54 protein-coding genes, 4 tRNA genes and 1 rRNA gene (1 of these 59 cut by a window edge) are annotated in these 56767 nt (G+C 57.0%); 43 read left to right on the top strand and 16 right to left on the bottom strand.

The window, feature by feature from the left end; all coding sequences use genetic code 11:
• The 10 genes from rffA to IEX01_RS20825 all read left to right on the top strand — a co-directional run.
• Positions 1-90, top strand: partial view of a dTDP-4-amino-4,6-dideoxygalactose transaminase gene (gene rffA, locus IEX01_RS20870; protein ID WP_048888703.1) — the final stretch only. The gene continues 1041 nt to the left of window position 1, outside the view; only the last 90 of its 1131 coding nucleotides appear in the window; the start codon falls outside the window, past its left edge; the stop codon is at positions 88-90.
• 1 nt (position 91) lies between these two features.
• Positions 92-1342, top strand: a complete 1251-nt coding sequence (gene wzxE / locus IEX01_RS20865; protein WP_188724473.1) for a lipid III flippase WzxE — start codon at positions 92-94, stop codon at positions 1340-1342.
• On the top strand, positions 1339-2415 hold the full coding sequence (locus IEX01_RS20860; protein WP_188724472.1) for a TDP-N-acetylfucosamine:lipid II N-acetylfucosaminyltransferase: 1077 nt from the start codon (positions 1339-1341) through the stop codon (positions 2413-2415). The genes wzxE and IEX01_RS20860 overlap by 4 nt, the downstream gene beginning before the upstream one ends.
• The gene (wzyE, locus tag IEX01_RS20855; RefSeq protein WP_188724471.1) at positions 2412-3764 is read left to right on the top strand and encodes an ECA oligosaccharide polymerase; all 1353 of its coding nucleotides are present in this window, start codon (positions 2412-2414) and stop codon (positions 3762-3764) included. Before IEX01_RS20860 ends, wzyE begins: the two co-directional genes overlap by 4 nt.
• Positions 3765-3783: 19 nt before the next feature.
• Positions 3784-4524, top strand: a complete 741-nt coding sequence (gene wecG / locus IEX01_RS20850) for a lipopolysaccharide N-acetylmannosaminouronosyltransferase (RefSeq protein ID WP_188724470.1) — start codon at positions 3784-3786, stop codon at positions 4522-4524.
• 241 nt (positions 4525-4765) lie between these two features.
• Positions 4766-6151, top strand: a complete 1386-nt coding sequence (gene thrP / locus IEX01_RS20845; RefSeq protein ID WP_024558964.1) for a bifunctional threonine/serine APC transporter ThrP — start codon at positions 4766-4768, stop codon at positions 6149-6151.
• 102 nt (positions 6152-6253) lie between these two features.
• Positions 6254-6330, top strand: a tRNA-Arg gene (locus tag IEX01_RS20840).
• Positions 6331-6385: 55 nt separating this feature from the next.
• A tRNA-His gene (locus tag IEX01_RS20835) sits at positions 6386-6461 on the top strand.
• Between the two features lie 14 nt (positions 6462-6475).
• Positions 6476-6562, top strand: a tRNA-Leu gene (locus tag IEX01_RS20830).
• A gap of 37 nt (positions 6563-6599) precedes the next feature.
• Positions 6600-6676 (top strand) — tRNA-Pro (locus IEX01_RS20825).
• A 586-nt stretch (positions 6677-7262) separates the two neighbouring features.
• Here IEX01_RS20825 and hemY read toward each other — a convergent pair.
• Genes hemY through hemC form a run of 4 tightly spaced genes read right to left on the bottom strand, consistent with a single transcriptional unit; the run spans position 7263 to position 11337 of the window.
• Complete coding sequence (gene hemY, locus IEX01_RS20820; protein WP_024558963.1) at positions 7263-8459, bottom strand: protoheme IX biogenesis protein HemY; 1197 nt, start codon at positions 8457-8459, stop codon at positions 7263-7265.
• The gene (hemX, locus tag IEX01_RS20815; protein WP_024559842.1) at positions 8459-9637 is read right to left on the bottom strand and encodes a uroporphyrinogen-III C-methyltransferase; all 1179 of its coding nucleotides are present in this window, start codon (positions 9635-9637) and stop codon (positions 8459-8461) included. The genes hemY and hemX overlap by 1 nt, the downstream gene beginning before the upstream one ends.
• 21 nt (positions 9638-9658) lie before the next feature.
• Positions 9659-10399: a uroporphyrinogen-III synthase gene (gene hemD, locus IEX01_RS20810; protein WP_188724469.1), complete on the bottom strand. Its 741-nt coding sequence runs from the start codon at positions 10397-10399 to the stop codon at positions 9659-9661.
• Entirely contained in the window at positions 10396-11337 is a 942-nt protein-coding gene (gene hemC, locus IEX01_RS20805; protein ID WP_024559840.1) for a hydroxymethylbilane synthase, read from the bottom strand. Before hemC ends, hemD begins: the two co-directional genes overlap by 4 nt.
• A 286-nt stretch (positions 11338-11623) precedes the next feature.
• Here hemC and cyaA point away from each other — a divergent pair, with 286 nt between their 5' ends.
• Positions 11624-14173, top strand: a complete 2550-nt coding sequence (cyaA, locus tag IEX01_RS20800) for a class I adenylate cyclase (protein WP_024559839.1) — start codon at positions 11624-11626, stop codon at positions 14171-14173.
• On the opposite strand, the gene cyaY is transcribed toward cyaA, so the two are convergent.
• Positions 14174-14494 (bottom strand): iron donor protein CyaY, encoded by a 321-nt coding sequence (cyaY, locus tag IEX01_RS20795; RefSeq protein ID WP_188724468.1) that lies wholly within the window; start codon positions 14492-14494, stop codon positions 14174-14176.
• Between the two features lie 185 nt (positions 14495-14679).
• On the opposite strand from cyaY, the gene lptM reads away from it, so the two are divergent.
• From lptM to corA, 8 genes are all read left to right on the top strand, one after another.
• Positions 14680-14880, top strand: a complete 201-nt coding sequence (gene lptM, locus IEX01_RS20790) for an LPS translocon maturation chaperone LptM (RefSeq protein ID WP_024558957.1) — start codon at positions 14680-14682, stop codon at positions 14878-14880.
• 37 nt (positions 14881-14917) lie between these two features.
• Positions 14918-15742 carry a diaminopimelate epimerase gene (gene dapF, locus IEX01_RS20785; protein WP_024558956.1) on the top strand — a complete coding sequence of 275 codons (825 nt, stop codon included), beginning with the start codon at positions 14918-14920 and terminating at the stop codon, positions 15740-15742.
• Positions 15739-16443 (top strand): DUF484 domain-containing protein, encoded by a 705-nt coding sequence (locus IEX01_RS20780; RefSeq protein WP_024559836.1) that lies wholly within the window; start codon positions 15739-15741, stop codon positions 16441-16443. Before dapF ends, IEX01_RS20780 begins: the two co-directional genes overlap by 4 nt.
• Positions 16440-17345, top strand: coding sequence for a tyrosine recombinase XerC (gene xerC / locus IEX01_RS20775; protein ID WP_024558954.1), 906 nt, complete (start codon positions 16440-16442; stop codon positions 17343-17345). The genes IEX01_RS20780 and xerC overlap by 4 nt, the downstream gene beginning before the upstream one ends.
• Positions 17345-18061, top strand: a complete 717-nt coding sequence (yigB, locus tag IEX01_RS20770) for a 5-amino-6-(5-phospho-D-ribitylamino)uracil phosphatase YigB (protein ID WP_024558953.1) — start codon at positions 17345-17347, stop codon at positions 18059-18061. The genes xerC and yigB overlap by 1 nt, the downstream gene beginning before the upstream one ends.
• Positions 18062-18179: 118 nt before the next feature.
• Entirely contained in the window at positions 18180-20342 is a 2163-nt protein-coding gene (gene uvrD, locus IEX01_RS20765; RefSeq protein WP_024558952.1) for a DNA helicase II, read from the top strand.
• Positions 20343-20682: 340 nt separating this feature from the next.
• Entirely contained in the window at positions 20683-20739 is a 57-nt protein-coding gene (gene ysgD / locus IEX01_RS21885) for a YsgD/CorL family protein (protein ID WP_349951758.1), read from the top strand.
• 151 nt (positions 20740-20890) lie between these two features.
• A complete protein-coding gene (gene corA / locus IEX01_RS20760; protein ID WP_024551643.1) occupies positions 20891-21841 on the top strand; it encodes a magnesium/cobalt transporter CorA in 951 nt (316 codons plus the stop codon).
• Positions 21842-21879: 38 nt separating this feature from the next.
• On the opposite strand, the gene IEX01_RS20755 is transcribed toward corA, so the two are convergent.
• From IEX01_RS20755 to yigI, 4 genes are all read right to left on the bottom strand, one after another.
• On the bottom strand, positions 21880-22674 hold the full coding sequence (locus IEX01_RS20755) for a phosphate/phosphite/phosphonate ABC transporter substrate-binding protein (RefSeq protein WP_188724467.1): 795 nt from the start codon (positions 22672-22674) through the stop codon (positions 21880-21882).
• A complete protein-coding gene (locus IEX01_RS20750) occupies positions 22667-23650 on the bottom strand; it encodes a fatty acid desaturase (protein WP_024558950.1) in 984 nt (327 codons plus the stop codon). Before IEX01_RS20750 ends, IEX01_RS20755 begins: the two co-directional genes overlap by 8 nt.
• A gap of 138 nt (positions 23651-23788) precedes the next feature.
• On the bottom strand, positions 23789-24682 hold the full coding sequence (rarD, locus tag IEX01_RS20745) for an EamA family transporter RarD (protein WP_024558949.1): 894 nt from the start codon (positions 24680-24682) through the stop codon (positions 23789-23791).
• A gap of 48 nt (positions 24683-24730) precedes the next feature.
• A complete protein-coding gene (gene yigI / locus IEX01_RS20740) occupies positions 24731-25189 on the bottom strand; it encodes an acyl-CoA thioesterase YigI (RefSeq protein ID WP_373289708.1) in 459 nt (152 codons plus the stop codon).
• 178 nt (positions 25190-25367) lie between these two features.
• On the opposite strand from yigI, the gene pldA reads away from it, so the two are divergent.
• From pldA to rhtC, 3 genes are all read left to right on the top strand, one after another.
• The gene (pldA, locus tag IEX01_RS20735) at positions 25368-26237 is read left to right on the top strand and encodes a phospholipase A (protein ID WP_188724466.1); all 870 of its coding nucleotides are present in this window, start codon (positions 25368-25370) and stop codon (positions 26235-26237) included.
• Positions 26238-26304: 67 nt separating this feature from the next.
• Entirely contained in the window at positions 26305-28131 is a 1827-nt protein-coding gene (gene recQ, locus IEX01_RS20730) for an ATP-dependent DNA helicase RecQ (RefSeq protein ID WP_024558946.1), read from the top strand.
• A 71-nt stretch (positions 28132-28202) separates the two neighbouring features.
• Positions 28203-28823, top strand: a complete 621-nt coding sequence (gene rhtC / locus IEX01_RS20725) for a threonine export protein RhtC (RefSeq protein WP_024558945.1) — start codon at positions 28203-28205, stop codon at positions 28821-28823.
• Here rhtC and rhtB read toward each other — a convergent pair whose 3' ends face one another.
• On the bottom strand, positions 28824-29444 hold the full coding sequence (gene rhtB, locus IEX01_RS20720) for a homoserine/homoserine lactone efflux protein (RefSeq protein ID WP_024558944.1): 621 nt from the start codon (positions 29442-29444) through the stop codon (positions 28824-28826).
• Positions 29445-29553: 109 nt separating this feature from the next.
• Here rhtB and pldB point away from each other — a divergent pair, with 109 nt between their 5' ends.
• From pldB to IEX01_RS20705, 3 genes are all read left to right on the top strand, one after another.
• A complete protein-coding gene (gene pldB, locus IEX01_RS20715; protein ID WP_188724465.1) occupies positions 29554-30546 on the top strand; it encodes a lysophospholipase L2 in 993 nt (330 codons plus the stop codon).
• A 49-nt stretch (positions 30547-30595) separates the two neighbouring features.
• On the top strand, positions 30596-31396 hold the full coding sequence (yigL, locus tag IEX01_RS20710) for a sugar/pyridoxal phosphate phosphatase YigL (RefSeq protein ID WP_048888691.1): 801 nt from the start codon (positions 30596-30598) through the stop codon (positions 31394-31396).
• Positions 31397-31506: 110 nt separating this feature from the next.
• A complete protein-coding gene (locus tag IEX01_RS20705) occupies positions 31507-32406 on the top strand; it encodes a carboxylate/amino acid/amine transporter (protein ID WP_024558942.1) in 900 nt (299 codons plus the stop codon).
• Here IEX01_RS20705 and metR read toward each other — a convergent pair.
• On the bottom strand, positions 32294-33247 hold the full coding sequence (metR, locus tag IEX01_RS20700; RefSeq protein ID WP_024559827.1) for an HTH-type transcriptional regulator MetR: 954 nt from the start codon (positions 33245-33247) through the stop codon (positions 32294-32296). The genes IEX01_RS20705 and metR overlap by 113 nt on opposite strands.
• Before the next feature lie 312 nt (positions 33248-33559).
• Between metR and metE the strand changes: the two genes are divergently transcribed.
• The gene (metE, locus tag IEX01_RS20695) at positions 33560-35821 is read left to right on the top strand and encodes a 5-methyltetrahydropteroyltriglutamate--homocysteine S-methyltransferase (protein ID WP_024558940.1); all 2262 of its coding nucleotides are present in this window, start codon (positions 33560-33562) and stop codon (positions 35819-35821) included.
• Positions 35822-35953: 132 nt separating this feature from the next.
• Here metE and IEX01_RS20690 read toward each other — a convergent pair whose 3' ends face one another.
• Positions 35954-36778 carry a dienelactone hydrolase family protein gene (locus IEX01_RS20690; RefSeq protein WP_024558939.1) on the bottom strand — a complete coding sequence of 275 codons (825 nt, stop codon included), beginning with the start codon at positions 36776-36778 and terminating at the stop codon, positions 35954-35956.
• Positions 36779-37033: 255 nt separating this feature from the next.
• Here IEX01_RS20690 and udp point away from each other — a divergent pair, with 255 nt between their 5' ends.
• From udp to IEX01_RS20640, 10 genes are all read left to right on the top strand, one after another.
• A complete protein-coding gene (udp, locus tag IEX01_RS20685) occupies positions 37034-37795 on the top strand; it encodes a uridine phosphorylase (RefSeq protein ID WP_024558938.1) in 762 nt (253 codons plus the stop codon).
• A gap of 141 nt (positions 37796-37936) precedes the next feature.
• A complete protein-coding gene (gene rmuC / locus IEX01_RS20680; RefSeq protein ID WP_028019802.1) occupies positions 37937-39370 on the top strand; it encodes a DNA recombination protein RmuC in 1434 nt (477 codons plus the stop codon).
• 90 nt (positions 39371-39460) lie between these two features.
• Positions 39461-40216, top strand: a complete 756-nt coding sequence (ubiE, locus tag IEX01_RS20675) for a bifunctional demethylmenaquinone methyltransferase/2-methoxy-6-polyprenyl-1,4-benzoquinol methylase UbiE (RefSeq protein WP_024553905.1) — start codon at positions 39461-39463, stop codon at positions 40214-40216.
• Positions 40217-40229: 13 nt separating this feature from the next.
• Positions 40230-40835, top strand: a complete 606-nt coding sequence (ubiJ, locus tag IEX01_RS20670; protein WP_024558482.1) for a ubiquinone biosynthesis protein UbiJ — start codon at positions 40230-40232, stop codon at positions 40833-40835.
• Positions 40832-42472: a ubiquinone biosynthesis regulatory protein kinase UbiB gene (gene ubiB / locus IEX01_RS20665; RefSeq protein ID WP_024558483.1), complete on the top strand. Its 1641-nt coding sequence runs from the start codon at positions 40832-40834 to the stop codon at positions 42470-42472. Before ubiJ ends, ubiB begins: the two co-directional genes overlap by 4 nt.
• A 72-nt stretch (positions 42473-42544) precedes the next feature.
• Entirely contained in the window at positions 42545-42799 is a 255-nt protein-coding gene (gene tatA / locus IEX01_RS20660; protein ID WP_024558484.1) for a Sec-independent protein translocase subunit TatA, read from the top strand.
• 3 nt (positions 42800-42802) lie between these two features.
• The gene (gene tatB, locus IEX01_RS20655) at positions 42803-43375 is read left to right on the top strand and encodes a Sec-independent protein translocase protein TatB (RefSeq protein ID WP_024558485.1); all 573 of its coding nucleotides are present in this window, start codon (positions 42803-42805) and stop codon (positions 43373-43375) included.
• 2 nt (positions 43376-43377) lie between these two features.
• On the top strand, positions 43378-44133 hold the full coding sequence (gene tatC / locus IEX01_RS20650) for a Sec-independent protein translocase subunit TatC (protein WP_024558486.1): 756 nt from the start codon (positions 43378-43380) through the stop codon (positions 44131-44133).
• A 42-nt stretch (positions 44134-44175) separates the two neighbouring features.
• Positions 44176-44967 carry a 3'-5' ssDNA/RNA exonuclease TatD gene (gene tatD, locus IEX01_RS20645; RefSeq protein ID WP_188724464.1) on the top strand — a complete coding sequence of 264 codons (792 nt, stop codon included), beginning with the start codon at positions 44176-44178 and terminating at the stop codon, positions 44965-44967.
• A gap of 92 nt (positions 44968-45059) precedes the next feature.
• On the top strand, positions 45060-45392 hold the full coding sequence (locus IEX01_RS20640) for a YMGG-like glycine zipper-containing protein (RefSeq protein WP_024558488.1): 333 nt from the start codon (positions 45060-45062) through the stop codon (positions 45390-45392).
• Positions 45393-45430: 38 nt separating this feature from the next.
• Here IEX01_RS20640 and rfaH read toward each other — a convergent pair whose 3' ends face one another.
• A complete protein-coding gene (gene rfaH, locus IEX01_RS20635; protein WP_024558489.1) occupies positions 45431-45919 on the bottom strand; it encodes a transcription/translation regulatory transformer protein RfaH in 489 nt (162 codons plus the stop codon).
• A 179-nt stretch (positions 45920-46098) separates the two neighbouring features.
• On the opposite strand from rfaH, the gene ubiD reads away from it, so the two are divergent.
• On the top strand, positions 46099-47595 hold the full coding sequence (ubiD, locus tag IEX01_RS20630; protein ID WP_188724463.1) for a 4-hydroxy-3-polyprenylbenzoate decarboxylase: 1497 nt from the start codon (positions 46099-46101) through the stop codon (positions 47593-47595).
• 46 nt (positions 47596-47641) lie between these two features.
• On the top strand, positions 47642-48343 hold the full coding sequence (fre, locus tag IEX01_RS20625) for an NAD(P)H-flavin reductase (protein ID WP_024558491.1): 702 nt from the start codon (positions 47642-47644) through the stop codon (positions 48341-48343).
• A 51-nt stretch (positions 48344-48394) separates the two neighbouring features.
• Here the strand turns inward: fre and IEX01_RS21660 are convergent, their stop codons facing one another.
• The 3 genes from IEX01_RS21660 to fadB form a co-directional block, all read right to left on the bottom strand.
• Positions 48395-48712 carry a hypothetical protein gene (locus IEX01_RS21660; RefSeq protein WP_229701888.1) on the bottom strand — a complete coding sequence of 106 codons (318 nt, stop codon included), beginning with the start codon at positions 48710-48712 and terminating at the stop codon, positions 48395-48397.
• A 123-nt stretch (positions 48713-48835) separates the two neighbouring features.
• Complete coding sequence (gene fadA, locus IEX01_RS20615) at positions 48836-49999, bottom strand: acetyl-CoA C-acyltransferase FadA (protein ID WP_024561634.1); 1164 nt, start codon at positions 49997-49999, stop codon at positions 48836-48838.
• A 10-nt stretch (positions 50000-50009) separates the two neighbouring features.
• Entirely contained in the window at positions 50010-52199 is a 2190-nt protein-coding gene (gene fadB / locus IEX01_RS20610) for a fatty acid oxidation complex subunit alpha FadB (protein WP_188724462.1), read from the bottom strand.
• A 188-nt stretch (positions 52200-52387) separates the two neighbouring features.
• Here fadB and pepQ point away from each other — a divergent pair, with 188 nt between their 5' ends.
• The 5 genes from pepQ to IEX01_RS20585 form a co-directional block, all read left to right on the top strand.
• Entirely contained in the window at positions 52388-53719 is a 1332-nt protein-coding gene (gene pepQ, locus IEX01_RS20605) for a Xaa-Pro dipeptidase (protein WP_024558494.1), read from the top strand.
• Entirely contained in the window at positions 53719-54330 is a 612-nt protein-coding gene (locus IEX01_RS20600) for an IMPACT family protein (RefSeq protein WP_024558495.1), read from the top strand. Before pepQ ends, IEX01_RS20600 begins: the two co-directional genes overlap by 1 nt.
• Positions 54331-54370: 40 nt before the next feature.
• Positions 54371-55822 carry a Trk system potassium transporter TrkH gene (trkH, locus tag IEX01_RS20595; protein WP_024561637.1) on the top strand — a complete coding sequence of 484 codons (1452 nt, stop codon included), beginning with the start codon at positions 54371-54373 and terminating at the stop codon, positions 55820-55822.
• 12 nt (positions 55823-55834) lie between these two features.
• Positions 55835-56380 carry a menaquinone-dependent protoporphyrinogen IX dehydrogenase gene (gene hemG / locus IEX01_RS20590; RefSeq protein WP_024558497.1) on the top strand — a complete coding sequence of 182 codons (546 nt, stop codon included), beginning with the start codon at positions 55835-55837 and terminating at the stop codon, positions 56378-56380.
• Between the two features lie 310 nt (positions 56381-56690).
• A 16S ribosomal RNA gene (locus IEX01_RS20585) occupies positions 56691-56767 on the top strand; the annotation flags it as partial.

Here is a 56767-nt window from a genome sequence, read left to right as displayed (position 1 = left end):
GAACGCCTGGTTCGCCTGCCGCTTTTCTACAACCTGTCGCCTGTGAACCAGCGCACGGTTATCTCCTCTCTCCTGAGCTACTTCGGCTGAAATGTCTTTGGCTAAAGCTTCGGTGTGGACCGCCGCGTCCACACTGGTAAAAATCGGCGCAGGTTTACTGGTGGTGAAATTGCTGGCGGTGGCTTTTGGCCCGGCGGGCGTTGGCCAGGCGGGTAACTTCCGCCAGCTGGTAACGGTGCTGGGCGTGTTGGCTGGCGCCGGGATTTTTAATGGCGTCACTAAACTGGTCGCCCAGCATCGCGATGAACCTGCGGAACTACAAAAAGTCACTCGCACCGCCGCGGCGATGGTGCTTGGTTTTTCCACCTTGCTTGCGGTGCTCTTTTTAGCAGGCGCCCGGCCCATCAGCGTCGGCCTGTTCGGCCATGATAACTACCAGAACGTAGTGCGGCTGGTGGCGCTCGTCCAGATGGGGATCGCCTGGGCGAACCTGAGTCTGGCGATTATTAAGGGCTTCCGTGACGCTGCTGGCAATGCGCTGTCGCTGATCGCCGGTAGCCTTATCGGCGTTATCGCCTATTACGCCAGCTTCCGTTTCGGCGGCTATGAAGGCGCGCTGCTTGGCCTGGCGCTGGTGCCTGCACTGGTGGTCATCCCCGCCGCATTCATGCTCAAGCAGCGCAGCCACCTGCCAGCGGGCTATCTGAAACCCGGCTGGGATAGCGGGCTGGCGGCGCATCTGGGGAAATTCACCCTGATGGCGCTTATCACCTCTGTGACGCTGCCGGTCGCTTACGTAATGATGCGAAACCTGCTGGCGTCCCATTACGGCTGGGAAGCAGTAGGGATCTGGCAAGGGGTAAGCAGTATTTCCGATGCCTATCTGCAGTTCATCACCGCTTCCTTTAGCGTGTACCTGCTGCCGACGCTGTCGCGCCTGACGGCAAAAGAAGAGATTACCCGCGAAATCGTACGATCGCTGAAATTCGTGTTGCCTGCGGTGGCGGCCGCGAGTTTTGCCGTCTGGCTGCTGCGCGATGTGGCGATCTGGCTGCTCTTTTCGCCGAAATTTACCGCCATGCGCGACCTGTTCGCCTGGCAAATGGTAGGTGACGTGTTGAAAGTGGGCGCTTACGTATTTGGCTATCTGGTCATCGCGAAAGCGTCGCTGCGTTTTTATATTTTGACGGAGATTAGCCAGTTTGCTTTATTAACCGGCTTTTCACACTGGCTTATCCCGGTGCACGGCGCAGCGGGTGCGGCTCAGGCCTATATGGCTACCTATATTGTCTATTTCGCCCTCTGTTGTGGCGTATTTTTACTGTGGCGCAGGCAGGCATGACAGCATTGATGCACATTCTGGGGTCCGATATTCCCCATCATAACCAGACGGTACTGCGATTTTTCAATGATGAGCTGGCGCCAGCGCATCCGCAGGCGCGTGACTTTATGGTCGTCTCCTCCGATGCGCAACTGGCGCAGGCTTTTCCTTCACTCAGGGTCCGTCTGTTTCCTACTAAAAAAGCGCTGGCGAAAGCGGTCATCGCCATGGCCCGCGCCGACCGGCAGCAACGATTCTTTTTTCACGGGCAATTTAATGCCGCGCTTTGGATGGCGTTGCTGACCGGCGGGCTGAAGCCTTCACAGTTCAGCTGGCATATCTGGGGCGCCGATCTCTATGAAGTCTCCCGCAGCCTGAAGTTTCGCCTTTTTTACCGGTTGCGCCGGCTGGCGCAGGGGCGCGTCGGACGGGTATTCGCCACGCGCGGCGATTTAAGCTGGTTTCAGCAGCGTCACCCGAATGTAGCGGGCGAGCTGCTTTATTTCCCGACGCGCATGGACCCGGCTCTTAACGGTATCGCTCCGCCGGTTCGTGCTGGCAAACTCACTGTGCTGGTCGGTAACTCAGGCGATCGCAGTAATGAACATGCCGCAGCGTTAAAAGCGGTGCACCAGCAGTTTGGCGATACCGTGCGCGTTATTGTCCCGATGGGATACCCGGCAAACAACGAGGCTTATATTGATGAAATAAGCCAGGCGGGCAGGGCGCTGTTTAGTGCTGAAAACCTGCAGGTGCTGCGCGATAAGATGGCGTTCGACGATTACCTCACGCTGCTGCGTGAGTGCGACCTGGGTTATTTTATTTTTGCCCGCCAGCAGGGTATCGGTACGCTCTGCCTGCTGATCCAGGCAGGCGTTCCCTTCGTGCTCAGCCGGGACAACCCCTTCTGGCAGGATATGGTGGAACAAGATCTGCCAGTGCTCTTCACGGGTGATATGCTTAATGAAGCGGTGGTGCGCGAAGCGCAGCGTCAGTTACAGGCGGTAGATAAATCCCGTATCGCCTTTTTTAAACCTAACTATCTCGCGGGCTGGCATCAGGCGCTGCGTATCGCTTCAGGAGAAGTGGCATGAGCGTGTTGCAATTCAGCGGTCTGTTTATCGTCTGGCTCCTCGCCACGCTGTTTATTGGGACGTTGACCTGGTTTGAATTCCGCCGCGTGCGGTTTAACTTCAACGTTTTCTTTTCACTGCTTTTTCTGCTGACCTTTTTCTTCGGCTTCCCGTTGACCAGTTTACTGGTGTTTCGCTTTAACGTGGCGGTAGTGCCGCCGGAAATCTTGCTGCAGGCGCTGCTGGCAGCGGGATGCTTTTACGGGGTTTACTACGTTACCTATAAAACCCGGCTGCGCCCACGAGGCCAGACGCCCACTGGACCCGGCCTCTTTACCATGAACCGGGTAGAAACCCATTTGATGTGGGTGATCCTGATGGCGGTGGCGTTGGTCAGCGTGGGTATTTTCTTCCTGCATAACGGTTTTCTGCTGTTTCGTTTACAGTCCTACAGCCAGATTTTTTCCAGCGAAGTGTCGGGCGTGGCGCTTAAGCGCTTCTTCTATTTTTTCATTCCGGCCATGCTGGTGGTCTATTTCCTGCGCCAGGATAGCCGCGCGTGGCTCTTTTTTCTCGTCAGTACCGTCGCCTTTGGCCTGCTGACTTATATGATCGTGGGCGGAACGCGCGCCAATATCATTATCGCTTTCGCCATTTTTCTCTTCATCGGTATTATCCGGGGCTGGATTTCGCTCTGGATGCTGGCGGCGGCGGGCGTGTTTGGCATAGTCGGCATGTTCTGGCTGGCGCTAAAGCGCTATGGCCTGAACGTCAGCGGCGATGAAGCGTTTTACACCTTCCTCTACCTGACTCGCGACACGTTCTCGCCCTGGGAAAACTTCGCGCTATTGCTGCAAAACTACAACCATATCGACTTTCAGGGGCTTGCCCCGATTGTGCGGGACTTCTATGTTTTTATTCCTTCCTGGCTTTGGCCGGATCGTCCGCATATTGTCCTGAATACGGCGAATTACTTTACCTGGGAAGTCCTCAACAACCATTCGGGGCTGGCCATTTCGCCCACGTTAATCGGCTCGCTGGTCATTATGGGCGGCGTTTGGTTTATTCCGCTTGGCGCGGTGGCCGTCGGGCTTATCATCAAATGGTTTGACTGGCTTTACGAGCGCGGCAATCGCGAGGCGAACCGCTATAAGGCGGCCGTCATCCATAGCTTTTGCTTCGGCGCCATCTTCAACATGATAGTGCTGGCGCGCGAAGGATTAGACGCGTTCGCTTCTCGTGTGGTGTTCTTCCTGGTGGTCTTCTCCGCCTGTTTGTTAATGGCAAAGCTGCTTTACTGGCTGCTTGAGAGCGCCGGGCTGGTTCATGGCCGACTGCGTCGTTCCGCAGGGCCGCTTTCGCCAACCTGAGCGTTAACTAAGGAATGTTATGACGGAAAAGAGTTCTGCTCCCATTTATACCCTGCGCGGTTTGCCCCTGCTGGGGTGGCGCGATATGCCGCACGCCCTCGACTATCTCTATGCTGACGGCGCGCTGAAAAAGGGGACGCTGGTGGCGATTAACGCGGAGAAAATGCTGGCGCTGGAGGCGGATGCGGAAGTACGCAGTCTTATTGAGTCGGCGGAGTTTAAATATGCCGATGGCATTAGCGTGGTGCGCTCGGTGCGTAAGAAGTATCCCGACGCGCAGGTTTCTCGGGTGGCCGGGGCTGACCTCTGGGAAGCGTTAATGGCGCGCGCGGGCGAGGCGGGAACGCCGGTTTTTTTAGTCGGCGGCAAGCCTGAGGTGCTGGCGCAGACTGAAACAAAGCTGCGTCAGCTCTGGAAGGTGAACATTGTCGGCAGCCAGGATGGCTATTTTACGCCAGAGGCCCGTCAGGCGCTGTTTGATCGCATCCGCGACAGTGGCGCGCAGATTGTTACTGTCGCCATGGGTTCGCCGCGCCAGGAGATTTTTATGCGAGACTGCCGGGTTGTGCATCCGGACGCCCTTTATATGGGGGTAGGCGGCACCTATGATGTTTTTACAGGCCACGTAAAGCGCGCCCCGAAAGGCTGGCAGAACCTTGGCCTGGAGTGGCTTTATCGTCTGCTTTCCCAGCCAAGCCGTCTTAAACGCCAGCTTCGGCTGCTGCGCTACCTTAGCTGGCACTACACCGGACGTCTTTAATATTTGCGCAGCGCGCCGACCGCGCTGCGTTTCCCTCACAATCCGCTGCTTTATTATCCAGAATCCGCATTTTTCTGAAGCATCGTTTGCCATTTCCTGAAAATTGTTAAAACATGCGCCCGCACGTGGCGTTCATGATTCATTATCGGTTTGATGAATCTGTCGCCAGCAGCGGCAACGGAGATGGCTACATCACAATAACCGGTCAACCCGGAACGGATGCAAACACAACTGAGGATTTATGGCAGAGAAAAAAGCGGAGCTACAGCGTGGGCTGGAAGCTCGACATATTGAACTTATCGCGCTTGGTGGCACGATTGGGGTCGGCCTGTTTATGGGCGCGGCGAGCACCCTGAAATGGGCGGGCCCGTCAGTGCTGCTGGCCTATATCATCGCCGGGCTGTTTGTCTTTTTCATTATGCGCTCGATGGGTGAGATGTTATTCCTTGAGCCGGTGGCGGGGTCGTTCGCGGTTTACGCGCACCGCTACATGAGCCCTTTCTTTGGCTATCTCACCGCCTGGTCTTACTGGTTTATGTGGATGGCGGTGGGAATATCGGAAATCACCGCCATCGGCGTGTATGTTCAGTACTGGTTCCCTGAACTGCCGCAGTGGCTGCCCGCCTTGCTGGCCGTAGGGCTGGTCGCGCTGGCGAACCTTGCCGCCGTTCGGCTGTATGGTGAAATCGAATTCTGGTTTGCGATGATTAAAGTCACCACCATTATCGTGATGATTGTCGTCGGCCTGGGTGTGATTTTCTTCGGCTTTGGCAATGGCGGCCACGCGACTGGCTTCTCTAACCTCACGGCGCATGGCGGCTTCTTTGCCGGCGGCTGGAAAGGTTTCCTGACCGCGCTGTGTATCGTCGTGGCTTCTTACCAGGGCGTTGAGCTTATCGGTATTACCGCAGGCGAGGCGAAAAATCCGCAGGTTACGCTGCGCAGCGCGGTAGGTAAAGTGCTCTGGCGCATTCTGATTTTCTACGTAGGCGCGATTTTCGTTATCGTGACGATTTTCCCGTGGGATGAAATCGGCAGCAACGGTAGTCCTTTCGTGCTGACTTTCGCGAAGATAGGCATTACCGCGGCGGCGGGCATTATCAATTTTGTGGTGCTGACGGCGGCGCTTTCCGGCTGCAACAGCGGTATGTACAGCTGCGGACGCATGCTTTACGCGCTGGCGAAAAACCGTCAACTGCCGCAGGGGATGGCGAAAGTATCGAAAAGCGGCGTGCCGGTGGCTGGCGTGACGCTGTCTATCGTTATTCTGCTGATCGGCTCCTGCCTGAACTACATCATTCCTAACCCGCAGCGGGTTTTTGTGTACGTCTACAGCGCCAGCGTGCTGCCGGGTATGGTGCCATGGTTCGTTATTCTTATTAGCCAGTTGCGTTTTCGCCACGTGCATCGCCAGGCTATCGCTTCGCATCCGTTCCGCTCTGTGCTTTTCCCATGGGCGAACTACTTAACGATGGCGTTCCTGGCGTGCGTTCTTATCGGCATGGGCTTTAACGAAGATACGCGTATGTCGTTGTTTGTCGGAATGGTCTTTTTGGCGTTAGTTTCGCTGGTATATAAGGTATTCGGACTCAACAGACATGTGTCAGGACCGAAAGCGGACAGATAAGCAGCATGATGCGCAAAGCATAACCAAACGCGCATTTTCTTAAAAAAAGCACTAGACAGCAGGGCGCGAAGACCGTAGTATCCCCACCCGCAACGGCGCTACGCGCCCGTAGCTCAGCTGGATAGAGCGCTGCCCTCCGGAGGCAGAGGTCTCAGGTTCGAATCCTGTCGGGCGCGCCATTTAATAAGGCGCTTGAGCGACGCGAGTAGAACAGGCAGTAAAAGATTTACAGTGGTGGCTATAGCTCAGTTGGTAGAGCCCTGGATTGTGATTCCAGTTGTCGTGGGTTCGAGTCCCATTAGCCACCCCATTATTTTGTGGCATGCGAAGGTGGCGGAATTGGTAGACGCGCTAGCTTCAGGTGTTAGTGTCCTTACGGACGTGGGGGTTCAAGTCCCCCCCCTCGCACCACTCCTTAATTGAACTAAAAATTCAAAAAGCAGTACCTCGGCGAGTAGCGCAGCTTGGTAGCGCAACTGGTTTGGGACCAGTGGGTCGGAGGTTCGAATCCTCTCTCGCCGACCAATTTTGAACCCCGCTTCGGCGGGGTTTTTTGTTTTCTCTTTTCCCTGTACTACGCCTTACTCTCTCCACCACTGTCATTCTACTGTCACAGGCAGACGACACTGCGTCGAGCCTTGTCGCCACAAAGCGACACTCAACTCCATGTTTTGCTTATTATTTGTTTTGTATTGATTTTACCTGTCGTTAAAAAGCGACGGTATAAGCCCCTGAAGGCGCCGGGCGCGCAACAATTCAGGTAAATGAAGTTTTATTTAACTTATTGATATAAAAATAATAATAGATATATCTCAACGTTTATAAATAACTGGCACGGCTTGTGCTATATTAACTGCGTAGATGCTCATTCCATCCCTTATGTTTGCCGCTGGCTTCATAAACCCAGGAATGACGCAGAGCCATTACGGTGCTTATCGTCCACAGACAGATGTCGCTCAGGCCTCATCAAACATCCTGGACACAACGTTGAGTGAAGCACCACAATTTGTTGTCAAACAGACCTGTTTTAACACCTGCCCCAGGGCAGGTGTTTTTTTATGGGCGGAAGAAAGAGTGGCGGGCGAATGGCTGTTCGCCCGCAAGGGGAAGGTTATGACGGCGGGTTGTTCTGCAACGTCAGCAGCAGTCCGTCGCGGCGCATGGCGGCGGCCTCTTCCGGTTTATGCAACCTGTCCAGCACATCAGCAAGCCAGGCGTAGTCAAACGCGTCCGGGCGCTGTTTCAGCGCAGCGCGAAAAGCGAGACTCGCCTCCTGCCACTCGCCGTGCTGCATTAGCAACTGGCCGAGCGTGCTCCACAGCAGCGGGCGGTCGCCATGCGTTTTGATCTGCTGGCGCAGCACTTTTTCCAGCTGTTCCGGATTGCCCGCCTTCAGGCGCGGCATCAGCATGACGAGGCGTTCATCATACTGGCGTTTCAGCCCGTCCAGGATTATCTCTTGCGCGGTCTGATGGTCGTCGCACTCAATTAAATGTTCCGCCATCGCTACCTGTAATCCGGGCTGTTGACGCGTTTTGCGGCTCTGGTTGCGCCACCACTGTTTCAGCCCCTCGCTGCCCTGCTCGGCGCGCGCCTTGTCCATGAGCCCCATCCAGGCCTGTTGAGACAGCGCTTCGCGATGCGCTTCATCACCCACCTGCGCTTTTTGCATGGAGGGAATGATATCCAGCAGGGAAGCCCATGCTCCGGTGCGAATGTAGGCCTGTTCGGCCAGGCGCAGCACCTCCGGATGTCGCGGCGTGATCTCCAGCAGTTGATCGATGCCATGACGGGCGGCGTGGTTTTCGTTGCGCGCCAGCTGAATACGCGCGCGGGTGATCTCCACTGGCACCTGATCGTTATCGGCAAGCTCGGCGGCGCGCTCAAGATGCTGGTTGGCTCGCGCTTCATCCCCGCGCTGCTGCGCGGCCTCGGCGGCCAGCAGGTAGTTCACCACCGGCTGTTCGGCGTGATCGGCATTTTTTGCCATCAGCTTTTCAACCTGCTGATAGTCGCCTTCCGCCAGCTTCAGCAACGCCTGTTTAGTCTGTTTACGGGCACGGCTGCGCTTGCGGCCCAGAAACCAGCCGCGTGTCCGGGCGCCGGTGCGAAAAAGACGGCGCAGCAGCCATTCAATGGCAAACAGTACCAGCAGAGACAGAACAAGGATAATCACAAGCCCCGTGACGCTGGTTTCAATATTCCAGTTGTCCGTCTGGATCAGCACATAGCCCTGATGACCCGCGATAATGGGGCCAAGCACAATGCCTGCCATTAACAGCAGAAAGAGCAACAACACTTTAAGCATTATTGTTCTCCCTGAGTGGCGGCAGGCGCGGCGGCTTGCGGCGCTGGCTGCGCGGCGCTGGCGTCAGCGGCAGGCTGCGCCAGTAAATTACGTACGCGAGTCTGCATCAGCTTTTCCAGAATAGGCTGGCTTTGCAGCGATTCCGGCGCCTCCATGGTGATGTTCTGCTGGCTCAGGTTATCCAGCGTATCGAGGAACGCTTTAGTACCCGCATCTTCGGTATCGTAGTAAGCGCGCACCCAAGTGGAAACGTTATCCAGCGACTGCTTGTACGTCTCTTCCTGATGGCGAGGGACCGCCTGGGAGGCGATCAGCAGGCGCGAACGAATGTTTTCGCGCAGGTAGATGTCCTGATTAGGCGCCAGCAGCGGCACGGCGGTATCATCGCGACGGCGAACAGTAATAAAGCTGTCCATGAAGTTCTGCCAGCTTTTTACCAGGTTTTGCCGCCACTCGCTGAGCGAGCTGGAAAGCTCGGTGCCGTCGCTGTCCATCGGTGCGTCGTTGTCGTCATTATCCGCCAGGCGCAGGTTATCCACCTGATTCGAGAGCTGGTTCAGTTTGAGGATAATGCCGTCGTAATCGACCTGAGTAATCGCGGAAAGGCTGGCAATATCGGTGGTGATAGCGCGACGAGCGGTAATAAGGCTGGGGTCATTCATGTCCGCAAGGCTTGCATCCGCGCTTTTCAGCAGCGCAGCCGCCGTAGTGACGTCCTGATCGCTCCAGAGCTTACGCCCCGCCAGTTTCACCAGAAAATCCGCTTGCGCCAGCAGCCAGGTTTGCGCTTCGGTGCCGGAAATGGTCGCCACCTTTTGCTGCACTTCATCCAGCTGGCGCGCCATCGCCGCCTGTTGGTTCTTCGCCTCTTCCAGCGCGCCTGCCTGCTGCTTGATGATATTTTGCAGCTCGGCGTTCTGCGTCTGCTGCTGGTTTTGCAGCGAAGTGAGTTGTGCAGCAAGGGTATCGGTGCTGGCGCTTTGCGCCGAGGCCTGATGTTTGCCCCATGCCCACATGCCCGCGCCTGCCGCCAGCGCAATAGCGATAGCAATAGCGCTCAGGGCGAGAGCGGCTTTGCCGGTACGATCCTTCTTCTCTGCGTTTTCCGGTCGTGGCGTGGTTTCCACGGCCTCCCTGGTCTCTTCAACCACGTCGGAGGAATGTTGTTGTTCCGTCATTATGGCTTCCCGTTATGAGAGTTATTGCAACATGCGCAGCAGCGCATCGTTGTCGGCATTGTCGGCGACCAGAATATCTTGCCAGCCACGTTCCCGGGCGAGGGTCGCCAGACGCTCGCTGACGACGAGAAGTCGACAGCGCAGCAACCAGTTCGTGCGATACCATTCCGGGATAAGAGCATAGAGCTGATCGAGCATGTCGCCGCTGGTCACCACCAGGGTGTCTATACCGCGCGATTGCCAGCGCCAGGCTTCCTCTGTCCCGTCATAGATTTTCATACAACGTTGATAGCATTCACAAAACGTAACGTTCGCGCCCCGGGCTGTTAGCGTTTCGGCCAGCAGCTCGCGCCCGCCATTGCCGCGCAGGATCAGCGCCTGCTTGCCAGCAACATTTTGTAATTCAGGTAATTGTAGCAAGACTTCACTGACTTCCCGATCGTGCGGATAGCTTACGTGCAAGCCGCTGGTTTGATGCAGCGCTAATGCCGTGGTTCTGCCGATGGCGAAAGCGTTGAGGATCTGCGGCCAGGCTTTGCCGATGCGTTTCAGTTCCGCGCCGGCGTAATGGGCCGCATGCTGCGAAACAGCGAAGAGCAGGTCGTCAGGGGTGAGGGCGTCGAGCAGAGCCGGGAGGCGCGCCAGCTCGCGGCCCGGGGTAAATTCAATCAGCGGGAAACTCCAGGCCTCTCGCCCGAGCGCGCGCAGGCGGCTCACTAATGCTTCCCCGGCAGGGGACGGGCGGGTGACCAGGATCTTCATGCAGGCCCTTCTCCTTTATATACCTCGGCAAGAATGGCCCTCGCGCCGTTATTCAGCAGCTCTTCAGCCAGCGATACGCCTAAATCCGCCGCCTCTTCCGGCTTGCCGCGCCGTTCGCCGCGGACCATCTGCGAGCCGTCCGGCGCGCCAACCAGCGCCCGCAACCACAGTTCGCCATTCACCAGTTCCGCATAGCTGCCGATAGGCACCTGACAACCGCCTTCCAGCCGGGTATTCATGGCGCGCTCCGCGCGAACGCGAATGGCGGTTTCGTCATGATTGAGCGGGGCGAGCAGTTCGCGAGTGCGGGTGTCGTCCAGGCGGCATTCAATACCGACGGCCCCCTGGCCGACGGCCGGCAGCGAAATTTCCGGCGGCAGCGAGCTGGTGATGCGCTCGTCAAGCTGGAGACGTTTAAGCCCCGCAACGGCCAGAATAATCGCGTCATAGTCGCCATTATCTAATTTGCTTAACCGCGTGCCGACATTGCCGCGAAGGGAGCGGATGACCAGGTCCGGGCGGCGCTCGGCAATCTGACATTGGCGGCGTAAGCTGGAGGTGCCTACCACGCTGCCCGCAGGCATCTCATCCAGACTTTTATAGCGGTTGGAAACAAACGCGTCGCGCGGATCTTCGCGCTCGCAAATGGTGGTGAGGCCCAGCCCCTCAGGAAATTCGACCGGCACATCTTTCATTGAGTGAACGGCGATATCGGCGCGTTTTTCCAACAGCGCCATTTCAAGTTCTTTAACGAACAGCCCTTTGCCGCCCACCTTAGCCAGCGGCGTATCGAGGATAACGTCGCCGCGCGTCACCATCGGCACCAGCTCCACTTCAAGGCCGGGGTGGCACGCCTCAAGGCGCTGTTTCACGTACTGTGCCTGCCAGAGCGCAAGCGGGCTCTGACGAGTGGCAATTCTTAATACTTTGTCTACCATGCTTCATACCGTAAATATCGTCCGCTGAGCATCCTAACACTCTTAACAGAAGGCTGTCAGTCATAACGGGTCGGCGCCGCAGGCGGGAAGTGACTCGTATTATGGAACAGCAAGCGGGAGATCGGTGCTACAATTGTTAAGTAGCGCATCTTTCTTTACGGTCAATCTGCAAGGTGTTAGATTGATCACGTTTTGAACCGATTGTCAGTCCGCATCATCATAATCACAAGGGCGACAGCGGTAGCGGTGTTTTTTTCGAAATACTGAAACCATCAGGCGATACGTCTTGTACCTCTATATTGAGACTCTGAAACAGAGACTGGATGCCATCAATCAACTGCGTGTGGATCGCGCACTTGCTGCCATGGGGCCTGCGTTCCAACAGGTCTACAGTCTGCTGCCTACATTATTGCATTACCACCATCCGCTGATGCCGGGTTACCTTGACGGTAACGTTCCCCATGGCATTTGCTTCTTCACGCCTGATGAAACCCAGCGCCACTATTTAGACGAGCTTGAACTGCGCCACGGCATGCCGCCGCAAGAGACGGCCAAGGGCGAGCTTCCCATTACCGGCGTCTATACGATGGGCAGCACCTCTTCGGTTGGCCAGAGCTGTTCATCGGATCTGGATATCTGGGTGTGCCATCAGGCCTGGCTGGATAACGAAGAGCGCCAGCTGTTGCAGCGCAAATGCAGCCTGCTTGAGAGCTGGGCGGCGTCGCTGGGCGTTGAGGTGAGCTTTTTCCTTATTGATGAAAATCGCTTTCGCCATAACGAAAGCGGCAGCCTCGGCGGCGAAGATTGCGGCTCCACGCAGCATATCCTGCTGCTGGATGAGTTCTATCGCACCGCCGTACGCCTCGCTGGCAAGCGTATTCTGTGGAACATGGTGCCTGGCGACGAAGAAGAACATTACGACGATTACGTCATGCGTTTATACGCGCAAGGGGTGCTGACGCCCAACGAATGGCTGGATCTCGGCGGCCTCAGCTCGTTGTCGGCGGAAGAGTATTTCGGCGCCAGCCTCTGGCAGCTCTACAAAAGCATTGATTCCCCCTATAAAGCAGTGTTGAAAACCCTGCTGCTGGAAGCCTATTCCTGGGAATACCCGCATACTCGCCTGCTGGCGAAAGACATCAAACAGCGTCTGCACGATGGCGAAATCGTCTCTTTCGGGCTCGATTCTTACTGCATGATGCTGGAGCGCGTAACCCATTATCTGACGCAAATCGAAGATACGGCGCGTCTGGATCTGGTGCGCCGTTGTTTTTATCTCAAAGTGTGTGAAAAGCTGAGCCGCGAGCGCGCCTGCGTCGGCTGGCGTCGTGAAGTGCTAAGCCAGCTGGTGAAAGAGTGGGGCTGGGAAGATGACCGCCTTGCGATGCTGGATAACCGCGCTAACTGGAAAATCGATCAGGTGCGCGAGGCGCATAATGAACTGCTCGATGCGATGATGCAGAGCTACCGTAACCTGATTCGCTTCGCCCGCCGCAATAACCTGAGCGTCTCGGCAAGCCCGCAGGATATCGGCGTGCTGACGCGTAAACTCTACGCGGCATTTGAAGCGCTGCCAGGCAAAGTGACGCTGGTAAACCCGCAGATTTCGCCAGACCTCAGCGAACCGAATTTAACCTTTATCCACGTGCCGCCCGGCCGCGCCAACCGCTCCGGCTGGTATCTCTATAACCGTGCGCCGCACATGGACACCATCATCAGCCATCAGCCGCTGGAATATAACCGCTATCTGAATAAGCTGGTGGCCTGGGCCTATTTCAACGGCCTGCTGACTTCCCGCACGCGCCTGTTTATTAAAGGCAACGGTATTTGCGATTTGCCGAAGCTGCAGGAGATGGTGGCGGATGTCTCGCACCACTTTCCGTTGCGCTTGCCAGCGCCCACGCCGAAAGCGCTCTACAGCCCGTGCGAAATTCGTCATCTGGCGATTATCGTCAACCTGGAGTATGACCCGACGGCGGCGTTCCGCAATCAGGTGGTGCATTTCGACTTCCGCAAGCTGGATGTTTTCAGCTTCGGCGAACAGCAGCAGTGCCTGGTAGGCAGTGTCGATCTGCTTTATCGCAACTCGTGGAACGAAGTGCGCACGCTGCATTTCAACGGCGAACAGGCGATGATCGAAGCGCTGAAAACCATCCTTGGCAAAATGCACCAGGATGCCGCGCCGCCCGATAGCGTAGAAGTGTTCTGTTATAGCCAGCATCTGCGCGGTCTGATTCGCACCCGCGTGCAGCAGCTGGTTTCCGAGTGCATTGAGTTTCGTCTCTCCAGCACCCGTCTTGAGCCGGGTCGTTTCAAAGCGCTGCGCGTAGCCGGACAGACGTGGGGACTGTTCTTCGAACGCCTTAACGTCTCGGTGCAGAAGCTGGAAAACGCCATTGAGTTTTATGGCGCGATTTCGCACAACAAGCTGCACGGCCTTTCCGTTCAGGTGGAAACCAACCACGTACAGCTGCCGCCGGTGGTGGATGGCTTTGCCAGCGAAGGGATTATTCAGTTCTTCTTTGAAGAGACCAACGACGAGCGTGGCTTTAACATCTACATTCTGGATGAGAGCAACCGGGCGGAGGTTTATCACCACTGCGAAGGGAGCAAAGAGGAGTTGGTGCGAGACGTTAGCCGTTTCTACTCGTCATCGCACGACCGTTTCACCTACGGCTCAAGCTTTATCAACTTCAACCTGCCGCAGTTCTATCAGATTGTGAAAGTGGATGGCCGCCAGCAGGTGATCCCGTTCCGCAACCAGGCCATCAGCGCCGCGCTTCCCGCCAATCAGGACGATAGCGCCGCGCCGATGATGCAGCAGTATCAATCCTGATTAGCGAAAGTTAACCGGCTCGCCCGCCTGCTGGCTGCAGGCGGTTTCCAGCAGGTTCCAGAACGGTTCGCCGCTGCGGTCGCAAACCCATTCATCCCCTTTATAGTCAAAATGGTAGCCGCCCTGTTTCGTCGCAAGCCACACCTGATGCAGCGGCTCCTGGCGGTTAATGATAATTTTGCTGCCGTTCTCAAATGACAAAGTCAGCACGCCGCCGTTGATTTCACAATCGATATCGGTGTCGCCGTCATAGTCGTCGATACGCTCTTCAATGGTCTGCCACAGGCCATCGGCGAGGCGATGAAATTCGCTGTCGTTCATCTCATATTCCTTTTGTCCGTGATGGCGGCAGTATAAAAGCTATCACTTTGAATAGAAACCGCGCCGCGCGGCCGTTTCTTTCCCGCGACAGGTTTTCCATTACGCGGCGGCATGCAAACTATTGCTTTTCAGGGTTCACCTGCGATGATAGAAAGCAGAATAAATGAACCACAGGCAATCAATAAATGAAGACGATGTTCCGTTCGCTGGCGCTGCTGTTAACGTTGTTTAGCCTCTCAGGCTGCGGCCTTAAAGGCCCGCTTTACTTCCCGCCGCAGGACAATCAGGCGAAACCGGCTACCCCAGCGCAGCCGCAGACGCAGACGGTAACGCCGAACCGCAACGACCGTGGCGATAACGACGGCCCGACCCAGGTGATCTATTAGTAAACCGCGCCGCGTAACCGCGCAAACGGAGTAAAAAATGCAATTCTCTAAAATGCATGGCCTTGGTAACGACTTCATGGTCGTTGACGCGGTGACCCAAAACGTCTTTTTCTCACCTGAGCTGATCCGCCGCCTGGCGGACCGGCATCTGGGCGTCGGTTTCGATCAGCTGCTGATCGTCGAGCCGCCTTACGATCCGGATCTCGATTTTCACTACCGCATCTTTAATGCCGACGGCAGTGAAGTCTCGCAGTGCGGCAACGGCGCGCGCTGTTTTGCCCGCTTTGTTCGACTGAAAGGGCTGACCAACAAGCGGGACATTCGCGTCAGCACCGCCAATGGCCGCATGGTATTGAGCGTGGATGAAAACGACCTGGTGCGCGTTAATATGGGCGAGCCGGTATTCGACCCGGCGAAAGTGCCGTTTCGCGCCAACAAGGCAGAGAAAACCTATATCATGCGCGCCGCCGAGCAGACCATACTGTGCGGCGTAGTGTCGATGGGCAATCCACACTGCGTGATTCAGGTGGATGATGTGGCTACCGCGCCGGTGGAAACGCTGGGGCCGGTAATGGAGAGCCACGAGCGCTTTCCGGAGCGCGCCAACATCGGCTTTATGCAGGTGATGAATCAGGAACATATCCGGCTTCGCGTGTTCGAACGCGGGGCGGGAGAAACCCAGGCCTGCGGCAGCGGCGCCTGCGGTGCGGTGGCGGTAGGGATCCAGCAGGGGCTGCTGGCCGAGCAGGTGCGCGTGGACCTGCCCGGCGGTCGCCTGGATATCGCCTGGAAAGGGCCGGGTCATCCGCTTTATATGACCGGGCCTGCAACTCATGTCTATGACGGGTTCATACATCTATGACTAATGCCGGGGAACAGCAGGCAAGCCTCGTGGAGCTGGATGACGAGGCGGTATGCGACTACCTGCTGAACAATCCTGACTTTTTTATCCGCAACGCCGCCACGGTTGAGCGGATGCGCGTGCCGCATCCGGTTCGTGGCACTGTCTCGCTGGTCGAATGGCATATGGCGCGCTCCCGCAACCATATCAGCATGCTGCAAGAGAATATGTCGCAGCTGATGACACAGGCGAGCGTCAATGAAGATCTTTTCAACAGCTTGCTGAAGCTGCAACGCAGGCTGAGCGCGGCCGACAGCCTCCAGGATATGCTGACGCGCCTGCACAAGTGGGCGCGGGAAATGGGGCTTGCCGACGCCTGCGTGCGGCTCTTTCCGGACCGCTGGCGCATTGGCGCGCCTTCCGGTTTCACCCATCTCGCCCTGAGCCGTCAGGCTTTTGAGCCGGTGCGCATCCAGCGCCTGGGGCGCGACTATCACTACCTTGGGCAGCTGAATGGCCCGGAGCTGTTGGTGGTGTTGCCGCAGGCGCGAGCGGTCGGCTCGGTCGCGATGTCGTTGATGGGGCGTGAGGACGATCTCGGCGTGGTGATTTTCAGCAGCCGGGATCCGCACCATTATCAGGAAGGGCAAGGCACGCAACTGCTGGACGAGCTCTCGCTGATGCTGCCCGATTTGCTGGAGCGCTGGATTGAACGCGTATGATCGATTCCCCTTTGCAGGAAGCGGCAGACCGCTTTCTTCGCTACCTGAAGGTTGAACGCCAGCTCAGCCCGCATACGCTGCTGAACTATGGCCGTCAGCTTGCCGCACTGATTCAGCTTGCCGGTGAAATGAAGCTGCAAAGCTGGCAGCAGTGCGACGCCGCCGCCGTGCGCTCCTTCGCCGTGCGCAGCCGCCGCGCCGGCCTGGAAGCGTCAAGCCTTGCTTTACGTCTCTCCGCGCTGCGCAGCTTTTTTGACTGGCTGGTCAGCCAGGGCGAGCTGCCCGCTAACCCGGCGAAAGGCATTTCTACCCCGAAAGCGCCGCGCCATCTGCCGAAAAATATTGATGTTGATGACGTTAACCGCTTGCTGGATATCGATATCAATGACCCGCTGGCGGTGCGCGATCGCGCTATGCTCGAGGTCATGTATGGCGCCGGGCTGCGTTTGTCGGAACTGGTGAATATCGACTGCAAACATCTCGACCTCGACAGCGGCGAGGTGTGGGTAACGGGCAAAGGGAGCAAAGAGCGTCGGCTGCCGATGGGGCGCAGCGCCGTGCAGTGGCTCGCGCACTGGCTTAACCTGCGCGAGCTGTTCGGCCCGGATGACGACGCGCTTTTTCTCTCAAAACTCGGTAAGCGTATTTCGGCGCGCAACGTTCAGAAACGCTTCGCCGAGTGGGGAATTCGTCAGGGGCTGAACAGCCATGTGCATCCCCATAAGCTGCGTCACTCGTTCGCTACCCATATGCTTGAATCAAGCGGCGATTTGCGTGCGGTGCAGGAACTGCTTGGCCATGCGAATCTTTCCACCACGCAAATCTATACTCATCTTGATTTTCAACATCTGGCCTCGGTCTATGACGCCGCGCATCCGCGCGCCAAACGGGGGAAACCGTAATGCATTTTTATCGCCCTCTGGGCCCGATCGCCGCTCTGACGTTCGATCTTGACGATACGCTGTATGACAACCGCCCGGTAATCCGGCGCACCGAACAGGAAACGCTGGCGTTTATGCAGCGCTATCACCCTGGCCTGCGCGATTTTACCCTGGCTGATTTCCAGCGGGTGCGCACCGTACTGCGTGAAAAAGACCCGGAAATTTATCACGATGTGACCGAGTGGCGCCGACGCGCCGTTGAGCAAGTGATGCTGGAGGCAGGGCTGTCGGCGCACGAAGCCGCTGAAGGCGCGCGGGAAGCGATGCTTAATTTCGCCGCCTGGCGCAGCCGCATCGACGTGCCGCAGGAAACGCACGATGCCTTGAAAAAGCTGGCGCAGAAATGGCCGCTGGTGGCTATCACCAATGGCAACGCCGAGCCGCATCTCTTCGGTCTTGGTGACTATTTTAAATTTGTGCTGCGCGCAGGTCCGCATGGTCGTTCTAAACCCTATAGCGACATGTATCACCTGGCGGCGCAAAAGCTTGGCGTTACGCCGCGTGAAATCCTGCACGTGGGGGATGACCTTACCACTGATATCGCCGGGGCGATTCGCTCAGGCGCGCAGGCGTGCTGGATAAACCTGCTGGATGGCGACCTGATGCAGGTAGAAGACAGCCGTTTGCTGCCGCATCTGGAGATTTCGCAGTTGGCATCCCTGACCTCGCTGATATAATCGTCACAACTCTGTATATAATTCCAGGTCTGTATCCCTGAATCTTTGACTCGGTTAGCTGTGCTGAGCGCGTCAAAGATTCAGGGCATACCCTGCTTATCCTTACCCGGCGGTGCCAATGGACGTTTCTTACCTGCTCGACAGCCTTAATGATAAACAGCGCGAAGCCGTAGCCGCGCCGCGCAGCAATATGCTGGTGCTGGCGGGCGCGGGCAGCGGCAAAACCCGCGTGCTGGTGCACCGCATCGCCTGGCTGCTGACGGTTGAGAACTGTTCGCCTTACTCCATTATGGCAGTGACCTTCACCAACAAAGCGGCGGCGGAAATGCGCCACCGCATCGGGCAACTGATGGGCACCAGCCAGGGGGGCATGTGGGTCGGCACCTTCCACGGTCTGGCGCACCGTCTGCTGCGCGCGCACCATATGGATGCCGGTCTGCCGCAGGATTTCCAGATCCTCGACAGCGAAGATCAGCTGCGCCTGCTCAAGCGCCTCATCAAAGCGATGAACCTGGATGACAAGCAGTGGCCGCCGCGCCAGGCGATGTGGTACATCAACGGCAAAAAAGACGACGGCCTGCGCCCGCACCACATCCAGAGTTATGGCAACCCGGTAGAGCAGACCTGGCAGAAGATTTATCAGGCTTATCAGGAAGCGTGCGACCGCGCGGGCCTGGTGGATTTTGCCGAGCTGCTGTTGCGCGCCCACGAGCTGTGGCTCAACAAACCGCATATCCTGAACCATTACCGCGAGCGCTTCACCAACATTCTGGTGGACGAATTCCAGGATACCAACAGCATTCAGTACGCCTGGATCCGCATGCTGGCGGGCGAGACTGGCAAAGTGATGATCGTCGGCGATGACGACCAGTCGATATATGGCTGGCGCGGCGCGCAGGTGGAAAACATCCAGCGCTTCCTGAACGATTTCCCGGGCGCGGAGACGATTCGCCTCGAGCAAAACTACCGCTCCACCAATAACATTCTGAATGCCGCCAACGCCCTGATTGCCAACAACGCCGGGCGCCTGGGGAAAGAGCTCTGGACCGACGGCAGCGACGGGGAGCCTATCTCCCTCTACTGCGCCTTTAACGAGCTCGACGAAGCGCGGTTTGTGGTTAACCGCATCAAAGTCTGGCAAGAGAACGGCGGCGCTTTGCAGGATTGCGCTATCCTCTATCGCAGCAACGCCCAGTCGCGCGTGCTGGAAGAGGCGTTATTGCAGGCCAGCATGCCGTACCGCATCTATGGCGGCATGCGATTCTTCGAGCGTCAGGAAATCAAAGACGCGCTCTCTTATCTGCGTTTGATGGTGAACCGTAACGACGACGCGGCGTTTGAACGCGTGGTCAATACACCGACCCGCGGCATTGGCGACCGCACCCTGGACGTGGTGCGTCAGGCGTCGCGCGACCGTCAGGTTACCCTCTGGCAGGCCAGCCGCGAACTGTTGCAGGAAAGGGCGCTCGCAGGTCGCGCCGCCAGCGCCTTGCAGCGTTTCCTTGAGCTTATCGACGCGCTGTCGCATGAAACCGCCGACATGCCGCTGCATGTACAGACCGACCGGGTAATTAAAGATTCTGGCCTCTGGCTGATGTACGAGCAGGAAAAAGGCGAAAAGGGCCAGACGCGTATTGAAAACTTAGAAGAGCTGGTAACGGCGACGCGCCAGTTCAGCTATCAGGATGAAGATGAAGACTTGATGCCGCTGCAGGCGTTTCTCTCTCACGCCGCGCTGGAAGCGGGCGAGGGGCAGGCGGATGCGTGGCAGGATGCGGTGCAGCTGATGACGCTGCACTCCGCGAAAGGGCTGGAGTTTCCGCAGGTCTTTATTGTCGGCATGGAAGAGGGGATGTTCCCAAGCCAGATGGCGCTGGATGAGGGCGGGCGGCTGGAGGAAGAGCGCCGCCTCGCCTACGTGGGCGTCACGCGCGCGATGCAGAAACTCACCTTAACCTATGCCGAAACGCGCCGCCTCTATGGCAAAGAGGCTTACCATCGTCCTTCGCGCTTCATCGCCGAGCTGCCGGAAAACTGCGTGGAGGAGGTACGCCTGCGCGCCAGCATCAGCCGTCCGGTCAGTCACAAGCAGCTGGGCGCGCCGATAGCGGAAAACGACTCCGGCTACAAGCTCGGTCAGCGCGTGCGCCATCCGAAGTTCGGCGAAGGCACCATCGTTAATCTGGAAGGCAGCGGCGAACACAGCCGCCTGCAGGTGGCGTTCAATGGCCAGGGGATTAAATGGCTGGTAGCCGCTTACGCCCGGCTTGAGACGGTTTAACCCTGCTGACGGTGCTTAACGGGCGCGCAGCGTCGCGCCCACGCCATTTTTTTGTCACACCTTATTGCCATAATGCTGGCAGAACTCCCCGCTTCGGAATTATCTCTTTGAAAAAGGAGATTATTTCTTAGCGAAACGCGTACCTGGCTGCTAAAACTAAAGTATGGCGGCAGGCAAAACAGGCCTGCGGCGGGGAAGTTGACGAGGCGAGCGTCAGGCGCCAGCGCCTGCGTCGTTATTACCGCCAATAAGTGAAGTGGTCTATCTTAAGTGCGCGTGTTGACGCCTAATTTTCGCTGGCGTAACATGCGCCCACGATTACGCTAAGAGGACATTCGCCTTGGACACACCCAGTAGATGCTGGCTCAAAAACCTGTCAAACAGGCACAACTCCTAAGGCTATCCTCTCACGCTGATGGCCTTAGTGGTTGTCGGCGACCGCATTTTACCCCGTCGCGCTGAGTCAGACTGTTTAAGGGTCTGAAACCCATATTGTTTCTGTGTGCCAACCGAACTGTCCGAGATTTTTTGTATTGGGAGTCCCGGTCATGCTGAGCGCATTTCAACTGGAAAATAACCGCCTGTCTCGCCTTGAAGTGGACGAGGCCGCCCCTCTGACGAATTCCATCTGGGTTGATCTGGTGGAGCCGGAAGAGAGCGAGCGACAGCGCGTGCAAACGGAACTTGGCCAGAGCCTGGCAACACGCCCGGAGCTGGAGGATATCGAAGCTTCCGCCCGCTTCTTTGAAGATGAAGACGGGCTGCACATTCACTCCTTTTTCTTCTATGAAGATGCGGAAGACCATGGCGGCAACTCCACTGTGGCGTTCACCATTCGTAACGGACGGCTCTTTACGCTGCGCGAGCGCGAGCTGCCGGCGTTTCGTCTCTATCGTATGCGCGCCCGTAATCAGTCGATGATGGACGGCAACGCCTATGAACTACTGCTCGATCTGTTCGAAACCAAAATCGAACAGCTGGCAGATGAAATTGAGAACATCTATAGCGATCTGGAAGAGCTGAGCCGCGTGATTATGGAAGGGCAGCAGGGCGACGAATATGACGAGGCGCTCTCCACCCTGGCTGAATTAGAAGATACCGGCTGGAAAGTGCGCCTGTGCCTGATGGATACCCAGCGCGCGCTCAACTTCCTGGTGCGCAAGGCGCGTCTGCCGGGCGGGCAGCTGGAGCAGGCGCGGGAAATTCTGCGCGATATCGAATCCCTGCTGCCGCACAACGAATCGCTGTTCCAGAAGGTCAACTTTCTGATGCAGGCGGCGATGGGCTTTATCAACATCGAGCAGAACCGCATCATCAAAATCTTCTCGGTGGTTTCCGTGGTTTTCCTGCCGCCGACGCTGGTGGCCTCCAGTTACGGCATGAACTTCGAGTTTATGCCCGAGCTGAAATGGAGCTTCGGTTACCCGGCAGCGATTATCTTTATGATCCTTGCAGGCCTGGCGCCCTACCTTTACTTCAAACGCCGCAACTGGCTGTAATAAAAAAAGGAACCTCAGGGTTCCTTTTTTATCATGGCTTACAGCGCGTCGACACCCGCCACGGCGGCTTCCCGCTGCCATTGCAGCATCACCTCGTAATCGTCGCGCCCGATTGGGCTGAAGCCCTGAATCAGCGCGGCGGCGCAGGTTGCATGCAGCGCCGGTTCGCTGACGAGCTGCTGTAGCGCGGCGCGTAACGCCGAAAGGATGTCGGCTGGAGTATCACACGAAGTGATAAGCGGCAGCCCCGGCGCAAGCGGCGTCTCTTCAATCAGCGTCAGCCCGGCCAGCAGCGCGGGCTGATACCGCTGCAGCAGCGCAAACGTCACGCAATCAATTGCCGTAATATCCGCCTGCTTTTGCTGTAACGCCTGTAGCGACTCCCGGTGGCCGCCGCTAAAGGTCACGTCGCGGAAAAAGCGCGACGGCGAACCCAGTTGCGAGACCATTTTGCGCAGCACGTTATAGCCGGAGTGGGAATCAATGGCGTTGCAGACCGCCGCTCTGTCCTGAAAATCCGCCAGCGTTTTGCCTTTATCGCCTGCCCGCGCGACTAAAAAGCTGCGGTAAAACGGCCCCTCGCAGCCCGGCGCGGAATAATGAAAGCAGCCAACGGTCTGCACGTCGGGCAACTGGGTGGTAAGCGGGTAGCCGCAGGTCTGGCTTAACAGCAGGTCATCATCACGCCAGTGCTCAGGCAGAGGCGAAGGGCGAACAAAAACGCACTCCGCCGTCACGCCATGGTTTATCAAAAGCGGACGCAGCGCGGCCCACAACGCATCGGTGGTGGGGGGGTGAACATCATACATTGGCAGCGCCACGCGTTTAGTCATCGTCTTTCGATACTCTGTCAGCCGCAAACGAGGTGGGATGCGCCGTCACGTCAACCGCCGCGAAAAGAAAGCGGCGCAGCCATTCACGGTATCCCTGCACCACGAACCCGCGGTTGCGCTGCTGATATTCCTCCCGGTAAAGCGCATAAACTTTACGCAGCCCATACCAGGGCAGGCCGGGCAGATCGTGATGTACTGAATGATAGTTCAGATTTAAGAACAGCAATCGCCAGGGCCAGGCGGCCTCGTTGATGACCGAGCGGGCCAGCGGCTCGTCATCGGCACGGTGCTCCAGAAACGAACGCACTTTCGTGATGCCCAATGCCGGATAGCTGACGGCGAGCAGGAACCAGACGATGGAAAACCCGCACGCCTGAAGCCAGGCGAAGAGCAAGGCGAGCAGCGCGCCGTGGATGAGCCACATCGCTATGTTACGGCCGTCACGCTTGCGGAACGCCTGCGTCATGGTCGCCAGCGTGCCGATAATATCGAGCAACGGCGCCAGCAGCACTCTTCCTGCAAAGGTATTACGCAGCACTATTACGCGCCGCTGCCAGCGTGGAAAACGCCGCCAGCGCTCGGCGGAAAAGTAGTACGTTTCCGGGTCTTCATCCGGCAGCGTAAGTTGGTGGTTGCGATGATGGGCCAGGTGCGAATCGCGATACAGCCCATAGGGGTACCAGACCGCCAGCGGCAGCGTGCCGAAGAGCTGGTTCAGCCATGGGTAACGCGTCGGGTGCCCATGAATCAGCTCGTGCTGCAGCGACATATACCAGGCGGTGAAAAGAATAAGCAGCAGCGTGGCGGGCCACAGGCCGAGCGTTTGCCAGCAGGCCAGCACGCCGAACCAGCCGCCGTAGATAGTGATAATCAGCAGCCAGGTCGGCAGCTCGCTGCGCCAGATCCACGAGCGGGCAAGCTGGCGGATCGCTTCGCGTTGCTGGTTATGCAAATAAGCGGCGGATTTCTGGCTCATGCTGAATGCCTCCGGGAATGACGCAATATTCCCGGAAGATGCGAGCGGGCGCCTGAAATAACAACCAATTAAAACGCGTTAGCTTTGCAGAAAAGCGGCAATAGCGGACCCGGCCTGCGAGCAAGCCGGGTGAAGAGGTTAGGCGTTGCGCGTACGGCGTTGGGTATAGACAGCGTCCATCACGAAGATGGCCAGCGCCAGCCAGATAAAGCCAAAGGTGACCATCTTATCCGGCCCCGGCACCTCGCCGTAGAAAAGCACCGCCAGCAAGAACATCAGCGTTGGGCCAATGTACTGGAAAAAGCCGAGCGTCGAGAGACGCAGGCGGGTGGCGGCTGCGGTAAAGCAAAGCAGAGGGATAGTCGTCACCACGCCCGCCGCCATCAGCAGCAGATTGAGCGTCCACGGGTTATTGCCCATATGGCTTGTCGCGCTGTTGGCGAAACCGAAAAGGTAAATCGCAGCGACCGGCAACAGCCATAGTGTCTCCATCAGCATGCCGGTCTGCGCGTCCACCGCAATTTTCTTTCGCACCAGGCCATAAAAGGCGAAGCTGAAAGCAAGACCAAGGGCGATGACCGGCAGCGAGCCGAAGGTCCACAGCTGCACCAGCACGCCGCACGCCGCCAGCAGCACCGCCAGCCACTGCATGCGGCGAAAGCGCTCGCCGAGAAACACCATGCCCAGCAGAATATTGACCAGCGGGTTGATGAAGTAGCCGAGGCTCGCCTCCAGCAGATGGTGGTTATTCACTGACCAGATAAACAGCAGCCAGTTACCACCCACCAGCACGGCGCTCAGGGCGAGTGCAATCACTTTTTTCGGCGTGCTGAATAGCTTTTTCACGCTGCTCCACTGACGGCTTAAGGAGATCAGCGCCACCATGAAGAAAAAGGACCAGATGACGCGGTGAGTCAGGATTTCATCCGCAGGAACATAATAGATAAGCTTGAAATAGGCGGGCGCAATGCCCCAGATAAAATAAGCAGCCAGCGCGAAAAGCACACCCTGCCGCGTTTGTTTAGCATCCATCAGAAAAGCTCTTTGCAGAAAAGTGGGCGCAGTTTAGCAGTATCGTTCTCAGCCCACCATGTAAGTCGCGGTAGCGCTGGCGATGTAAACCTGCTCTTCGTTATGCAGTTCCACGCGCGCGACAGCCACTTTGTTTCCGGCTCGCAGCAAACTGCTGGTGGCGGTGAAGCGCTGCCCGCGGCCCGGGCGTAAGTAATCCACCCGCAGGTCGATAGTGCCCATGCGCGAAAGACGCTGGCGCAGCTCTTCTTCGCTGATGGATTCATGCCGCGTCAATGTGCTGCCCACGCAGACCAGTCCCGCCGCCACGTCCAGCGCAGAAGCGATTACGCCGCCGTGCAAAATGCTTTGCGCCCAATTGCCAACCATCATCGGCTGGTTATTAAAAGCGAGCTGAGCGAAGGCTTTCTCATAGCGCTCCAGTTCAAGCCCCAGCGCGCGGTTAAAAGGCATGTGATAAACAAAAATTTCGCCGACCAGCTGTAAGGCGGCATCCGGTGTCAGCATTGTGGCGGACATGGTTCGTTTCCCGATCCAACGTTATGGTTATTCGAGTGTTGATTTTATGCTTCGTAATTGTGACGTTCAACTTTAAGACAGGGGGACTATCGGTAGAAAAATAAACCGCTAGAATGGCAGGCGGCAAAATAATTCATAACGACGATAGTCCAGGAGAACATGGCCCATGCGCAAGACTCTGGGTTTGTTGGCGGCAGCGAGCCTGCTGCCCTGCACAGCATTTAGCCAGGAAGCTACGATTAAAGAAGTCCATGACGCACCCGCCGTGCGCGGCAGCATCATTGCTAACCTGCTTCAGGAGCACGATAACCCTTTCACGCTTTATCCGTACGAGAGCAATTATCTGCTCTATACGGTAACGGACGATCTGAATAAAGAGGCGATCCAGTCCTATAACTGGTCTGATAATGCGCGTAAGGATGAGGTGAAATTCCAGATAAGCCTCGCCTTCCCGCTCTGGCGCGGTATTCTGGGCGATAACTCCGTGCTCGGCGCCTCTTACACTCAGCGCTCCTGGTGGCAGCTTTCCAATAGCGGCGAATCCTCTCCGTTTCGTGAAACGAACTATGAGCCGCAGCTGTTTCTTGGCTTTGCCACCGATTACAGCTTCGGCGGTTGGACGCTACGCGACGTAGAGTTCGGCTATAACCATAACTCGAACGGCCGCTCTGACCCTACTTCCCGCAGCTGGAACCGCGCTTACGCCCGCCTGATGGCGCAAAACGGCAACTGGCTGGTGGAAGCAAAGCCCTGGTATGTGCTGGGCAATACCGACGATAACCCGGATATCACCAAATACATGGGCTATTACCAGCTCAAAGTGGGTTATCAGTGGGGCGAGGCTATCTGGAGCCTGAGGGGCCAATATAACTGGAACACAGGCTACGGCGGCGCCGAGCTGGGCTTTAGCTACCCGGTGACTAAGCATGTCCGTCTGTATACCCAGCTTTACAGCGGTTACGGCGAATCGTTAATCGATTACAACTTTAACCAGACGCGCTTTGGCTTTGGGGTTATGCTTAACGATCTTTTCTAAAGCATTGCAGTTTCCGACGCAGGCGCTGAAAATAGCGCCTGTTTTCTTTTCAGCAGGTGGAGTGAGCGTGGCGCAGGCGGAAGTTTATAATCAGGAATCGCTGGCGAAGCAGGTTTTACAAGAAACCTTCGGCTATCAGCAGTTTCGCCCGGGCCAGGAAACCATCATCAATACGGTGCTGGAAGGTCGCGATTGCCTGGTGGTAATGCCCACAGGCGGCGGTAAATCGCTGTGCTATCAGATCCCCGCGCTGGTGAAAGAGGGGCTGACCGTCGTCGTCTCTCCACTTATCTCGCTGATGAAAGACCAGGTCGACCAGCTGCTCGCCAACGGCGTGGCGGCCGCCTGTCTTAACTCAACCCAAAGCCGCGATCAGCAGCTTGAGGTTATTGCTGGCTGTCGTACCGGCCAGGTTCGCCTGCTTTATATCGCCCCAGAGCGGCTGATGATGGATAACTTCATCGACCAGATTAGCCGCTGGCCGCTCTCTATGATTGCCGTGGACGAAGCGCACTGTATTTCTCAGTGGGGGCACGATTTCCGCCCGGAATATGCGGCGCTCGGCCAGTTGCGCCAGCATCTGCCGCAGGTGCCGTTTATCGCTCTGACCGCCACGGCTGACGACACCACGCGCCTTGATATCGTGCGTCTGCTCGGCCTGCAGGACCCGCTGATTCAAATCAGCAGCTTTGACCGGCCGAATATCCGTTACATGCTAATGGAGAAATTCAAGCCGCTCGACCAGCTTATGCGCTACGTGCAGGAGCAGCGAGGCAAGTCAGGCATTATCTACTGCAACAGCCGCGCAAAGGTGGAAGACACCGCTGCGCGCCTGCAAAGCAAAGGCATCAGCGCAGGGGCGTACCACGCCGGGCTGGAGCCGCAGGTTCGCGCCGAGGTGCAGGAGAAATTCCAGCGCGACGATTTGCAAATCGTGGTGGCGACGGTCGCGTTCGGTATGGGCATCAACAAGCCCAACGTGCGCTTTGTGGTGCATTTCGACATTCCGCGCAATATCGAGTCTTATTATCAGGAAACCGGGCGCGCCGGGCGCGACGGCCTGCCCGCCGAAGCGATGCTGTTTTACGACCCGGCGGACATGGCCTGGCTGCGCAAATGCCTTGAAGAAAAACAGCCCGGGCAGCTGCAGGATATTGAGCGCCATAAGCTCAACGCCATGGGCGCCTTCGCTGAAGCGCAAACCTGCCGCCGTCTGGTGCTGCTTAACTATTTCGGCGAAGGGCGCCAGCAGCCCTGCGGCAACTGCGATATCTGCCTCGACCCGCCGCGCCGTTACGACGGCCTGCTGGACGCGCAAAAGGCGCTCTCAACGATTGCGCGCGTTAACCAGCGCTTCGGTATGGGTTATGTGGTGGAAGTGCTGCGCGGGGCGAACAACCAGCGCATTCGCGAACTGGGGCACGACAAGCTGAAGGTGTACGGTATTGGCCGCGATCAGAGCCATGAGCACTGGGTCAGCGTTATCCGCCAGCTTATTCATCTCGGCGTAGTGACGCAAAACATCGCCGCGCACTCCGCGCTGCAACTTACTGAAGCGGCGCGTCCGTTTCTGCGCGGTGAAGCGCCGCTGATGCTGGCGGTGCCGCGCGTCGCCGCCCTTAAACCGCGCGTGGCGCAGAAATCTTACGGCGGCAACTATGACCGCAAGCTATTCGCTAAACTGCGCAAGCTGCGTAAAGCCATCGCCGATGAAGAGAATATTCCGCCTTACGTGGTGTTCAACGACGCCACGCTGATAGAAATGGCGGAGCAGATGCCGCTTAGCCCTGGCGAAATGCTGGGCATCAACGGTGTGGGCACCCGCAAGCTGGAGCGTTTTGGCCGCGAATTTATGGCGCTTATCCGCAGCCATGTCGACGGCGACGATGAGTAATCGTCAATAGCCACGCCTGCCTGAACGTGGCAGGATAATTCTTCTGCGAATTTTCTCACGAGTACTTTCTTATGCTGATGCTTTTTCTGACCGTGGCGCTGGTGCACCTGGTGGCGCTGATGAGCCCCGGTCCCGATTTCTTCTTTGTTTCGCAAACGGCGGTAAGCCGCTCTCGTAAGGAAGCGATGATGGGCGTGCTCGGCATTACTTTCGGCGTCATGATCTGGGCGGGCGTGGCGCTGCTCGGCCTGCACTTGATCCTCGAAAAAATGGCCTGGCTGCATACCGCGATCATGGTGGGCGGCGGGCTTTATCTCTGCTGGATGGGCTACCAGATGCTGCGCGGCGCGCTGAAGAAGGGCGAGCCTTCCACTGAGACGCCGGAGGTTGAGCTGGCGCGCGGCGGGCGCAGTTTTGTGAAAGGCTTACTGACCAACCTGGCGAACCCGAAAGCGATTATTTACTTCGGCAGCGTCTTCTCGCTGTTTGTCGGCGACAGCGTGGGCTCGCATGAGCGGATGGGGATTTTCGTGCTGATAGCGCTGGAAACGTTCGCCTGGTTCGCGGTCGTGGCAAGCCTTTTCGCATTGCCCGCCATGCGCCGCGGTTATCAACGACTGGCGAAGTGGATAGACGGCATGGCCGGCGCGCTCTTCGCCGGCTTCGGCATCCATCTGATTATCTCCCGCTAATTACGCCTGGCGCGCGGCGGCAAGCAGCGCGCCCACCAGCATAAACAGCGAGCCGAACAGGCGATTCAGGGCCTTCATCTGGCGAGGCCCTTTGATCCACAGCGCGATGCGCGTCGCAAGGGTCGCATAACCAATCATCACCACGATATCCACCACCACAGTTGTTACGCCGAGGATCAGATACTGCATCGCCTGCGGCTGATGCGGCGCGATAAACTGCGGAAAAAGCGCGGCGAGAAAAACGATGCTCTTCGGGTTGGTGAGATTCACAAAGACCGCGCGCTTAAACAGACGGCGGCGCGGCTGGCTTTGCGCGACGGCGTTTAAGTCGATGGCGCCGGCGGCGCGCCACTGCTGGATGCCAAGCCAGATAAGATAGGCCGCGCCTGCCCACTTTAAGATCTCAAAAGCCAGCAGCGAGCGGGAGAACAGCGCGCCTAAGCCCACGCCCACCAGCACGATATGAATCGCCAGGCCGAGCTGTAGCCCGGTGATGGACGCCGCCGCGCCGCGGTAGCCGTGGCTGATGGCGGTGCTCATGGTATTAATCGCCCCGGAACCCGGAGAAAGGCTTAAAATCAGCGTGGTAAGAAGATAGGTAAACCACCATTCGAAGGTCATGTGAAATTCCCTGGCTGCGCACTTTTATGCCACAATACGCTAATGTAGAGGGTTGTGCTACGAGTCACAAAAAAAGCATTTTTTGGCGTTCGCACAGGGCAGGCAACCGATGCATAAGCACAAAAACGGATGGTTCAGGCGGGAAAACGCCTTTGCGGCCTTCACGATGGGGCCGCTTACGGATTTCTGGCAGCAGCGCGATGAAGATGAATTTATGGGCGTGGACGACGTGCCGGTGCGCTTCGTACGGTTTTGCGCCCCCGGCAATGACCGGGTCATCGTCGTCTGTCCGGGCCGCATCGAAAGCTATGTAAAGTATGCCGAACTGGCTTACGATCTCTTCTACTGCGGGTTCGATGTGTTAATCATCGACCACCGCGGGCAGGGGCGTTCCGGCCGACTGCTGGAAGATACGCACCGCGGCCATGTGGTGAATTTCAGCGATTATGTCGACGACCTGGAGCGGTTCTGGCAGCAGGAGGTGGCGAGCGGGCCGTGGCGTAAGCGCTACGTGCTGGCGCATTCGATGGGCGGCGCTATTACCACGCTGTTTTTACAGCGCCAGCCGCAGGCGTTTGACGCCGTGGCGCTCTGCGCGCCGATGTTCGGCATTACTATCCGCCTGCCGGACTGGATGCTGCGCTCGATACTGGACTGGGCCGAAGGCTACCCGAAACTGCGCGATGGCTACGCTATCGGCACCGGGCGCTGGCGCGCATTGCCCTTTAGTCTCAACGTGCTGACACACAGTCCGGAGCGTTATCGCCGTAACCTGCGGTTTTATGCCGACGACCCGGACTTACGGGTGGGCGGACCGACGTATCACTGGGTGCGGGAAGGCATCCTTGCAGGAGAACAGGTGCTGGCAGGGGCCACTGCCGTCACTACGCCGCTATTGTTACTCCAGGCGGAAGCGGAAAGAGTGGTGGATAACCGCGCTCACGATCGTTTCTGCGAACTTCGCGCTGCGGCGGGCCATCCCTGTTGGGGGGATAAACCTTACGTCATAAAAGGCGCGTACCATGAGATCCTGTTTGAAAAGGACAGCATGCGCGCCGAAGCCCTGACTGCCATCGTTGATTTTTTCGATGCGCATAACTGATTACCGCGGCCAGCCTTCTTGTCGCTTTACCTGAGGTTAAATTCATCCTATGTACCATGTTGTCGCGTCTGACTTAGACGGCACATTACTTTCTCCGGACCACACGCTTTCCCCTTACGCCAAAGAGACGCTCAGGCTGCTGACCGCCCGGGGCGTACACTTCGTTTTCGCCACGGGACGCCATCATGTTGATGTGGGGCAAATCCGCGACGGCCTTGAGATCAAGGCGTATATGATCACCTCTAACGGCGCGCGAGTGCATGATACTGACGGCAATCTGGTCTTCGCCCATAACCTCGACGCAGATATCGCCGCCGATCTGTTTGGCGTGATGCACAACAACCCCGACATCATCACCAACGTCTACCGCGATGATGAGTGGTTTATGAACCGTCACCGACCAGATGAGATGAAGTATTTCAAAGAGGCGGTGTTTAATTATTCGCTGTATGAGCCGGGCCTGCTGGAGCCGCAGGGGGTGAGCAAAGTCTTCTTCACCTGCGATGTGCATGAAAAGCTGCTGCCGCTGGAGCAGGCCATTAACGCCCGCTGGGGCGATCGCGTCAACGTCAGTTTCTCTACGCTGACCTGCCTGGAAGTAATGGCCGGCGGCGTATCGAAAGGGCATGCGCTGGAAGCGGTGTCGAAAGCGATGGGCTATGGCCTGAAAGCGTGCATCGCCTTCGGCGACGGCATGAACGACGCGGAAATGCTCTCTATGGCTGGCAAGGGCTGCATTATGGGCAACGCGCATCAGCGCCTTAAAGATCTGCTGCCCGAACTGGAAGTCATTGGCACTAACGGCGACAACGCAGTGCCGCGCTACCTGCGTAAGCTTTTCCTCGACTAACGGGCACGATAACGAGTGGTTGCATTGTGACCACTCGTCAACCAAATAGTGCAACTTTTCGCCAGCACCTTCGCTACAATTGCGCTCTCTTTTTTTGTGGGACAGGTGCTATGGCGTTACTGATTATCACCACCATTCTGTGGGCTTTCTCTTTTAGCCTGATTGGCGAATATCTGGCAGGACATGTCGACAGCACCTTTTCCGTGCTGATGCGCGTGGGGCTGGCGGCGCTGGTCTTTCTGCCGTTTCTGCGCACCCGCGGTCAGAGCATAAAAACGCTCAGCCTCTATATGCTGGTGGGCGCGTTGCAGCTTGGCGTGATGTATTTGTTCAGCTTTCGCGCTTACCTTTACCTCACCGTGTCGGAATTTCTGCTGTTTACGGTATTCACGCCGCTCTATATCACGATGATTTACGACTTACTGAGCAAGCGCCCGCTTCGCTGGGGTTACGCCCTGAGCGCATTGCTTGCGGTCATGGGCGCCGCGATTATTCGCTACGACAAAGTCAGCGATCACTTCTGGACCGGGCTGCTGTTAGTGCAGCTGGCGAACATCAGCTTCGCCATCGGCATGGTGGGGTATAAGCGGCTGATGGAGACGCGTCCGATGCCGCAGCACACCGCCTTTTCCTGGTTCTATCTGGGGGCGTTTCTGGTGGCGGTCGTCGCCTGGTTTACCATAGGCAACCCGCAGAAGCTGCCCACCACAACGTTGCAATGGGGCATTCTGGTGTGGCTTGGCGTGGCGGCTTCAGGGTTGGGCTATTTTATGTGGAACTACGGCGCCACGCAGGTTGATGCGGGCACGCTCGGCATTATGAATAACGTTCACGTCCCGGCCGGGCTGCTGGTTAACCTCGCCATCTGGCAGGAGCAGCCCCACTGGCCGAGTTTTATTATTGGGGGTACGGTGATAATGGCCTCGCTGTGGGTCCATCGACGCTGGGTCGCTCCGCGCTCTTCACAAACGGCAGATGATCGCAGGCGTGCTGACGCGCCGAGCGAATAAACGCCTCCGTCACCGGCTGACGCTGTTCGCCGTCGCGCACTGCGGCGTACAGCCGGCTCCATAAGCCTTCGCCCAGGGTTTTGGTCACCACCAGGCCCTGGCGCTCAAAACTCTCTACCACCCAGTGCGGCAACGCGGCGATGCCCATGCGCGCCGACACCATCTGAATCAGCAGCAGCGTGTTATCCACGCTCTTGAGCGAAGGACTGACGCCTGCCGGTTGCAGAAAATGCCGCCACACGTCCAGACGACTGCGCTGCACCGGATAAATCAGCAGCGTCTCCCCGGAAAAATCCTCCGGCGCGATGCGGGTTTTGGCGGCAAGCGGGTGATCGGTCGCCAGCACCAGGCGCACTTCAAAATCAAACATCGGCGAATAGTGCAGACCGCTGCGCGGCAGAATGTCGGAAGTCAGCACCAGGTCCAGTTCGCCCTGTTGCAGCGCAGGCTGCGGGTCGAACGTCACGCCCGATTTAAAATCCATCTCCACCTGCGGCCACTGGCGGCGGAAATTCTCAAGCGCCGGGGTCAGCCACTGGATGCAGCTGTGGCACTCAATGGCGATGCGAAGCTTCGTCTGCTGAGGCTCGTTGCACGCCTGCAGCGCCCGGCCAATCTGCGGCAGAACCTGCTCGGCCAGCTGCAGCAGGATTTCGCCCTGCGGCGTAAAGCGCAGCGGCTGGCTTTTACGCACAAACAGCCGAAAACCGAGCCGCTGTTCAAGATCGCTGAACTGATGAGAGAGGGCGGATTGCGTCTGATGCAGCGAGGCCGCCGCCGCCGCCAGAGAGCCGCAGTTTCGCAGCGCCTGGAGCGTTCGCAGGTGTTTAATTTCGATCATGAAAGTCCTTCACTTCGCCATGAGGAATTTGCGCTTGAGGAATATACAGTACCTGCGGATTATGGATGTGTAAACATCTGGACGTCCAAACTCGTCATAATTCGACTTGCAGATGCGTTGGCTTTCCTTGCTCGCCCCAGTCACTTACTGGAGTAAGCTCCTGGGACTCGCTGCGTCGCCGCCTTTCTGCAAGCCGAATTATTTAGAGTTAGCCCCTTCGGGGGCGGATCCGAAAAGCATACGGATTAAGAAGAACAGACGAACAGATTCATCTCCTGGCACGGGATTCATTCTTAAGAGAGGCAGAACATCATGACTATCCATAACCACACCCTCGGATTCCCTCGCGTCGGCCTGCGTCGCGAACTGAAAAAAGCGCAGGAAAGCTACTGGGCGGGCAATTCCAGCCGTGAAGAGTTACTGGCGGTGGGCCGCGAGCTGCGCGCACGCCACTGGGAACAACAAAAGGCGGCGGGCATTGATTTGCTGCCGGTAGGGGACTTCGCCTGGTACGACCATGTTCTGACCACCAGCCTGCTGCTTGGCAATGTGCCGGCTCGTCATCAGAACGCGGACGGCTCGGTGGATATCGACACCCTGTTTCGTATTGGCCGCGGCCGCGCGCCAACCGGCGAACCTGCCGCCGCCGCGGAAATGACCAAGTGGTTTAACACCAACTATCACTACATGGTGCCGGAGTTCACGAAAGGCCAGCAGTTTAAACTGACCTGGACGCAGCTGATTGAGGAAGTGGACGAAGCGCTGGCGTTGGGCCACCACGTGAAGCCTGTACTGCTCGGTCCGGTGACTTACCTGTGGCTGGGTAAAGTGAAAGGCGAACCGTTCGACCGCCTTTCGCTTCTGAACGACATCCTGCCGGTTTATCAGCAGGTGCTGGCGGAACTGGCGAAACGCGGCATTCAGTGGGTGCAGATTGACGAGCCGGCGCTGGTGCTGGAGCTGCCGCAGGCGTGGCTGGATGCGTTCAAACCGGCTTATGAAGCACTTGCCGGCCAGATCAAACTGCTGCTGACCACTTACTTTGAAGGCGTGTCGGAAAACCTGGACACTATTGCCGCGCTGCCGGTGCAGGGGCTGCACGTGGACCTGGTTCACGGCAAAGATGACGTTAACGAACTGCATCGCCGTCTGCCTGCCGAATGGCTGCTTTCTGCAGGTGTTGTGAATGGCCGCAACGTCTGGCGCGCGGATCTTGCAGAAAAATATGCGCAGCTTAAGGATCTGGCAGGCAAGCGCGAGCTGTGGATCGGATCGTCCTGTTCGCTGCTGCACAGCCCTATCGATCTGAGCGTGGAAACCCGTCTGGATGATGAGGTGAAAAGCTGGTTCGCCTTCGCGCTGCAAAAATGCCAGGAGCTGGCGCTGCTGCGCGACGCGCTGAACAATGGCGATACCGCGAAAATCGACCAGTGGAGCGCGCCGATTCAGGCCCGTCGCCACTCGGCGCGGGTGCATAACGCCGCCGTAGGCAAACGCCTTGCCGCCATCACCGCGCAGGATAGCCAGCGCGCCCATGCTTATCCGATTCGCGCCGAAGCCCAGCGCGCTCGCTTTAAGCTACCCGCCTGGCCGACCACCACCATTGGCTCCTTCCCGCAAACTACCGAAATCCGCGGCCTGCGCCTGGATTTCAAAAAGGGGAACCTGGATGCAAATCACTACCGCACCGGCATTGCAGAGCATATCAAGCAGGCGATTGTCGAGCAGGAGCGCCTGGGGCTGGACGTGCTGGTGCATGGCGAGGCTGAGCGCAACGACATGGTGGAATATTTCGGCGAGCATCTGGATGGCTTCGTCTTCACGCAAAACGGTTGGGTGCAGAGCTATGGCTCCCGCTGCGTGAAGCCGCCGGTAGTGATTGGCGATGTGAGCCGCCCGGAGCCGATTACCGTTGAATGGGCGAAATACGCCCAGTCGCTGACCGACAAACCGGTAAAAGGCATGCTGACCGGGCCGGTGACAATCCTTTGCTGGTCTTTCCCGCGTGAAGATGTCTCCCGCGAAACCATCGCGAAGCAGATTGCGCTGGCGCTGCGCGACGAAGTGGCGGATCTGGAAGCGGCGGGCATCGGCATCATCCAGATTGACGAACCGGCGCTGCGCGAAGGGTTGCCGCTCAAGCGCAGCGACTGGCAGGCCTACCTGGCGTGGGCGGTGGAAGCGTTCCGCCTGAACGCCGCCGTGGCAAAAGATGAAACCCAGATCCACACCCATATGTGCTACTGCGAGTTCAACGACATCATGGACTCCATCGCTGCGCTGGATGCGGACGTTATCACCATTGAAACCTCGCGTTCGGATATGGAGCTGCTGGAGTCGTTTGAAGAGTTCGAATACCCGAACGAAATCGGGCCGGGCGTGTATGACATTCACTCGCCGAACGTACCGAGCGTGGAATGGATTGAGGCGCTGCTGAAGAAAGCCGCCCAGCGCGTGCCGCAGGATCGTCTGTGGGTTAACCCGGACTGCGGCCTGAAAACCCGCGGCTGGCCGGAAACCCGCGCAGCGCTCGCCAATATGGTAAAAGCGGCGCAAAACCTGCGTCAGGCGTAAGGTTTCGTCGGGGCCGGGGAGGGAGGTTGACCCGCCCTGCAAACTCGCGCGTCGTAGAGAGGTAACGGAGCTGTCGCCAGCCCTGAGCGGCAGTCTGAAAATAAAATCGCCCGGCAAAACCGGGCGATTTTTTTATCCTTTTTTCGCGCCGTAGCGCGCAAACCACGCCAGCATTCGTTGCCAGCCATCCTTTGCCGACTCGGCATGGTAGCTCGGGCGATAATCGGCGTTAAACGCATGTCCCGCTTCCGGATACACCACGATTTCCGCAGTGGCGTTAGCCGCCCGCAGCGCCTGACGCATGGTTTCCACCGTGTCCAGCGGAATGCCGGTGTCCTGCGCGCCATACAGCCCTAAAACAGGCGCGTTCAAGTCTGTCGCCACATCCACCGGGTGTTTCGGCGAATTCAGCGTTTTATCGCCCAGCAGTTTGCCATACCAGGCGACGGCGGCTTTAAGCTGCGGATTGTGCGCAGCGTAGAGCCAGCTAATGCGCCCGCCCCAGCAGAAGCCGGTGAGCAGCAGGCGATGCGCGTCGCCGCCGTTGCGCGCCGCCCAGTTGGCGACGTGATCGAGATCCGCCAGCACCTGCGCGTCCGGCACTTTAGAAACCAGATTGCTGAGCAGAGAAGAGATATCGTTGTAATCGTTAGGATCGCCCTGGCGGAAGTAGAGTTCCGGCGCCACGGCCAGATACCCCTCAAGCGCCAGACGACGACAGATATCGCGGATATGTTCATGCACGCCAAAAATTTCCTGCACCACGATAACTACCGGCAGCGGGCCATCGGCGTTTTTCGGGCGGGCGTGATAAGCGGGCATATTATCGCCCTGTGAAGGAATGGAGGTTTCACCGGCCAGAATGGCGTCTTCTGGCGTCTGGACTACCGTTGAAGCAACGGGAGAAACGGACGGGGCGAAACCCGGTTTGTTGTCGGTTATTGTGTTACTGGTCATGGCATTCTCCGTACCCTTTTTAGCGCATCCGATAACTATAGCGTGCGATGGTAAATTCACCGTTGAACAAAAACGCGCTGTACGAAAGCGAAAGTTATCATTACAAGCAGTAAAGTGTGATTTGCATCACTAATTAATGGAAAAATAATGCAAACTGTTTATATCAAAGTGAATCCTGTCACGAAAAAGCGCGAGCGGCTTCTGTAAAGTACCGTTTTGCTTCTTCTGACCCACCGACCTACAGAGGAGTCTTTTATGTCCAGGTCTGACGTTTTTCATCTTGGCCTTACCAAAAATGATTTGCAGGGGGCCACGCTTGCTATCGTGCCCGGCGACCCGGAGCGCGTGGAAAAAATCGCTGCGCTGATGGAGAACCCGGTTAAGCTCGCCTCGCACCGTGAGTTCACTACCTGGCGCGCTGAGCTGGACGGCAAGCCCGTCATTGTTTGCTCCACCGGCATCGGCGGCCCGTCAACCTCAATCGCTGTGGAAGAACTGGCGCAGCTGGGCATTCGGACTTTCCTGCGCATCGGCACGACTGGCGCCATCCAGCCGCACATCAACGTAGGCGATGTGCTGGTCACGACGGCCTCCGTACGCCTGGACGGCGCGAGCCTGCATTTCGCGCCGATGGAATACCCGGCGGTGGCAGACTTCGCTTGTACCACAGCGTTAGTTGAAGCGGCAAAATCTGTTGGCGCGACGACGCATGTGGGCGTGACCGCCTCTTCTGATACCTTCTACCCGGGCCAGGAGCGTTACGACACCTTTTCCGGCCGGGTGGTCAGCCGCTTCAAAGGTTCTATGGAAGAGTGGCAGGCGATGGGCGTGATGAACTATGAAATGGAATCCGCCACGCTGCTGACCATGTGTTCAAGTCAGGGGCTGCGCGCAGGCATGGTGGCGGGCGTTATCGTCAACCGCACCCAGCAGGAAATCCCCAACGCGGAAACCATGAAGCAGACCGAAAGCCACGCCGTGAAAATCGTGGTCGAAGCGGCGCGCCGCTTGATCTAACCCTGCAAAGGCCGGCTCCCTCCGGCCTTTTTGCGTAATTCCTCGCAGGAATTACGCTCCTCACCGAAAAACGCTTCCCGTCTGGACATCTGTACAGCACAATCGCTGCTGGCATGCGTTGCAGTTCAGGCAGGAGGCGTTGTGGAAAGCTCATACATTTTGTTGGCGATAATCGCTCTGGCGGGCGTGCTGGTAGGGTGGCTGTTAGCAAGCCAGCGGGCGGCGCAGCTAAAGGCGGAGTTGCTGGCGGAACAGCGCGATATTTACGGCGAACTGAGCGCCGCCAAAGCCTCGCTTGAACAGAGCTTACACTGGCGTGACGAATGCGAACTTCTCAACAATGAACTGCGCAGCCTGCGGGAAATTAACAGCTCGCTGGAGTCTGACCTGCGCGAAGTCACTACCCGTCTTGAATCCACCCAACTGCACGCCGAAGAGAAGCTGCGCCAGATGATGAACAGCGAGCAGCGCCTGAGCGAGCAGTTTGAAAATCTCGCCAATCGGATTTTTGAGCAGAGCAACCGGCGGGTTGAAGAGCAGAACCGCCAGAGTCTGAACGGGTTGTTAACGCCGCTGCGCGAGCAGCTCGACGGTTTTCGCCGCCAGGTACAGGAGAGCTTCGGCCAGGAGGCGCGAGAGCGCCATACGCTGGCGCATGAAATCCGCAACCTGCAACAGCTGAACGCGCAAATGGCCCAGGAGGCGATTAACCTTACTCGTGCGCTGAAGGGCGACAACAAAGCCCAGGGCAACTGGGGCGAAGTGGTGCTGGCTCGGGTGCTGGAGGCTTCTGGCCTGCGCGAAGGGCACGAGTACGAAACGCAGGTCAATATCCAGCTTGCCGACCGCAGCCGCATGCAGCCGGATGTCATTGTGAGGCTGCCGCAAGGCAAAGATGTCGTCATCGACGCCAAAATGACGCTGGTGGCCTATGAGCGTTACTTCAACGCGGAAGATGACTATACCCGCGACCTGGCGCTTAACGAGCACATCGCCTCTATCCGCAACCATATCCGCCTGCTGGGACGTAAGGATTACCAGCAACTGCCGGGGCTGCGCACGCTCGACTATGTATTGATGTTTATTCCCGTCGAACCCGCCTTTTTACTGGCTATCGATCGGCAGCCGGAAATCATCAACGAGGCGCTGAAAAATAACATTATGCTCGTCAGCCCAACCACGCTGCTGGTGGCGCTGCGCACTATCTCTAACCTCTGGCGCTATGAGCATCAGAGCCGAAACGCTCAGCACATCGCCGAACGCGCCAGCCGGCTGTACGACAAAATGCGTCTGTTCGTGGATGACATGACCGCCATCGGTCAATGTATCGATAAGGCAGGCGACAGCTACCGGCAGGCGATGAAAAAGCTGGCTTCCGGGCGCGGCAACCTGCTGGTGCAGGCCGAAGCGTTTCGCGCGCTGGGCGTGGAAATTAAGCGCGAGATTAATCCGGATTTAGTGGAACAGGCCCGTCAGGAAGAGGAAGCGTGGCCGCTGCCGGATGGGCAGAATGCGTCAAAGGACGCTATAAATGACAATAGCTTAACTTCATACCGCGCCGCGGGCGAAGGCTAAGACGGCGCTACGCGATGGCCTTGAATCATAGGGCAATCGCGCCCAATCTGTTACACTTCACGAACATTTTCTTGATAAGCAGGCACTGAGATGGTTGAAGATTCACAAGAAACAACGCACTTTGGCTTCCAGACTGTAGCGAAAACGGAAAAAGCCGATAAAGTCGCGCAGGTGTTTCATTCTGTGGCCGCAAAATACGACATCATGAACGACCTGATGTCTTTTGGCATTCATCGTCTGTGGAAGCGCTTCACTATCGACTGCAGCGGCGTACGTCGTGGGCAAAGCGTGCTGGATCTCGCGGGCGGCACCGGCGACCTGACCGCTAAATTCTCCCGTCTGGTTGGCGAGAGCGGCCGGGTGGTGCTGGCGGATATCAACGACTCCATGCTGAAAATGGGCCGCGAAAAGCTGCGCAACACCGGCGTGGTCGGCAATGTCGAGTATGTGCAGGCGAACGCCGAAGCGCTGCCTTTTCCTGATAACACTTTCGACTGCATCACCATCTCTTTTGGTTTGCGTAACGTTACCGACAAAGAAAAAGCGCTGCGCTCCATGTTCCGCGTGCTGAAGCCGGGCGGCCGCCTGCTGGTGCTGGAGTTCTCCAAGCCGACCATTGAGCCGCTCAGCAAAGCCTATGACGCTTACTCTTTCCACGTATTGCCGCGCGTAGGCGAGATGGTGGCGAATGATGCGGAGAGCTACCGTTATCTGGCCGAATCTATCCGCATGCATCCGGATCAGGATACGCTGAAAGCGATGATGGAAGACGCCGGTTTTGAAAGCGTGAACTATTACAACATGACCGGCGGCATCGTGGCGCTGCATCGCGGCTACAAGTTCTGACAGGAGGTGGCGGATGCCGTTCACACCCCTTATTACGGCAGGCATAGAGGGCGTGCTTAACACATTCCTCTATCGCGAGCCGGCGCTGAAAGGGCCGCGCCAGCGCTTACAGGGAAAAGTGTTGCGGGTAGTGCTAAAAGAGTTTTCCGCGCCGCTGGTGCTCTCTTTTAGTGAAAAGCAACTGGATGTGCTGAGCCAGTGGGAAGGCGAGGCGGACTGCTCGGTAATTACCCGGCTTTCAGTGCTGCCTAAATTGCAGGACAGACAGCAGCTCACCTCGCTTATTCGCAGCGGCGAACTGGAAGTGCAGGGTGACCTGCAGGTGGTGCAAAATTTTGTCGCGCTGCTGGATTTAGCCGAGTTTGATCCCGCGGAGGTGCTTGCACCCTATACGGGCGATATCGCCGCTGAAGGGATCAGCAAGGTAGTGCGCCGTGGCGGTTCATTGCTAAAGAAAAGCGTTATCCGCAACCAGCAGTACCTGGCTGAGGCCTTGACTGAAGAGTGGCGAGTGGCGCCGGGAAGGCTTGAAGTCGCCTGGTTTTCTGAGGAGATCTCGGCGATTGAGCGCTCTGTAGAAGCATTAACCAAACGGCTGAATAAACTGGAGGGCAAATGACGCCAGGTGAAATTCGGCGCCTTTATTTCATCATTCAGACCTTTCTAAGCTATGGGCTTGATGAGCTCATTCCCCGTATGCGTATCACGCTGCCGCTGCGCCTTTGGCGACGCGGGCTGTTCTGGATGCCTAACCGGCATAAAGATAAAGAACTGGGCGAGCGTCTGCGTCTGGCTTTACAGGAGCTTGGTCCGGTCTGGATTAAATTTGGTCAGATGTTGTCAACCCGCCGCGATCTTTTCCCGCCGCAGATAGCCGATCAACTGGCGCTGTTGCAGGACCGCGTGGCCCCGTTTGACGGCGTGCTGGCGAAACGGCAAATCGAAAAGGCGATGGGCGATATTCCTGTCGAAACCTGGTTTGACGACTTCGACATCAAACCACTGGCCTCCGCCTCGATTGCGCAAGTGCATACCGCCCGGCTGAAAGAGAACGGGAAAGAGGTGGTCATCAAAGTTATCCGTCCGGATATCCTGCCGGTTATCCAGGCGGACATGAAGCTCATCTACCGGCTCGCCCGCTGGGTGCCGCGTCTGATGCCGGATGGCCGCCGTTTGCGCCCGCTGGAAGTGGTGCGCGAATATGAAAAAACGCTGATTGATGAGCTGGATCTGCTAAGAGAGGCGGCTAATGCCATTCAGCTGCGCCGTAACTTTGAAAATAGCAAAATGCTGTACGTGCCGGAGGTTTACTCCGACTATTGCAGTCAGAACATGCTGGTCATGGAGCGTATTTACGGCATTCCAGTTTCTGATGTAGCAGCGCTTGAGAAAAACGGCACCAACCTGAAACTGCTGGCTGAGCGCGGCGTGCGCGTCTTCTTCACCCAGGTATTTCGCGACAGCTTCTTCCATGGCGATATGCACCCTGGCAATATTTTCGTCAGCTACGACCACCCGGAAGACCCGCAATATATCGGTATCGACTGCGGCATTGTGGGCTCGCTTAACAAAGAAGATAAGCGTTATCTGGCGGAAAACTTTATCGCTTTCTTTAACCGTGACTACCGTAAAGTCGCGGAGCTACACGTTGATTCCGGCTGGGTGCCGCCCGATACCAACGTTGAAGAGTTCGAATTCGCCATCCGTACCGTCTGCGAGCCGATTTTTGAAAAGCCGCTGGCCGAAATCTCGTTCGGGCATGTCCTGCTGAACCTTTTTAACACGGCGCGCCGCTTCAATATGGAAGTGCAGCCGCAGTTAGTGTTGTTGCAAAAAACGCTGCTTTATATCGAAGGCGTAGGGCGTCAGCTTTATCCTCAGCTTGATTTATGGAAAACGGCGAAACCTTTTCTGGAAACCTGGATCAAAGATCAGGTGGGCTTCCCGGCTCTGGTGCGCGCGGTTAAAGAGAAATCCCCTTATTGGGTGGAAAAACTGCCCGATTTGCCGGAGCTGGTTTACAACAGCTTGCGTCAGGGCAAACAACTGCAACAAAGCGTTGATAAGATTGCCAATGAATTGCACGCTCATCGCGTTCGGCAGGGACAGTCGCGTTACCTTTTCGGGGTGGGCGCTACGCTGTTGCTGAGCGGCACGCTGCTGCTTATCAACCGGCCCGACTGGGAGTTTACGCCCGCCTGGCTGATGGCGGGAGGGCTTGTCGTCTGGCTTATCGGCTGGCGGCGATCGAGCTGAATTTATCGTCATGGAATGGCCGCGTGATTTATAATGCGGCCTGATACTTCTTCATTAGTAGCTGAGGTTTTTATGGGTGGCATCAGTATCTGGCAATTGTTAATTATTGCCGTTCTCGTCGTTTTGCTTTTCGGCACCAAAAAATTGCGCTCTCTGGGGTCCGATCTGGGCGAATCGATCAAGGGCTTTAAAAAGTCCATGAGCGATGACGACAAAAAAGAGACCTCGCACCAGCAGGATGCTGATTTCACTGCGAAATCAATCGCTGATAAGCCTGATGAGGCTAAAAAAGACGAGGCGAAACGCCACGATAAAGAGCAGGTGTAATTCGTGTTTGATATTGGTTTTAGTGAACTGCTGCTGGTCTTCGTTATCGGTCTCATTGTACTGGGGCCGCAACGCTTGCCTGTCGCGGTGAAAACGGTGGTGGGCTGGATCCGGGCGCTGCGCTCGCTGGCCACTACCGTACAAAATGAGCTTTCTCAGGAGCTGAAGATTCAGGAATTGCAGGACAGCCTGAAGAAAGTGGAAAAGGCGAGCCTTAATAACCTGACGCCAGAGCTGAAGGAGTCGATGGATGAGCTGCGTCATGCAGCGGAAGCCATGAAGCGCTCTTATACCGCGAATGACCCGGAGAAGGCGAGTGACGAGGCCCACACCATTCACAATCCGCTGGTGAAGGACAACGAAGCGAGCCATGAAGGCGTTACGCCGGGCTCGGCGGAGCATCAGGCCGAAGCGCCAGCGCAAAAGCCAGCCGCAGCGCCTGAGCAATCTGCTCAGCCAGCGGCCAGCGCCGAGGCGTCGACCGCGAAACCGCAGCCCGCGCCGGAGGTCAAAAAGGCTGAGCCCGTAGTCTCCCGTAATCCGGAACCGGCTTCCCCAACGAGTGATAAACCCTGAACATGGCTGTTGAAGATACCCAACCCTTAATCAGTCATCTGATTGAACTGCGCAAGCGGCTGCTGAACTGCATTATTGCGGTACTGGTCATTTTCCTGGCGCTGGTCTATTTCGCGAACGATATTTACCAGCTGGTCGCCGCGCCGCTTATCTCTCAGATGCCGCTTGGCGCGACCATGATCGCCACCGATGTGGCCTCGCCGTTTTTTACCCCTATCAAGCTTACTATCATGGTGTCGGTCATCCTGTCGGCGCCGGTTATTCTCTATCAGGTATGGGCTTTTGTCGCACCGGCGCTGTACAAACATGAACGTCGGCTGGTCGTGCCGCTGCTGGTATCCAGCACGCTGCTCTTTTATATCGGCATGGCGTTTGCCTACTTTGTCGTTTTCCCGCTGGCGTTTGGCTTTTTAACCAAAACGGCGCCTGCGGGCGTGGTCGTATCAACAGACATCACCAGTTATCTTGATTTCGTGATGGCGCTGTTTATGGCCTTCGGCGTGTCGTTTGAGGTGCCGGTCGCCATTGTGCTGCTCTGCTGGCTTGGCGTAACCACACCGGAAGATCTCAAGGCGAAGCGGCCGTATGTGCTGGTCGGCGCTTTCGTCATCGGTATGCTGCTGACGCCGCCGGATGTCTTTTCACAAACGCTGCTGGCGATTCCGATGTACTGCCTGTTTGAAGTCGGCGTCTTTTTCGCAAGATTCTATGTCGGCAAACGCCGCCCGGATAATTCGGAAGAAGAATCGCAAGAGTAAGTGATAACCGCCCGTCAGGGCGGTTTTTATATGGGAAGCGCTATGTTTGATATTGGACTGAACATCACCAGCTCACAGTTCGCCAAAGACCGTGATGAAGTCATTTCGCGCGCGCATGCGGCTGGGGTGAACGGCCTGCTTTTTACCGGCACGAATCTGCATGAAAGCGCCCAGGCGCAGCAGCTGGCGCAGCGCTACGAGCGTTGCTGGTCCACCGCAGGGGTGCATCCTCACGACAGCAGTCAGTGGGATGACGCTTCTGCTCAGCAGTTGCGTGAGCTTGCCCGCCAGCCGGAAGTGGTGGCGATTGGCGAATGCGGGCTCGATTTTAACCGTAACTTTTCTACGCCCGAAGCGCAGGAGCGCGCGTTCAGCGCCCAACTGGCGATAGCCGCTGAGCTCGGCATGCCGGTTTTTATGCACTGCCGCGATGCGCATGCGCGTTTCCTCGCTTTGCTCGACCCGTGGCTTGATAAACTCCCCGGCGCGGTGCTGCACTGTTTTACCGGCACTGAAGAGGAAGCGAGAGATTGCCTGGCGCGCGGGCTCTATCTGGGGATTACCGGCTGGGTGTGCGATGAGCGCCGCGGCCTGGCATTGCGCGAGCTGCTGCCGGTTATTCCTGCCGAAAAACTCCTGCTGGAAACGGATGCGCCTTATCTTTTGCCGCGCGATCTCTCACCTAAACCCGCTTCATGGCGTAACGAGCCTTGCTATCTGCCGCATATCCTTGAACGCGTCGCCGCCTGGCGTGGAGAGGATGCCCGCTGGCTGGAGCAGGTAACCGATGCAAATGCGGCGCGCCTGTTTTTTTCCCATCCTGTTGCGGCATAACCGTACAGAAATATACACAGATGTCAGAATGGCGGTTTCTTCGCAGTGATATCCTTGGCGCCGGCAGTAACCTGGTTTGTTAAGGAAAAATCATGCAAAAGAAAATCACTGGAATGTTCATTCTCTGTCTGGCGCTGGCTGGTCAGGCGCAGGCTATCGATAAAACAGCTACTGGCGCGGTGCTGGGCGCCACGGCGGGCGCGGTTGCCGGCAAGAGCGTTAAAAGCACTGTTGGCGGCGCTGTGGTTGGCGCAGGCGCGGGCGCAATGCTTAAAAAAGGCGACAAAGGAAAAGCGGCGCGTAAGGGCGGCGCTGTTGGCGCGGTAGTGGGTGCGGGAGTCGCTGCGGCAACAGGGAAAAGCGTGTTGAAAGGCGCTGCGGTTGGCGCAGGCGCAGGCGGCGTGGTCGGCGAAGCGACCCATTAATAACCGGCATCGGCTCGCAATGCGCGGGCCGATGGGAATTAAATTTTACGGAAATCGGTGTTTTTTACGCTCTGCCGAACCTGCTTGTTAAGCAGATTAAGCAGCAGCATGGAGCGGGTCTCGCCATCCGGCTCGGTGAAAATCGCTTCCAGTCCCTCAAAAGCGCCTTCGGTAATCACCACTTTATCGCCTTCATATGGCGTTTGCGGGTCAGTAACCTCTTCTGGCTGGCAGTTCTGCAGCTGTTCAATCACCGTCAGCGGCACCATGGCAGGTTGCGAACCAAAACGAACAAAATGGCTGACGCCGCGAGTCGCGCTGATAGTCGTGGTATGAATCTCTTCCGGATCGAATTCCACAAACATATAGTTCGGGAACAGAGGCTCACTGACTGCAGCGCGTTTTCCCCGCACGATTTTTTCAAGCGTAATCATGGGGGTCAGGCAATTGACCTGCTGGCGCTCAAGATGCTCTTGCGCACGCTGAAGCTGTCCTCGTTTGCAGTACAGTAGATACCAGGATCGCATGATAACTCTTCTTATTATTGCCTATTGCCGGGCGGGCAAGCATAACAAAACCACTCAGGGATCGCTAAGGTGATTATAACGGAAGCCATAATGGCATGCGGCCTGGATTCACGTTAATTTAACAAAACTACGGCGTGGCCGCCGCGAACGCCGTATAATGGAGAGCTTAACCCGAGGGCATGAATAACTGCATGAAATATCACGATCTACGCGACTTTCTTGCGCTGCTGGAGCAGCAGGGCGAACTTAAACGCATTTCGCTTTCCGTCGATCCCCACCTGGAGATGACTGAAATCGCCGACCGCACATTGCGCGCTGGCGGTCCCGCTTTGCTGTTCGAAAATCCGAAGGGTTACAGCATGCCGGTTCTGTGCAATCTCTTTGGCACGCCGAAGCGCGTAGCGATGGGCATGGGGCAGGAAGAGGTGTCGGCTTTGCGTGAAGTGGGCAAGCTGCTCGCTTTTTTGAAAGAGCCGGAGCCGCCGCGTGGATTTCGCGATCTGTTCGACAAGCTGCCGCAGTTTAAGCAGGTGCTTAACATGCCGACGAAACGGCTGCGCGGCGCGCCTTGCCAGCAGAAGGTCATTCAGGGTGATGATGTCGATCTGACGCGTATCCCCATCATGCAGTGCTGGCCCGAAGACGCTGCGCCGTTGATCACCTGGGGACTGACGGTAACGCGCGGCCCGCATAAAGAACGACAGAACCTCGGCATTTATCGTCAGCAGTTGATTGCTAAAAACAAGCTGATTATGCGCTGGCTCTCGCATCGCGGTGGCGCGCTTGATTTCCAGGAGTGGCAGGCGGCGCGCCCTGGCGAACGCTTCCCGGTTTCCGTGGCGCTGGGCGCCGATCCGGCGACCATCCTCGGCGCGGTGACGCCTGTGCCGGATACGCTTTCTGAATACGCTTTCGCCGGGCTGCTGCGCGGCACCAAAACCGAAGTGGTAAAATGTCTTTCTAACGATCTCGAAGTGCCTGCCAGCGCGGAAATCGTGCTGGAAGGCTATATTGAAGCGGGTGAAATGGCGCCGGAAGGACCCTATGGCGATCACACCGGCTATTACAATGAGATAGACAACTTCCCGGTCTTTACCGTCACGCACATTACGCAGCGCGAAGACGCTATTTATCACTCCACCTATACCGGCCGTCCGCCAGACGAACCGGCGGTGCTTGGCGTGGCGCTGAACGAAGTGTTCGTACCGATCCTGCAAAAGCAGTTCCCGGAAATTGTCGATTTTTATCTGCCGCCGGAAGGGTGCTCTTATCGCCTTGCGGTAGTCACCATTAAGAAGCAGTACGCCGGACACGCCAAACGCGTCATGATGGGTGTCTGGTCATTCCTGCGGCAGTTCATGTATACCAAGTTTGTTATCGTCTGCGATGACGACGTGAACGCGCGTGACTGGAACGATGTTATCTGGGCTATCACGACGCGTATGGATCCGGCGCGCGATACGGTAATGGTGGAAAACACGCCAATTGATTACCTGGATTTCGCATCGCCAGTTTCCGGCCTTGGCTCAAAAATGGGACTGGACGCCACCAATAAATGGCCCGGCGAGACTCAGCGCGAGTGGGGCCGTCCCATTAAAAAAGATCCTGCGGTCACGGCGCGGATAGACGCTATCTGGAACGAGCTGGCCATTTTTAATGACGGTAAGGGCGCCTGAAGCGCCGCCGTCGCGGTTTGCCTTATTGACCCGACAGAGGGAACGCATGACAATCTTAAGCTGTAAAGTGACCTCGGTAGAAGCTATCACGGATACCGTGTATCGCGTTCGTTTAGTGCCTGAAGCGCCGTTTTCTTTTCGCGCGGGCCAGTACCTGATGGTTGTGATGGACGAGCGGGATAAGCGTCCCTTCTCCATGGCCTCCACGCCCGATGAACACGCTTTTATTGAGCTGCATATCGGCGCCTCCGAGCTTAATCTCTACGCGATGGCGGTGATGGATCGCATCCTGAAAGAGCGTGAAATCGTAGTAGATATTCCTCACGGCGAAGCGTGGCTGCGCGACGAAGAAGATCGCCCCATGATCCTGATTGCCGGCGGCACCGGTTTCTCCTACGTACGCTCAATTCTGCTGACCGCGCTGGCGCGCAACCCAAACCGCGATATCACGATTTACTGGGGCGGGCGCGAAGAGAAACACCTTTATGATTTGCCGGAGCTGGAAGCCCTGTCGGTGAACCATCCTAATCTTCGTGTGGAACCGGTAGTGGAACAGCCTGAAGAGGCGTGGCGCGGGCGCAGCGGCACTGTGCTGACGGCAGTTTTGCAGGATTTCGGTACGCTGGCGGAACATGACATTTATATCGCTGGCCGCTTCGAAATGGCGAAAATCGCCCGCGATCTGTTCTGCAACGAGCGCAACGCGCGTGAAGATCGTCTGTTTGGCGACGCATTCGCGTTTATTTGATTACTTTTGCGCTTCACCCGGGCCCTCTCTTCTTGCGGGAGAGGGTCTGCCTCAGCGGATAAACGTAAACAGCGGCTTATCTTCTTCCAGCAAGCACAACAGCATGACGCTCGGTTTTGTCGCGCTCCTCAGCGTGGCGGTTAACTGCGTGGCAATGTGCTGACGGCCAATCTTACGGTCGTACCGCTCTACCTGAACGCTATCCGGGACAATTTTTAACGCATTAAGCGCCGTCAGCCCTTCTGGATTTTCTTTTAACTCTTTTTTTGCCTCGTCCAGACAGCGCTGCACCAGCGTCAGCTCGGTAGAGGCCGTTTGTGCAAAAACAGGAAAAGCCAGAATGCAGAAGAGAAGCGAAAAGATTTTCACGATGGATACCTTTGTTAAGAGCCACGCCTTCCTGGCGAGAAAAGCAGCATAACAGGGAGAGTATAAAAGAAAAAACCCGCCCCTGACAGGCGGGAAGAACGGCAACTAAACTCAGAAAATGACTCAGACTCGCTCAAATACCGTGGCGATGCCCTGACCGAGACCAATGCACATGGTGGCGAGGCCAAACTGGGCGTCGCGTCGCTCCATCAGGTTAATCAGCGTGGTGCTAATGCGCGCGCCGGAGCAGCCGAGCGGGTGGCCCAGCGCGATGGCGCCGCCGTTGAGGTTTATCTTCTCGTCTATCTGCTCCATCAACCCCAGGTCCTTAATGCATGGCAGGATCTGCGCGGCGAACGCTTCGTTCATCTCGAAAAGGTCGATATCGCTGGCGGCAAGGCCCGCTTTCTTCAGCGCCAGCTTTGAAGCCGGAACCGGGCCGTAACCCATGATTGAAGGATCGCAGCCGACCACCGCCATAGCACGAATGCGCGCGCGCGGCGTCAGGCCCAGCTCCCGGGCGCGGGATTCGCTCATCACCAGCATAGCGGCGGCGCCGTCGGAAAGGGCGGAAGAGGTGCCCGCCGTCACGGTACCGTTCGCCGGGTCGAAGGCGGGTTTCAACGTCGCAAGGCTTTCCACGCTGGTTTCCGGACGGATGACTTCGTCATAGTCATAGCGCTTTAGCACGCCGTCGGCGTCATGGCCGCTGGTGGGGATGATTTCATTTCTAAAATGTCCCGCCTGGGTCGCCGCCCAGGCGCGCTGGTGCGAGCGGGCGGCAAACGCATCCTGCATTTCCCGGCTAATGCCATGCATGCGGGAGAGCATTTCCGCCGTCAGCCCCATCATGCCCGCCGCTTTCGCCACGTTGCGGCTTAAGCCGGGATGAAAATCAACGCCATGGCTCATCGGCACATGACCCATATGCTCCACGCCGCCGACAAGACAAGCCTCTGCATCGCCGGTCATTATCATGCGAGCCGCGTCGTGCAGCGCCTGCATAGACGAGCCGCACAGGCGGTTTACCGTAACGGCAGGCACCGAGTGCGGAATTTCCGCCAGCAGCGCCGCGTTGCGGGCGATGTTAAAACCTTGCTCCAGCGTCTGTTGCACGCAGCCCCAGTAAATATCATTAATGGCGTTGGCTTCCAGCTGCGGATTGCGTGAAAGCAGGCTGCGCATCAGGTGCGCGGAAAGATCCTCTGCCCGCACGTGGCGAAAGGCGCCGCCTTTGGAACGGCCCATCGGGGTGCGGATAGCGTCAACAATTACAACCTTCTCCATACTTCGCTCCTTAAGCCGTTTTCAGTTCGCCAGCCGCCTGGGCGGGTTCAACCTGAGGGTAATAGGGCTCGTTGCGGCGCGCTTTTTCACGCAGCCCCGCCGGTACTTCATAAAGCGGCCCCAGCGCCTGATAGCGTTGCGCCATATCCAGATACTTCGCACTGCCCTGTGTATCAAGCCAACGGAACGCGCCGCCGTGGAACGGAGGGAAGCCCAGCCCGTAGACTAATGCCATATCCGCTTCCGCAGGGCCTGCGATAACGCCTTCTTCCAGACAGCGAACCACTTCATTAACCATCGGGATCATCATGCGGGCGATAATCTCTTCATCGCTGAAGTTGCGCTTCGGTTGGCTGACTTCAGCAAGCAGGCCGTCTGTTGCGTCATCCTGCTCTTTGCGCGGTTTGCCTTTGCTGTCTTCTTTATAGCTGTAAAAGCCTTTACCGTTTTTCTGGCCGTAGCGGCCGGCGTCGAACAGCGCGTCGATAGCGTCGCGGTAATCTTTCTGCATACGCTGCGGGAAACCGGCCGCCATAACGGCCTGCGCGTGGTGCGCGGTATCAATGCCGACCACATCCAGTAAATAAGCGGGGCCCATCGGCCAGCCGAACTGTTTTTCCATCACTTTATCTATCTGACGGAAATCCGCGCCGTCACGCAGCAGCTGGCTGAAACCGGCAAAGTAAGGGAACAGTACGCGGTTGACGAAAAAGCCGGGACAGTCGTTTACCACTACCGGGGTTTTCCCCATCTGGCTGGCCCAGGCCACCACTTTGGCGATGGTTTCTTCAGAGGTTTTTTCGCCGCGGATCACTTCCACCAGCGGCATGCGGTGCACCGGATTGAAGAAGTGCATGCCGCAGAAATTTTCCGGGCGTTTAAGCGCGCTTGCCAGTTCGGTGATAGGAATGGTCGAGGTGTTGGAAGCCAGCACCGTATCGGGGCGCACCTTCTCTTCGGTTTCCGCCAGCACCGCTTTTTTCACCTTCGGGTTTTCCACGACCGCTTCTACGACAACATCAACGCGATCGAACCCGGCGTAATCCAGCGTCGGATGAATAGTGGCGATAACGCCCGCCATCTTCAGCCCGTCGATTTTGCCGCGCTCAAGCTGTTTATTGAGCAGCTTGCTGGCTTCGCCGATGCCGAGCGCCAGCGATTTCTCATTAATATCTTTCATGATCGCCGGCACGCCTTTCCAGGCGGATTGATAAGCGATGCCGCCGCCCATGATGCCTGCGCCCAGTACGGCGGCCTGCTTCGGCGCTTCAACCGATTTCGTCAGTTTCTTCGCCAGGCCTTTTACGTACTGATCGTTTAAGAAAATGCCGACCAGCGCGCGCGCTTCGCTGGAATGCGCAAGCGGCACAAAACTTTGGTTTTCCAGCTCCAGCGCTTCGTCGCGCCCAAGGCCCGCCGCCGCTTCGATAGTCTTCACGGCGGTCATCGGCGCAGGATAGTGTTTACCGGCGGTTTGCATGACCACGCCTTTTGCAATGGTGAAGCTCATGGCGGCTTCAATCTTGCTGAGCTTCAGCGGCTCAAGCTTCGGCGCGCGTTTCGCTTTCCAGTCCAGGTCGCCTTTCATGGCCTGGCGCAACACGCTGAGCGCCCCTTCGCGTAATTTGTCAGCATTGACGACGGCGTCCACCAGGCCAAGCTTCAACGCCTCTTGCGCGCTGACATCTTTTCCGGCGGCGATAATTTCCAGCGCGCTATCGGCGCCCAGCAGACGCGGCAGGCGAACCGAGCCGCCAAAGCCCGGCATGATGCCAAGCTTCGTTTCCGGCAGGCCGATACGCAGGTCCGGCGTGGCGATACGGTAATCGGTCGCCAGCACGCATTCGCAGCCGCCCCCCAGCGCATAGCCGTTAATGGCGGCAAGGGTGGGAACCGGCAGATCCTCAAGACGGTTGAAAATGCGGTTGGCGAAACGCAGCCAGTCGCTTAACTGCGCCTGCGGCACGAGGAACAGGGAAAGAAATTCGTTAATATCCGCGCCAACGATAAAAGCCGCTTTCTCTGAGCGCAGCAGCAAACCTTTAAGATTGGATTGTTTTTCCAGCACATCTAATGCGTGGCCAAGGCTTGCAACGGTCGCGGTGTCGAGCTTGTTAACCGAGCCTGGGGCATCAAACACCAGTTCGGCGATGCCATCTTCCAGCCAGTTAAGGTACAGGGTGTCGCCTTTGTAGAGCATGTCAGTCTCCTGAATCCAGCAAGGTGATCTGGTCGTACCAGATGAAGCGGAGTGTGGAGTTGATGTTAATGAAATGCAAATTTCTCTTTAAATATTTGCAAACTTGATCACGGATGGGGGAAACCCGTTTGTGCAGATAAGTTGTGCTAAGATGCCGGGGTTTAGGACTAATAGGTGAAGGGTAAATTATGGATTCGTTGGCTGCTCTTTATAAAAATCATCTGGCTACGTTACAGGAACGTACCCGTAATGTGCTGTCGCGCTTTAATCTTGATGCGCTGCTCATCCATTCTGGTGAGCTGTTCAACGTCTTTCTTGATGACCATCCTTATCCGTTTAAAGTAAACCCGCAGTTTAAAGCATGGGTGCCGGTGACCCAGGTGCCGAACTGCTGGTTGCTGGTGGATGGCGTCAACAAACCGAAGCTCTGGTTTTATCTGCCGGTCGATTACTGGCACAACGTAGAGCCGTTGCCGCAGTCATTCTGGACGGACGAGATAGAGATTATCGCACTGCCGAAAGCGGATGGCATCGGCAGCCAACTTCCTGCCGCGCGCGGTAATATTGCTTATATCGGGCCGGCGCCGGAACGTGCGATACAGCTGAGCATCGCTGCCGATAAGATCAACCCGAAAGGGGTTATCGACTATCTGCACTACTATCGGGCTTATAAGACGGATTACGAACTGGCCTGTATGCGCGAAGCGCAGAAAACGGCAGTAATTGGCCATCGGGCTGCGCACGAAGCTTTCCTTTCCGGAATGAGCGAGTTTGATATTAATCTCGCTTACCTGACCGCCACTGGCCATCGCGATACCGACGTGCCTTACGGCAATATCGTGGCGCTCAATGAGCATGCCGCCGTGCTGCATTACACGAAGCTTGATCAGCAGGCGCCCGCAGAGATGCGCAGCTTCCTGCTGGATGCCGGGGCGGAATATAACGGCTATGCGGCAGATCTCACCCGTACCTGGGCCGCCAGCAGCGATAACGACTTTGCGCAGCTGATTAAAGACGTGAACGACGAGCAACTGGCGTTGATTGGCACGATGAAGGCGGGCGTGAACTACATCGATTACCACGTGCAGTTCCATCAGCGCATCGCGAAGCTGCTGCGTCGTCATCAGATTGTGAATGACATCAGCGAAGAGGCGATGGTGGAAACCAATATTACCGGGCCGTTTATGCCGCACGGAATCGGTCATCCGCTGGGCCTGCAGGTGCACGACGTGGCGGGATTCATGCAAGACGATACCGGCACGCACCTTCCTGCCCCGGAAAAATATCCTTATCTGCGCTGTACCCGTGTGCTGCAGCCGCGCATGGTGCTGACCATCGAGCCTGGCATTTACTTTATCGAGTCGCTGCTCGCGCCGTGGCGTGAAGGGCAGTACAGCAAGCATTTCAACTGGCAGAAGATTGAAGCGCTTAAGCCGTTCGGCGGCATCCGCATTGAGGATAACGTGGTGATTCACGAGAACGGCACGGAAAACATGACGCGGGATCTCAAGCTCGCCTGATGGAAAGCTGGCTTATTCCGGCGCAGCCGGTCACCGTTACAGAAGAGATAAAGAAAAGCCGCTTTATTACGCTGCTCGCGCATACCGATGGCGTGGAAGCGGCGAAAGCGTTCGTCGGGCAAGTGAAGGCGGAGCATCCTGATGCCCGTCATCACTGTCAGGCCTGGGTGGCGGGCGCGCCGGATGATTCACAAAAGCTGGGCTTTTCCGATGACGGCGAACCCGCGGGAACGGCGGGTAAGCCGATGCTTGCTCAACTGCTCGGCAGTGGGGTAGGCGAAATTACCGCCGTGGTGGTGCGCTACTACGGCGGCATTAAGCTTGGGACGGGTGGGCTGGTGAAAGCCTATGGCGGCGGCGTGCAGCTGGCGCTCAATCAGCTCGTCACGCTCCGCAAAGTGCCGTTAACTGAATATACTTTGCTGTGTGATTACGCACAGCTCACCGGTATCGACGCTCTGCTTAAGCAGCATGAGGGGCTGATAGTGCACAGCGATTACCAGGCGGGCGTGACGTTGCGCGTGGCGCTGCCTCATACGCAGGTGGCGTTGTTTTCTTCAAGGCTTGCGGATTTTAGTCGCGGCGCGTTGCATTTGTTACCGGTTGAATAATAATCCCCCCTCGTTTTTTTGATCCCTAAGGAAGCGGCTGATGCATTTTCGCGCCATAACCCGAATCGTTGGACTACTGGTTATTCTCTTTTCCGGGACCATGATTATCCCTGGACTGGTGGCCCTCATTTACCGGGACGGCGCGGGCCGTGCCTTTACGCAAACCTTCTTTGTCGCGCTGGCGATAGGCGCGGTGCTCTGGTGGCCAAACCGCCGGGAGAAAAAAGAGCTCAAATCCCGCGAGGGGTTTCTTATCGTCGTTCTCTTCTGGACGGTGCTGGGAAGCGTGGGGGCGTTGCCCTTTATCTTTTCTGAACGGCCGAACCTGACGGTTACCGACGCCTTCTTTGAATCCTTTTCCGGATTAACGACCACAGGCGCAACAACGCTGGTGGGGCTGGACTCGTTACCCCACGCTATTTTGTTTTATCGCCAGATGCTGCAGTGGTTCGGCGGTATGGGGATCATCGTCCTGGCGGTGGCGATTCTGCCTATTCTGGGCGTCGGGGGGATGCAGCTTTATCGCGCCGAAATGCCAGGACCGCTCAAGGACAATAAAATGCGCCCCCGCATCGCTGAAACGGCGAAAACGCTGTGGCTGATTTACGTTTTGCTTACCGTTGCCTGCGCGCTGGCGCTGTGGTTCGCCGGGATGTCCGCTTTTGACGCCATCGGCCATAGTTTTGCGACTATCGCTATCGGCGGTTTCTCTACGCACGATGCGAGCGTGGGCTATTTTGACAGCCCTACCATCAATACCATTATCGCTATCTTCCTGCTTATTTCCGGCTGTAACTACGGCCTGCACTTTTCGCTGCTGAGCGGACGTAACCTGAAGGTTTACTGGCGGGATCCGGAGTTCCGGATGTTTATTGGCGTACAGGTGACGCTGGTGGCGGTCTGTACGCTGGTGCTCTGGTTCCACGACGTTTATAACTCCGCCGTGATGACGTTAAACCAGGCGTTTTTTCAGGTGGTCTCAATGGCGACTACCGCAGGCTTTACCACAGACAGTATTGCGCGCTGGCCGCTTTTCTTACCTGTGCTGCTGCTTTGTTCCGCTTTTATTGGCGGCTGCGCCGGGTCGACTGGCGGTGGGCTTAAAGTGATTCGTATTCTGCTGCTCTTTAAGCAAGGGAACCGCGAACTGAAACGGCTGGTTCATCCCAACGCGGTTTACACCATTAAGCTTGGCAACCGCGCCTTGCCGGAACGCATACTCGAGGCGGTATGGGGGTTCTTCTCTGCCTATGCGCTGGTATTTATTATCAGCATGCTGGCGATTATCGCGACAGGGGTGGATGACTTTTCGGCTTTCGCCTCGGTCGTCGCAACGCTGAATAATCTGGGGCCGGGGCTTGGCGTGGTAGCGGATAACTTCGCCAGCATGAACCCGGTCGCGAAATGGGTCCTGATGGCGAACATGCTGTTTGGTCGTCTGGAAGTTTTTACTCTGCTGGTGCTGTTTACACCTACCTTCTGGCGCGAATAAATGGAGTCTGTATTGAAAACCCTTATTTTGTTTTCTACCCGAGATGGACAGACGCGTGAGATAGCGTCCTTTATCGCTTCGGAACTAAAAGAGCAGGGCGTGGACGCGGACGTTATGAATTTGCACCGTGCGGAAACTATCGACTGGTCGCTCTATAACAAAGTCGTCATTGGCGCTTCTATCCGCTACGGACACTTTCACGCGGCGCTGGACGCGTTTGTGAAAAAGCATCATGCGGAACTGAACGCTTTACCGGGCGCTTTCTTTTCCGTAAACCTTGTCGCGCGTAAGCCAGAGAAACGTACGCCGCAAACTAACAACTACACGCGTAAATTTCTTCTTCATTCGCTATGGCGTCCAGACCACTGTGCGGTGTTTGCAGGCGCTTTGCGTTATCCGCGTTATCGCTGGTATGACCGTTTCATGATTCGGTTGATTATGAAAATGACAGGCGGGGAAACGGATACCCGTAAAGAAGTGGTCTACACCGACTGGAAACAGGTCGCGGCTTTTGCCCGGGAAATCGCTCGTCTTTCGCACAATCCGCGCAATGGTTAGGCGTATTGCCTGGGAAATGACCGAACGATAACTTTTTTGTATTTTTCTCTTGTCAGCGCCGAAACAGGCCCTATAATGCGCCTCCACTGACACGGCACAACGGCATACACGCCGGCCTGGCAGCAAGAATCAAAACGGAATTAAGCGAAATTAACGCTTGACTCTGAAGCGGGAAAGCGTAGTATACGCAACCCGCGCCGCCGAGAAGATGGACTGGATTCTTAACGTCGCAAGACGAAAAATGAATACCAAGTCTCAACGAGTGAACACGTAATTCATTACGAAGTTTAATTCATTGAGCATCAAACTTTAATTGAAGAGTTTGATCATGGCTCAGATTGAACGCTGGCGGCAGGCCTAACACATGCAAGTCGAGCGGTAACAGGG

The sequence above is a fragment of the Franconibacter daqui genome (assembly GCF_014644275.1).
In the GTDB taxonomy this organism is placed as follows: domain Bacteria; phylum Pseudomonadota; class Gammaproteobacteria; order Enterobacterales; family Enterobacteriaceae; genus Franconibacter; species Franconibacter pulveris.
The sequence above is the reverse complement of the archived record's forward strand: the minus strand, read 5'-3'. Positions and strand labels throughout refer to the sequence as shown.

Excerpts from the sequence above, each read along its gene's own strand:
- rhtC (WP_024558945.1), top strand. The coding sequence starts at position 28,203 with ATGCTGATGCTTTTTCTGACCGTGGCGCTGGTGCACCTGGTGGCGCTG.
- ubiJ (WP_024558482.1), top strand. The coding sequence starts at position 40,230 with ATGCCGTTCACACCCCTTATTACGGCAGGCATAGAGGGCGTGCTTAAC.
- hemX (WP_024559842.1), bottom strand. The coding sequence starts at position 9,637 with ATGACGGAACAACAACATTCCTCCGACGTGGTTGAAGAGACCAGGGAG.
- IEX01_RS20780 (WP_024559836.1), top strand. The coding sequence starts at position 15,739 with ATGACTAATGCCGGGGAACAGCAGGCAAGCCTCGTGGAGCTGGATGAC.
- uvrD (WP_024558952.1), top strand. The coding sequence starts at position 18,180 with ATGGACGTTTCTTACCTGCTCGACAGCCTTAATGATAAACAGCGCGAA.
- ubiE (WP_024553905.1), top strand. The coding sequence starts at position 39,461 with ATGGTTGAAGATTCACAAGAAACAACGCACTTTGGCTTCCAGACTGTA.
- xerC (WP_024558954.1), top strand. The coding sequence starts at position 16,440 with ATGATCGATTCCCCTTTGCAGGAAGCGGCAGACCGCTTTCTTCGCTAC.
- rfaH (WP_024558489.1), bottom strand. The coding sequence starts at position 45,919 with ATGCGATCCTGGTATCTACTGTACTGCAAACGAGGACAGCTTCAGCGT.
- tatC (WP_024558486.1), top strand. The coding sequence starts at position 43,378 with ATGGCTGTTGAAGATACCCAACCCTTAATCAGTCATCTGATTGAACTG.
- metE (WP_024558940.1), top strand. The coding sequence starts at position 33,560 with ATGACTATCCATAACCACACCCTCGGATTCCCTCGCGTCGGCCTGCGT.
- udp (WP_024558938.1), top strand. The coding sequence starts at position 37,034 with ATGTCCAGGTCTGACGTTTTTCATCTTGGCCTTACCAAAAATGATTTG.
- wecG (WP_188724470.1), top strand. The coding sequence starts at position 3,784 with ATGACGGAAAAGAGTTCTGCTCCCATTTATACCCTGCGCGGTTTGCCC.
- pldB (WP_188724465.1), top strand. The coding sequence starts at position 29,554 with ATGCATAAGCACAAAAACGGATGGTTCAGGCGGGAAAACGCCTTTGCG.
- IEX01_RS20705 (WP_024558942.1), top strand. The coding sequence starts at position 31,507 with ATGGCGTTACTGATTATCACCACCATTCTGTGGGCTTTCTCTTTTAGC.
- dapF (WP_024558956.1), top strand. The coding sequence starts at position 14,918 with ATGCAATTCTCTAAAATGCATGGCCTTGGTAACGACTTCATGGTCGTT.
- hemC (WP_024559840.1), bottom strand. The coding sequence starts at position 11,337 with ATGGTAGACAAAGTATTAAGAATTGCCACTCGTCAGAGCCCGCTTGCG.
- thrP (WP_024558964.1), top strand. The coding sequence starts at position 4,766 with ATGGCAGAGAAAAAAGCGGAGCTACAGCGTGGGCTGGAAGCTCGACAT.
- ubiB (WP_024558483.1), top strand. The coding sequence starts at position 40,832 with ATGACGCCAGGTGAAATTCGGCGCCTTTATTTCATCATTCAGACCTTT.
- wzxE (WP_188724473.1), top strand. The coding sequence starts at position 92 with ATGTCTTTGGCTAAAGCTTCGGTGTGGACCGCCGCGTCCACACTGGTA.
- rhtB (WP_024558944.1), bottom strand. The coding sequence starts at position 29,444 with ATGACCTTCGAATGGTGGTTTACCTATCTTCTTACCACGCTGATTTTA.
- hemD (WP_188724469.1), bottom strand. The coding sequence starts at position 10,399 with ATGAAGATCCTGGTCACCCGCCCGTCCCCTGCCGGGGAAGCATTAGTG.
- fadA (WP_024561634.1), bottom strand. The coding sequence starts at position 49,999 with ATGGAGAAGGTTGTAATTGTTGACGCTATCCGCACCCCGATGGGCCGT.
- IEX01_RS20750 (WP_024558950.1), bottom strand. The coding sequence starts at position 23,650 with ATGAGCCAGAAATCCGCCGCTTATTTGCATAACCAGCAACGCGAAGCG.
- fadB (WP_188724462.1), bottom strand. The coding sequence starts at position 52,199 with ATGCTCTACAAAGGCGACACCCTGTACCTTAACTGGCTGGAAGATGGC.
- rarD (WP_024558949.1), bottom strand. The coding sequence starts at position 24,682 with ATGGATGCTAAACAAACGCGGCAGGGTGTGCTTTTCGCGCTGGCTGCT.
- yigB (WP_024558953.1), top strand. The coding sequence starts at position 17,345 with ATGCATTTTTATCGCCCTCTGGGCCCGATCGCCGCTCTGACGTTCGAT.
- lptM (WP_024558957.1), top strand. The coding sequence starts at position 14,680 with ATGAAGACGATGTTCCGTTCGCTGGCGCTGCTGTTAACGTTGTTTAGC.
- hemY (WP_024558963.1), bottom strand. The coding sequence starts at position 8,459 with ATGCTTAAAGTGTTGTTGCTCTTTCTGCTGTTAATGGCAGGCATTGTG.
- ubiD (WP_188724463.1), top strand. The coding sequence starts at position 46,099 with ATGAATAACTGCATGAAATATCACGATCTACGCGACTTTCTTGCGCTG.
- wzyE (WP_188724471.1), top strand. The coding sequence starts at position 2,412 with ATGAGCGTGTTGCAATTCAGCGGTCTGTTTATCGTCTGGCTCCTCGCC.
- cyaY (WP_188724468.1), bottom strand. The coding sequence starts at position 14,494 with ATGAACGACAGCGAATTTCATCGCCTCGCCGATGGCCTGTGGCAGACC.
- yigI (WP_373289708.1), bottom strand. The coding sequence starts at position 25,189 with ATGCTGACACCGGATGCCGCCTTACAGCTGGTCGGCGAAATTTTTGTT.
- pepQ (WP_024558494.1), top strand. The coding sequence starts at position 52,388 with ATGGATTCGTTGGCTGCTCTTTATAAAAATCATCTGGCTACGTTACAG.
- tatA (WP_024558484.1), top strand. The coding sequence starts at position 42,545 with ATGGGTGGCATCAGTATCTGGCAATTGTTAATTATTGCCGTTCTCGTC.
- tatD (WP_188724464.1), top strand. The coding sequence starts at position 44,176 with ATGTTTGATATTGGACTGAACATCACCAGCTCACAGTTCGCCAAAGAC.
- yigL (WP_048888691.1), top strand. The coding sequence starts at position 30,596 with ATGTACCATGTTGTCGCGTCTGACTTAGACGGCACATTACTTTCTCCG.
- fre (WP_024558491.1), top strand. The coding sequence starts at position 47,642 with ATGACAATCTTAAGCTGTAAAGTGACCTCGGTAGAAGCTATCACGGAT.
- IEX01_RS20640 (WP_024558488.1), top strand. The coding sequence starts at position 45,060 with ATGCAAAAGAAAATCACTGGAATGTTCATTCTCTGTCTGGCGCTGGCT.
- IEX01_RS20600 (WP_024558495.1), top strand. The coding sequence starts at position 53,719 with ATGGAAAGCTGGCTTATTCCGGCGCAGCCGGTCACCGTTACAGAAGAG.
- trkH (WP_024561637.1), top strand. The coding sequence starts at position 54,371 with ATGCATTTTCGCGCCATAACCCGAATCGTTGGACTACTGGTTATTCTC.
- IEX01_RS20690 (WP_024558939.1), bottom strand. The coding sequence starts at position 36,778 with ATGACCAGTAACACAATAACCGACAACAAACCGGGTTTCGCCCCGTCC.
- IEX01_RS20755 (WP_188724467.1), bottom strand. The coding sequence starts at position 22,674 with ATGACTAAACGCGTGGCGCTGCCAATGTATGATGTTCACCCCCCCACC.
- corA (WP_024551643.1), top strand. The coding sequence starts at position 20,891 with ATGCTGAGCGCATTTCAACTGGAAAATAACCGCCTGTCTCGCCTTGAA.
- pldA (WP_188724466.1), top strand. The coding sequence starts at position 25,368 with ATGCGCAAGACTCTGGGTTTGTTGGCGGCAGCGAGCCTGCTGCCCTGC.
- IEX01_RS20860 (WP_188724472.1), top strand. The coding sequence starts at position 1,339 with ATGACAGCATTGATGCACATTCTGGGGTCCGATATTCCCCATCATAAC.
- metR (WP_024559827.1), bottom strand. The coding sequence starts at position 33,247 with ATGATCGAAATTAAACACCTGCGAACGCTCCAGGCGCTGCGAAACTGC.